Annotated in this window: 52 protein-coding genes, 2 pseudogenes and 1 other annotated feature; of the genes and pseudogenes, 13 read left to right on the forward strand and 41 right to left on the reverse strand. The window is 39.7% G+C overall.

Annotated features, from left to right (window positions below; translation table 11 throughout):
- Window positions 1–231 precede the first annotated feature (231 nt).
- Window positions 232–1860 (reverse strand): glycoside hydrolase family 31 protein, encoded by a 1629-nt coding sequence (locus DD627_RS09215; protein WP_446226601.1) that lies wholly within the window; start codon window positions 1858–1860, stop codon window positions 232–234.
- A 327-nt stretch (window positions 1861–2187) separates the two neighbouring features.
- Window positions 2188–2787: pseudogene (locus DD627_RS09220) on the reverse strand (hypothetical protein); the annotation flags it as partial.
- A 339-nt stretch (window positions 2788–3126) separates the two neighbouring features.
- Here DD627_RS09220 and DD627_RS02620 point away from each other — a divergent pair.
- Window positions 3127–4242 carry an LCP family glycopolymer transferase gene (locus DD627_RS02620; RefSeq protein WP_260274339.1) on the forward strand — a complete coding sequence of 372 codons (1116 nt, stop codon included), beginning with the start codon at window positions 3127–3129 and terminating at the stop codon, window positions 4240–4242.
- Window positions 4243–4298: 56 nt separating this feature from the next.
- On the opposite strand, the gene DD627_RS02625 is transcribed toward DD627_RS02620, so the two are convergent.
- The 5 genes from DD627_RS02625 to DD627_RS02645 all read right to left on the reverse strand — a co-directional run bounded on the left by DD627_RS02625 (window position 4299) and on the right by DD627_RS02645 (window position 8349).
- Window positions 4299–5717: a GW dipeptide domain-containing protein gene (locus tag DD627_RS02625; protein WP_260274336.1), complete on the reverse strand. Its 1419-nt coding sequence runs from the start codon at window positions 5715–5717 to the stop codon at window positions 4299–4301.
- Window positions 5718–5821: 104 nt separating this feature from the next.
- Window positions 5822–6274 (reverse strand): threonine/serine exporter family protein, encoded by a 453-nt coding sequence (locus tag DD627_RS02630; protein ID WP_057784769.1) that lies wholly within the window; start codon window positions 6272–6274, stop codon window positions 5822–5824.
- 14 nt (window positions 6275–6288) lie between these two features.
- Window positions 6289–7035 carry a threonine/serine exporter family protein gene (locus DD627_RS02635; RefSeq protein WP_260274334.1) on the reverse strand — a complete coding sequence of 249 codons (747 nt, stop codon included), beginning with the start codon at window positions 7033–7035 and terminating at the stop codon, window positions 6289–6291.
- 156 nt (window positions 7036–7191) lie between these two features.
- Window positions 7192–7392: a cold-shock protein gene (locus tag DD627_RS02640; RefSeq protein ID WP_046871276.1), complete on the reverse strand. Its 201-nt coding sequence runs from the start codon at window positions 7390–7392 to the stop codon at window positions 7192–7194.
- 294 nt (window positions 7393–7686) lie between these two features.
- Window positions 7687–8349, reverse strand: a complete 663-nt coding sequence (locus tag DD627_RS02645) for a metal-dependent transcriptional regulator (RefSeq protein ID WP_057784771.1) — start codon at window positions 8347–8349, stop codon at window positions 7687–7689.
- Window positions 8350–8493: 144 nt separating this feature from the next.
- Between DD627_RS02645 and DD627_RS02650 the strand changes: the two genes are divergently transcribed.
- A complete protein-coding gene (locus tag DD627_RS02650; protein ID WP_068805368.1) occupies window positions 8494–8835 on the forward strand; it encodes a hypothetical protein in 342 nt (113 codons plus the stop codon).
- Window positions 8836–8851: 16 nt separating this feature from the next.
- On the opposite strand, the gene DD627_RS02655 is transcribed toward DD627_RS02650, so the two are convergent.
- Both DD627_RS02655 and DD627_RS02660 read right to left on the reverse strand, forming a co-directional pair.
- On the reverse strand, window positions 8852–9748 hold the full coding sequence (locus DD627_RS02655; RefSeq protein WP_057784773.1) for a cation diffusion facilitator family transporter: 897 nt from the start codon (window positions 9746–9748) through the stop codon (window positions 8852–8854).
- A gap of 145 nt (window positions 9749–9893) precedes the next feature.
- Window positions 9894–11456, reverse strand: coding sequence for a bifunctional metallophosphatase/5'-nucleotidase (locus DD627_RS02660; protein WP_260274332.1), 1563 nt, complete (start codon window positions 11454–11456; stop codon window positions 9894–9896).
- 221 nt (window positions 11457–11677) lie between these two features.
- Here DD627_RS02660 and DD627_RS02665 point away from each other — a divergent pair, with 221 nt between their 5' ends.
- Window positions 11678–12139: a DUF8821 family protein gene (locus DD627_RS02665; RefSeq protein WP_260274330.1), complete on the forward strand. Its 462-nt coding sequence runs from the start codon at window positions 11678–11680 to the stop codon at window positions 12137–12139.
- 56 nt (window positions 12140–12195) lie between these two features.
- On the opposite strand, the gene DD627_RS02670 is transcribed toward DD627_RS02665, so the two are convergent.
- From DD627_RS02670 to DD627_RS02715, 10 genes are all read right to left on the reverse strand, one after another.
- Entirely contained in the window at window positions 12196–12876 is a 681-nt protein-coding gene (locus DD627_RS02670) for a phosphatase PAP2 family protein (protein ID WP_057784776.1), read from the reverse strand.
- Between the two features lie 13 nt (window positions 12877–12889).
- Window positions 12890–13555 (reverse strand): HD domain-containing protein, encoded by a 666-nt coding sequence (locus DD627_RS02675; protein WP_057784781.1) that lies wholly within the window; start codon window positions 13553–13555, stop codon window positions 12890–12892.
- Between the two features lies 1 nt (window position 13556).
- The gene (gene rny / locus DD627_RS02680) at window positions 13557–15104 is read right to left on the reverse strand and encodes a ribonuclease Y (RefSeq protein ID WP_260267816.1); all 1548 of its coding nucleotides are present in this window, start codon (window positions 15102–15104) and stop codon (window positions 13557–13559) included.
- 462 nt (window positions 15105–15566) lie between these two features.
- Complete coding sequence (locus DD627_RS02685) at window positions 15567–16556, reverse strand: Gfo/Idh/MocA family protein (protein WP_260274329.1); 990 nt, start codon at window positions 16554–16556, stop codon at window positions 15567–15569.
- Window positions 16557–16573: 17 nt separating this feature from the next.
- The gene (locus tag DD627_RS02690; RefSeq protein ID WP_260274327.1) at window positions 16574–17017 is read right to left on the reverse strand and encodes a hypothetical protein; all 444 of its coding nucleotides are present in this window, start codon (window positions 17015–17017) and stop codon (window positions 16574–16576) included.
- 162 nt (window positions 17018–17179) lie between these two features.
- Complete coding sequence (locus tag DD627_RS02695) at window positions 17180–17779, reverse strand: GNAT family N-acetyltransferase (protein WP_260274323.1); 600 nt, start codon at window positions 17777–17779, stop codon at window positions 17180–17182.
- Window positions 17780–17858: 79 nt separating this feature from the next.
- Window positions 17859–18416, reverse strand: coding sequence for an NUDIX hydrolase (locus DD627_RS02700; protein WP_057785055.1), 558 nt, complete (start codon window positions 18414–18416; stop codon window positions 17859–17861).
- Window positions 18409–19287: an RluA family pseudouridine synthase gene (locus DD627_RS02705; RefSeq protein WP_260274322.1), complete on the reverse strand. Its 879-nt coding sequence runs from the start codon at window positions 19285–19287 to the stop codon at window positions 18409–18411. The genes DD627_RS02700 and DD627_RS02705 overlap by 8 nt, the downstream gene beginning before the upstream one ends.
- Window positions 19284–19931 (reverse strand): TMEM175 family protein, encoded by a 648-nt coding sequence (locus DD627_RS02710; protein ID WP_057785057.1) that lies wholly within the window; start codon window positions 19929–19931, stop codon window positions 19284–19286. Before DD627_RS02710 ends, DD627_RS02705 begins: the two co-directional genes overlap by 4 nt.
- Window positions 19932–20110: 179 nt before the next feature.
- The gene (locus tag DD627_RS02715) at window positions 20111–20680 is read right to left on the reverse strand and encodes a hypothetical protein (protein WP_260274320.1); all 570 of its coding nucleotides are present in this window, start codon (window positions 20678–20680) and stop codon (window positions 20111–20113) included.
- A gap of 197 nt (window positions 20681–20877) precedes the next feature.
- On the opposite strand from DD627_RS02715, the gene DD627_RS02720 reads away from it, so the two are divergent.
- Window positions 20878–21024, forward strand: a complete 147-nt coding sequence (locus tag DD627_RS02720; RefSeq protein ID WP_164481576.1) for a hypothetical protein — start codon at window positions 20878–20880, stop codon at window positions 21022–21024.
- Window positions 21025–21167: 143 nt separating this feature from the next.
- Window positions 21168–21399 (forward strand) — a binding site (T-box leader).
- 84 nt (window positions 21400–21483) lie between these two features.
- Window positions 21484–22862: pseudogene (gene brnQ / locus DD627_RS02725) on the forward strand (branched-chain amino acid transport system II carrier protein).
- A gap of 445 nt (window positions 22863–23307) precedes the next feature.
- Here the strand turns inward: brnQ and rpsN are convergent.
- Window positions 23308–23577, reverse strand: coding sequence for a 30S ribosomal protein S14 (rpsN, locus tag DD627_RS02730; RefSeq protein ID WP_260267823.1), 270 nt, complete (start codon window positions 23575–23577; stop codon window positions 23308–23310).
- Window positions 23578–23700 (reverse strand): putative metal homeostasis protein, encoded by a 123-nt coding sequence (locus DD627_RS02735; RefSeq protein ID WP_186806983.1) that lies wholly within the window; start codon window positions 23698–23700, stop codon window positions 23578–23580.
- Window positions 23701–23873: 173 nt separating this feature from the next.
- Here DD627_RS02735 and DD627_RS02740 point away from each other — a divergent pair, with 173 nt between their 5' ends.
- Window positions 23874–24221 (forward strand): PadR family transcriptional regulator, encoded by a 348-nt coding sequence (locus DD627_RS02740; protein ID WP_057785021.1) that lies wholly within the window; start codon window positions 23874–23876, stop codon window positions 24219–24221.
- Window positions 24208–25518 carry a DUF4097 family beta strand repeat-containing protein gene (locus DD627_RS02745; RefSeq protein WP_260274319.1) on the forward strand — a complete coding sequence of 437 codons (1311 nt, stop codon included), beginning with the start codon at window positions 24208–24210 and terminating at the stop codon, window positions 25516–25518. The genes DD627_RS02740 and DD627_RS02745 overlap by 14 nt, the downstream gene beginning before the upstream one ends.
- An 89-nt stretch (window positions 25519–25607) precedes the next feature.
- On the opposite strand, the gene recQ is transcribed toward DD627_RS02745, so the two are convergent.
- A complete protein-coding gene (recQ, locus tag DD627_RS02750) occupies window positions 25608–27392 on the reverse strand; it encodes a DNA helicase RecQ (RefSeq protein WP_260267826.1) in 1785 nt (594 codons plus the stop codon).
- 168 nt (window positions 27393–27560) lie between these two features.
- Here recQ and DD627_RS02755 point away from each other — a divergent pair, with 168 nt between their 5' ends.
- Window positions 27561–27950, forward strand: a complete 390-nt coding sequence (locus tag DD627_RS02755) for a coiled-coil domain-containing protein (protein ID WP_068805340.1) — start codon at window positions 27561–27563, stop codon at window positions 27948–27950.
- Between the two features lie 15 nt (window positions 27951–27965).
- On the opposite strand, the gene DD627_RS02760 is transcribed toward DD627_RS02755, so the two are convergent.
- From DD627_RS02760 to DD627_RS02785, 6 genes are all read right to left on the reverse strand, one after another.
- Window positions 27966–28538, reverse strand: a complete 573-nt coding sequence (locus DD627_RS02760; protein ID WP_260274318.1) for a histidine phosphatase family protein — start codon at window positions 28536–28538, stop codon at window positions 27966–27968.
- A gap of 115 nt (window positions 28539–28653) precedes the next feature.
- Window positions 28654–29895 carry an LPXTG cell wall anchor domain-containing protein gene (locus DD627_RS02765; protein WP_068808557.1) on the reverse strand — a complete coding sequence of 414 codons (1242 nt, stop codon included), beginning with the start codon at window positions 29893–29895 and terminating at the stop codon, window positions 28654–28656.
- Window positions 29896–29984: 89 nt separating this feature from the next.
- Window positions 29985–30227, reverse strand: coding sequence for a hypothetical protein (locus DD627_RS02770; protein WP_057784603.1), 243 nt, complete (start codon window positions 30225–30227; stop codon window positions 29985–29987).
- Between the two features lie 225 nt (window positions 30228–30452).
- Complete coding sequence (locus DD627_RS02775; protein ID WP_057784602.1) at window positions 30453–31049, reverse strand: hypothetical protein; 597 nt, start codon at window positions 31047–31049, stop codon at window positions 30453–30455.
- 176 nt (window positions 31050–31225) lie between these two features.
- A complete protein-coding gene (locus DD627_RS02780) occupies window positions 31226–31540 on the reverse strand; it encodes a nucleoside triphosphate pyrophosphohydrolase family protein (RefSeq protein WP_260267828.1) in 315 nt (104 codons plus the stop codon).
- A gap of 80 nt (window positions 31541–31620) precedes the next feature.
- Window positions 31621–32211 carry a peptidylprolyl isomerase gene (locus tag DD627_RS02785; RefSeq protein ID WP_068808552.1) on the reverse strand — a complete coding sequence of 197 codons (591 nt, stop codon included), beginning with the start codon at window positions 32209–32211 and terminating at the stop codon, window positions 31621–31623.
- 200 nt (window positions 32212–32411) lie between these two features.
- On the opposite strand from DD627_RS02785, the gene DD627_RS02790 reads away from it, so the two are divergent.
- Entirely contained in the window at window positions 32412–33377 is a 966-nt protein-coding gene (locus DD627_RS02790) for an alpha/beta fold hydrolase (protein WP_260274316.1), read from the forward strand.
- Window positions 33378–33648: 271 nt separating this feature from the next.
- Here DD627_RS02790 and DD627_RS02795 read toward each other — a convergent pair whose 3' ends face one another.
- From DD627_RS02795 to DD627_RS02815, 5 genes are all read right to left on the reverse strand, one after another.
- Window positions 33649–33831, reverse strand: coding sequence for a type II toxin-antitoxin system YoeB family toxin (locus DD627_RS02795; protein ID WP_311317461.1), 183 nt, complete (start codon window positions 33829–33831; stop codon window positions 33649–33651).
- A gap of 71 nt (window positions 33832–33902) precedes the next feature.
- On the reverse strand, window positions 33903–34157 hold the full coding sequence (locus DD627_RS02800) for a type II toxin-antitoxin system RelB/DinJ family antitoxin (RefSeq protein ID WP_068808550.1): 255 nt from the start codon (window positions 34155–34157) through the stop codon (window positions 33903–33905).
- Window positions 34158–34354: 197 nt separating this feature from the next.
- Window positions 34355–34912 (reverse strand): NADPH-dependent FMN reductase, encoded by a 558-nt coding sequence (locus DD627_RS02805; protein ID WP_057784596.1) that lies wholly within the window; start codon window positions 34910–34912, stop codon window positions 34355–34357.
- 99 nt (window positions 34913–35011) lie between these two features.
- Window positions 35012–35683, reverse strand: coding sequence for an ABC transporter ATP-binding protein (locus DD627_RS02810; RefSeq protein ID WP_260274314.1), 672 nt, complete (start codon window positions 35681–35683; stop codon window positions 35012–35014).
- A gap of 2 nt (window positions 35684–35685) precedes the next feature.
- Window positions 35686–36789: an ABC transporter permease gene (locus DD627_RS02815; protein ID WP_260274313.1), complete on the reverse strand. Its 1104-nt coding sequence runs from the start codon at window positions 36787–36789 to the stop codon at window positions 35686–35688.
- A gap of 124 nt (window positions 36790–36913) precedes the next feature.
- Here DD627_RS02815 and DD627_RS02820 point away from each other — a divergent pair, with 124 nt between their 5' ends.
- Entirely contained in the window at window positions 36914–37507 is a 594-nt protein-coding gene (locus DD627_RS02820; RefSeq protein WP_260274312.1) for a TetR/AcrR family transcriptional regulator, read from the forward strand.
- A 7-nt stretch (window positions 37508–37514) separates the two neighbouring features.
- Entirely contained in the window at window positions 37515–38183 is a 669-nt protein-coding gene (locus DD627_RS02825) for an HAD family hydrolase (RefSeq protein ID WP_260274311.1), read from the forward strand.
- Window positions 38184–38227: 44 nt separating this feature from the next.
- Here DD627_RS02825 and DD627_RS02830 read toward each other — a convergent pair whose 3' ends face one another.
- Complete coding sequence (locus tag DD627_RS02830; RefSeq protein ID WP_260274310.1) at window positions 38228–39061, reverse strand: SDR family NAD(P)-dependent oxidoreductase; 834 nt, start codon at window positions 39059–39061, stop codon at window positions 38228–38230.
- Window positions 39062–39233: 172 nt separating this feature from the next.
- On the opposite strand from DD627_RS02830, the gene DD627_RS02835 reads away from it, so the two are divergent.
- Entirely contained in the window at window positions 39234–39659 is a 426-nt protein-coding gene (locus DD627_RS02835) for a hypothetical protein (protein WP_260274307.1), read from the forward strand.
- Between the two features lie 43 nt (window positions 39660–39702).
- On the opposite strand, the gene DD627_RS02840 is transcribed toward DD627_RS02835, so the two are convergent.
- The 7 genes from DD627_RS02840 to DD627_RS02870 all read right to left on the reverse strand — a co-directional run bounded on the left by DD627_RS02840 (window position 39703) and on the right by DD627_RS02870 (window position 44738).
- Entirely contained in the window at window positions 39703–40083 is a 381-nt protein-coding gene (locus tag DD627_RS02840; RefSeq protein WP_057784589.1) for an iron chaperone, read from the reverse strand.
- Between the two features lie 87 nt (window positions 40084–40170).
- Window positions 40171–40569 carry a VOC family protein gene (locus tag DD627_RS02845; protein ID WP_057784588.1) on the reverse strand — a complete coding sequence of 133 codons (399 nt, stop codon included), beginning with the start codon at window positions 40567–40569 and terminating at the stop codon, window positions 40171–40173.
- A gap of 125 nt (window positions 40570–40694) precedes the next feature.
- Entirely contained in the window at window positions 40695–40952 is a 258-nt protein-coding gene (locus DD627_RS02850) for a DUF1905 domain-containing protein (RefSeq protein WP_057784587.1), read from the reverse strand.
- A 125-nt stretch (window positions 40953–41077) separates the two neighbouring features.
- Window positions 41078–42061 carry an alcohol dehydrogenase catalytic domain-containing protein gene (locus DD627_RS02855; RefSeq protein ID WP_260267836.1) on the reverse strand — a complete coding sequence of 328 codons (984 nt, stop codon included), beginning with the start codon at window positions 42059–42061 and terminating at the stop codon, window positions 41078–41080.
- A 237-nt stretch (window positions 42062–42298) separates the two neighbouring features.
- Entirely contained in the window at window positions 42299–43159 is an 861-nt protein-coding gene (gene rsgA / locus DD627_RS02860) for a ribosome small subunit-dependent GTPase A (protein ID WP_260274306.1), read from the reverse strand.
- Window positions 43135–43371, reverse strand: a complete 237-nt coding sequence (locus DD627_RS02865) for a hypothetical protein (protein ID WP_260274305.1) — start codon at window positions 43369–43371, stop codon at window positions 43135–43137. Before DD627_RS02865 ends, rsgA begins: the two co-directional genes overlap by 25 nt.
- Before the next feature lie 185 nt (window positions 43372–43556).
- Complete coding sequence (locus tag DD627_RS02870) at window positions 43557–44738, reverse strand: hypothetical protein (RefSeq protein WP_260274303.1); 1182 nt, start codon at window positions 44736–44738, stop codon at window positions 43557–43559.
- A gap of 179 nt (window positions 44739–44917) precedes the next feature.
- On the opposite strand from DD627_RS02870, the gene DD627_RS02875 reads away from it, so the two are divergent.
- Complete coding sequence (locus DD627_RS02875) at window positions 44918–45823, forward strand: FAD-dependent oxidoreductase (RefSeq protein WP_260274302.1); 906 nt, start codon at window positions 44918–44920, stop codon at window positions 45821–45823.
- Window positions 45824–45835: the final 12 nt, after the last annotated feature.

Below are 45835 nucleotides of genomic sequence, written 5' to 3' on the forward strand. Positions count from 1 at the left end.
TTTTCGGAACGAAAATCATCATTACTAGGCTGAATAGTGGGCACAACTTGGAGCCGCAAGCCACGTCTCCAAGCTCGGCCTTTATCTAAGCGAAAACCGATAAGATAAACGACACTACTGAGCCCAGTTGCTTCCAGACTAAGTCTAATCTTTGCAATCAACACATTGATATAATAATTTTGATACTTTCAATCTTTAGTTAAAAATCGTTTAACAACTCAACAGCATAACTCAAAGCACAACTCGTATCGTTTGCTCCATTTTCACTGAAACCTTTTTGAGTGACACAACTAAGAAATTACCTTGATTAATCTCAGTTTGCGCAAAATCACTTTTTTCTTCACTAGTCATTGTAAACTTTTCAAGCATACGTGGTCCGTAATGATAGTCGGCATCTGCCAACCGTTTTCCATTCACCCACACTTCTGTGGGTTCACTGGCTAAAAATAGTGATACGTTATATTGGCGTGACATAGTTGACCCAGCAAATGTACCTTTGGCCGCCGCAATTATTAGCTTCACTGTCGACAACGTCGTTTGTTGAGAAATTTTTGTTATTTGCCGTTCTCCGTGCAAATAGTTTGTCGTTTTCCCATCATCTTCGTAAAGCACAAAAGTAGAATACCCACCCGGATAAATCAGTAATTCAACCTGACTTTTATCAATTTCATCGGGATGCTCCGTCGCATTAGCTAATGGTAAGATAGCTCCTGCTTTGACAAAAAGAGGCAATTTCCACAAAGGCGCCTCAAAATCACTAATTGTTTGACCGCCTTCGTAAGCATCCCCACTGAAAAAATCATACCAAGTGGTTTTGGCATCTGGGAGGTAAAGGCTAGCGCGTAAGTCCGTGCCATCAACTTGCAGCTGATAATTTTCAAAAATTGGCGCAATTAATAATGAATTTCCGCACAAAAACTGTTGATTAAGGCTGCCGCCGTACGTGAAGTCACTTGCTTCTAGCCAAAACGTGGGTCGGACGATAGGTGCCCCATTAGTCCGTGCTTCAAATGCCAAGCTATACAAATAAGGTAAAAGCCTAGTTTTTAGTTTTAAATAAAACCGATTAATCGCAAGAAAGTTGGCACCAAACTGACTTCCCAGATCCTTGGCCCGACTGCCCCAACCGTCCATCACAAGTTGTAAGGGAGTAAATGACTTCCACTGCAAATCTCTAGTTTGAATGACTGGATTGTCGCCGCTATAAATACCATCAATATCTGAGCCAATATTGGAATTCCCAGACAATCCGGCACTCAGGTAAGTGGGTATTTGAAAACGAATATTTTGCCAATCTGATCCTGCTTGATCGCCAGTCCAAACACTCGCAAAGCGTTGGGTACCTGCCCAGCCATCGACCGTCAAAATGAACGGTCGTTTTTTATGGACAGCAGTTAATGTTTGGGCAGCCTTAGCGATTCCATTTAACCCAAATGTGTACCCAGCCCCAACCCAAGCCACATCTGTTTTAATTGCAGAAATCCCGCCGACTTTGGCTTCGGCTGCCAAATTACGTTCACCTTTTTGAATGTTCTGTGCATTTGGGGGTACCAACTGTTCCTGCGTCCATAGGCCAGTGGCTACTCCATGTTCATGCGCATATTTTGAAAACTGGCTTAAGTTTTGTAAGTCTCCCACAAAACTATCGGTCTGCCCATAACCGGCTCCGTAACCGTCATTTGGCAAAAACCAACCCAGTGGTAGTTGTTTTTGATGATACCGATCAATAACAGCGCGCGCAGAAAATTGATAATTTTTATTTTCTCCATTTAGCGACTCCCAAGTTCCTGAAACAGGATTTCCGTGTTCATCAACGGCTGTAAATGAAACATACCCCGTCCCGTAAACATTAGGAACCATTGCTTGCCCTTCAAAACTAATTTTTCCAGGACGCTTCGTATTAAACGACTTCGGATTGAGCGGTTGATATTCTTTATAGGTTTGCCCATCCGGAAACTGAATAGCTCCATCACTGTCTGGGCTCACCTGAAACCAATAATCACGGTTATATGCGTTTAAATGAGCAGGATAAAAGCTGTAGAGTGGATTGAGCGGTGGCAGTCCTGTTAACTTTTGATAGCCATGAATTAATTTTGCTGGTGTTTCCCCGAGAATTACAAAATAATCGAGTTGTGGATCTTCATGTGTCAATTGAATAAACCGGGGATCACTAAAATCATAACGCCCTTTTGTAAAAGTATTGAAAAGAATGCCATAACCACTTGTCGTAAAGAAAAATGGCTCTGGGGAAGTCACCCCGCCAGCAGTCCAACGATTCGTGTTTTCAATTGCAATTTCTTTACCTTTCAAAGAATACTGCCCATTTTGCATTCCCCCGCCAAAATAATAAGTTTCTGGTGTGGTGGGCAACCGTAAGCTTAGGTGAGTCGTTTTTTCATTACGAGTAGGAATCCGATTTTGTTTAAAATAGACTTTTCCCGCTCCGTCATTAATAGAAAAATGCCCAGAGGTCTGATCGAACACAAGATGAAACTTGTCGGTGTTCAGCCCAGTTTCTGAAGATTCCCCGCATGCTGTCAAAAAGTCTTGGGTCAATAACGGTGTGCTCGCCTCTTGAGTACCACTTCCACTGCCAACTGTTTCATCGCCTAAGGTCGGAATGTCCACGTTCTTTGAAATTGTCGCTTGTCCATTAAAATTTCCTGTCGAATTAATCATGACCCGCACAATGTTTGGCTGCACAAAAAATAGTTGTCCCGTTAAACCATCTTTTGTTGTAAATTGGATTTTTCGATGTGCGTTTTTAAAATTTGTAAGTTGTTCCATATGATTGCTTCCTCTCAAAGGCGAGCTTTAATTGTGTTTGTGAATTATATTGACCATTATACCTATTTACTCAGTAAAGACACGCCTTAAATTAAAGAAAAATGATATTTCTTTTCATTCGTTAATTCTTGATGATCACGGAGCTTTTTTAAACCCACTCAATAATCAAGAACCAGTTTTATGGGCGAATCAGTCATTTTTGGCACTCTTAATGTGATGTAAATTTTTATGTTTAAAGAATGTTTTAAATCAATCTAAAAATAAGATTTATTTAACATTAATTCGGTATGCTAAGTTAAGCACCAACTTTAATTAATAATTGCTTCAGGAGGCAAAACAATGAATGAGAACCAAACGCCCAAAAGATCCGACCTGCACAACCATTTTAATGTTCCCCCGACCCGCACTGAGATGCACCAAGACATGGAAGGCCGTGACCCACAGAAACGGCCACGAAAACATAGACGGAGACGCTTTATTATCGCAATTGTGGGAATTTTAGTCATTGTCCTCGGCGTATTTGCTGCCTATAAGTGGTATTCCGCAAAAAAGGCAGCTAATTCTGTTTTCAACAGTGCTAATATTCAAAAGGCTCGGGATGTTTCTTCAGTCATAAAAAAAGGTAAACCAATTTCAATTCTCCTTCTTGGAACTGATACTGGTGCCTTAGGTCGGAACTATCGTGGTCGGACTGATACCATCATTATTGCCACCCTAAATCCTAAAAAGAAAAAAATGACACTGACGAGTATTCCGCGTGATACTGCCCTTTCAATTCCGGGTTACACACAATACGCGCCTTCCAAATTAAATGCGGCTTATTCATTTGGCGGTGCGGGTACCAGCATTAAATCAATTCAGCAGTTATTAGATGTTCCAATTGATTTCTATGGTTTAATTAACATGGGCGGTCTTGAAAAAATTGTGAACGGTGTTGGAGGTGTCACGATTACCCCGACTCTCACCTTTAAGTATGGCGCTGCCAATGTTGTCAAAGGTAAAAAGATCCGACTTGCCGGTAAAGCTGCATTAGACTATTCGCGGATGCGTGATGATGATCCTCAAGGAGATTATGGTCGTCAAAAACGGCAACGACAGGTATTAATGGCAATTCTGCGTAAGAGTGATTCTTTAACCACTTTACTTAGTCAAAGCTTTTTAACTTCCATCAAAAAGCAAACACAAACTGATTTAACTTTCGATGAGATTGTGGCACTTTCCACAAAGTACCGTGTCGCTACTCATCATTTGAAATCAACTCATTTGCAAGGAACGACGCAATTAATCAACGGTCAAGATTATGAGGTTGCGAGCCAAACTGAAATGCAACGGGTTACAAACTTTATTCGAAAAGGATTAGATCTCGGACATAAATCAACTGGAACATCTAATCTAACAAGTGTGACAACCGGAACTGGTTATTCAGATACAACGCAATCTAACGGACAATATTAAATCAAACAAAAAAATACCTTCGTAGGATTTTAATCCCAGCGAAGGTATTTTTAATTTTAACTTAACGCACTTCCATAAACCCAACCAATCTTCTTACCACCGTAATAACAACGGTAATAAGGTGTTTTCACGTCGTCACGATAAGCAATATTGTCAATTTTCACTACTTTACCTGCGTAAGTTTTGCCATAGTTCAGGCGTTTGACCGTATACTTACTTGCTGTGACGTGATTTAAAAAGTCGTGGCCGGGAACTTTTTTGACCGTCATTTTCGAATTGATCGTTTTGTAGGTTACGCGAACACCAAGTGCTCCACCGTAAATCCAGCCGATCCGTTTGCCTTGGTAGGCACAACGATAATAAGGAACTTTGGTGCCATCTCGATACGCGATGTTATCAATCTGAACTGTTTTACCCGCATAGGTTTTCCCATAATGCAATCGTTTGTTTGTATACATACTGCTGGTAACATGATTATAAAAATCATGGCCAGGGGTAACTTTCACATCCATTGTTTTTGTGGTTGCCGTGTAGGTCACGTGTTTAGCAAGTCCACCACCGTAAATCCAACCAATCAATTTACCGTTATAATATGCACGATAGTAAAGTGTCCCGGTACCACTACGTTTTCCAGTGCAATCAATTTGAACGGTCTTTCCTGCGTACGTTTTGCCATAATTTACTCGTTTGGTGGTGTAATTGCTCTTAGGCACATGATTATAGAAATCATGACCCGGAACCGTTTTAACATCCATGGTCAAGCTGGTATTCGTATATTTCACACTTAAATGTTGCAGACTTGTGTAATAGCTCTTGACCAGTTGATAAAACTCGGCCATTGTGTATCCCTGACCGAAGTATGTTTTACCCGTTTTTAAATAGTACCCATATGGATCAGTATGGGTAGAACCACCAAAGTGTAAAGCAACAGCTTTGTGTGACCAAACTGTCCCTTTATAATCATAACAAGCATCATTTGGCGTTAGCTTATATTTATTTAGCAAATATGCTGTATACCACGCCGCATTAGCCATTTCACGGGCAAATGCCTTCTTAGAATGAACCTCAATTTGCTCAAACTGAACAAATTTTCCGTTTCCAGGATAACCAACTCCCCAAGATAAGTAGTTGGTATTCGCAATATTAATAATATGATCCGCATCCACAAAACTGTGGACAAAAGCGTCATTATAGTGTGCTTTCATATATGCAATTTCATTGTAAATTGTAGAACTGGGATTAGCGGTTTCATGAACCACAACCCCTTCAGGCTTCCCATAGCCCTTGTTATAATTATAATGTGGAAATCCACTCCAAATAGAAGTCGTAATTCCTACCGGTTTAATTTTGTTTGCTGTAATGTAGCTGTTTACTGACTGTGCCTTAGCCGAAATGCCCCCCATTAACAGACTAAGCAATAAACCCAATGTCATCAAACAACCTGGTATAACTTTATTTCTTTGTGTATCCTTCAAAAATATTCCTCCAATGTCTCCCCTGTGTCCCATTAACTACTATGTACACTTTCATACTAACATTTTTAGACTCCTAATCAGATATCATCATTTTTACAGTTTTATTACATTCCCCTCGATGCGCGTTTTAAAAGAAGCTTTTTCCACAATTTATTCAATAATTCAGCAATTAGGAAGCCAATCGCAATCGAACCCGTAATTTCAATCACTTCAGTCAAAAATCGCATGCCTTGGGCCGCATTCCCTAACGCAATGTTACGGACCATTTGATAAGCTTGTCCGCCGGGCACTAAGGGAACCAAACTCGGGATATTAAAGATCAACATGGGCATTTTCATTCTTCGCGCCGCAATGTCACTCAAAATTCCGATCGCCACGGATGCTAACAAATTGGTCAGCGCAATCCCAAAATTGAGGTTGATCAGGGCCCAATAAATAAACCAGGTAACGGTGCCAATTGAACCGGCAATAAGCAACGCACGATGCGGAATATTAATAATAATGCCAAAGCCGACCGTGGCAATAAACGCAAAACACAACTTAATTATCATAATCATCAGTGAGTTTCTCCTTAAAAGAATCTAAATACAAAGGCAATGCCAAAGCCAATTGCAGATGCCGTCAGCAAGGCCTCTATTCCCCGTGCTGGGCCGCTTACAAAATGTCCGTTTAAAATATCACGCACCGCGTTTGTTAACGGCACACCAGGCACCAGTGGCATTACAGCACCAATGATAATGTTATCTACCGAATGACCTAATCCCATTCGAACCGTCAACACCGCCATAAACCCAATTAAAAGTGATGAAACAAATTCACTGATAAATTTAATATTCAACGTTTTATTAATTGCATAGTAAATCGCAAACCCAATAGCTCCAATGATTGAGGTGACGCCAATATCATAAAAATTATCACAAAAAATCGTCATTAATGGTCCACTGACTAGTGCAGCTCCCAGTACCTGTAACCAAAACGGAAAGTATGGCACAGCGTCATCGACAATTTTTAGCTGATCAAAGAATTCTGTTAACGTAATTTTCTTAATTGCATAATCACGTGAAAGTCGATTAACCCAACTCACTTTTTCTAAATCAATGTTTCGGCGACTAACACTTTCAACCTGAGCATTTTTTTGATCCGGAATCGACATGATAATTCCTGTCACAGTCGAAAACACCTGTGCGTCTGGATAACCCGAATTTGTGGCAATCCGCATAATCGTATCTTCTGCACGAGCCATTTCTGAACCATTTTCAATCATAATTCTTCCTGCCAATAAACAGGTATCTAATACCAAATCGGTTTCTTTCACCATTGTCACCCCGTTGATTAATTAAAGTCTATTATGCCATAGCCCCACCAACAAAACGACCAGAAATTAAACATTTATTCAAGTTAGAGCGTTAAATAAAAAAAGACATAAAAAAAGCCAGGAACCGAAATTCCTGACTTGATAAATTCTAATTTTAAATTAGTCTTTGTTTACGTTAACTGCTTGTGGTCCACGGTCACTTTCTTCTACATCGAAAGTAACTGCTTGGCCTTCTTCAAGAGTCTTGAAGCCGTCGCCTTGGATAGCTGAGAAATGTACGAATACATCGCTACCGTTTTCGCGAGTAATAAAACCAAAACCTTTGTCTGCGTTAAACCATTTAACTGTACCATGTTCCATAATAGAAAATCCTCCTGAGTGCTTTTTGCACTAAATATTTTAATACTTGATCCGGTGCAAATTGGGGATATTTCTTTATGAAACGATCTTACCAAAATTACCTAACCAAAATACAATGTAATTGTACCATATCAATTTAGAAAAAGATACCCACTTTTAAAATTAAGTCCTTATTTATTTAATTTCTTAATTTTCAATTGGCTATCAATCTCCGTATGGCTATCATAACAGCTTTTTAACTGACATACAACTTTCGGTTGATTTTCGTGAATCACAAAAGCCAGTTTAGAAAAATTAGTCATCCTGAACAAAAACATAATGGGCAGCTTTATAACTGATTTGTCGTTCATCAACTTTTGATTCATTATCAATCAGTTTAACAGTCGTTGCACCCTCAAACGGCGCGTGGTGAATCACTTGAATCTTATCACCAATATCTAAATCAATCTCATCCAAATAATTTAAAAGTTCACGATTATCAATAAACCTATCAACTACCACCGTACTGCCTTCTTTAACATCTGCTAACAAAGTATGACTATCTTCTTGATAGTTCCCTTCCTTATCAGGAATTACTCCACCATGCGGACAGTGTGTTGGGTAACCTAAAAATTGATCAAGAGAATCCAACAATTTTTCACTTGTCACATGTTCTAATACTTCTGCATCATCATCCACTTCAGATAACTTGTAGGATAATTTCTCAACTAAGAAAGTTTCCCACATACGATGCTTACGGACCATAATTTCAGCAATTTGAATACCTTTGTCAGTTAACGAAATTCCAGAGTAAGGCGTGTGTTTTGCCAAACCTTCCTCAACTAACTTCGTAATCATCTCAGTTACTGAACCGGCTGCAATGTTCAGACCCATTGCAATTTGCTTATTTGATATTTTCTTTGATTTTCCGCCTAGCTCAAAAATAATTTTAAGATAGTCTTCCTTCATCGGGGTCAATCTATTCACCTCATTTTGTTAATACTACTTTTATAACTCATTTGAATCAGAAATACAACTAAGGTACCCCAAACTTTAATTTTACACTTTTAATAGTTAAGGTCTATACTTAAGACGTAATAAGTTAAGTTAGGAAGGGCTGTTATGAGTAATTTAGTTTCCATCACGCAATTAGATTCGGATAATCAGGCTAAAGCCGTCCGATCTTTTGCACAGTTTTACATTCGACTCTATAAAGCCGAAAGTCTCGAAATTATTTCGTCGTTTGTTCCCGCAGGTTATCTTAGCGATATTAACGCTTTTATCGCCCGAAATCGTTATTTAACCCATGCCAATTTGTTGGATTTAAGCCTAGCCACTTCCAGTAACGACTACATTCAGGTCATGGAGCATCTTGATCAAAAGTATAATCTTACCGGAACTCCTGAGATTCCTTGGGATACTTGGTTTATCTCCCATCACAAACAGCTTGTGAGCGAAAGTTAAGCCTCACTAACTGGCATTAAATATCATGCCGATCACGCGTAAATAGTTCATTACTTTTTCCACGAAAAACTTCAGCTTGTAAAGTCACGTGATCTACGTGATATTTTTTTTGCAATAAATTCTCTAAATGCCGATAAACAGGCTCAACATCACTCAATAATTGATCGTTCAAATTAATATGTGCAGAAAACATAATCCGGTTTTCATCAATTTGCCAAGCATGAATGTGATGCACATTGACAACCCCGGGCTCTTGCAACATATCGTGCTTCATAGCTTCAAAATCTAGATTGGGCGCACCTTGCATCAAAATATTAATTGCTTCTTTTAAAACAGGCCAAGTTTCCCACATAATGTAGACTGAAACTAAAATTGTCACAATCGGATCAACAATATCAATGTGCCAAACCTGAATAATAATGGCTCCAATCACAATTCCAAATGATGACAATGCATCGCTTAAAATGTGGAGATAGGTCGCTTTTATGTTTAGACTTCCCTTTGCACCGCTACTCAACAGCAATGCTGAAATAAAGTTAGCCAGTGTTCCGACAATCGCCACAATCAACATGATTCCCCCATTTACCGGCTCGGGGTTCAAAATTCGCCGTACACTTTCAATAATCAGGAAAAAAGAAACGACAATTAAAAATACGGAATTCACAAATGCAGAAATAATTTCTGCCCGGCGATACCCGAATGTTTTGGACATATTTGAATTTTTAAGGCCAATTCGACTTGCAACATACGCCAAAACGACGGATGCAGAATCGCCCAGGTTATGAAATGCATCTGACAATAAAGCTAGACTACCTGACAAAACACCACCAAAAAGTTCGACCACTGTGATTAAAGCATTTAAAACGGTCACAAGTAAGAAACGCATCCCACTCATTTTCGAATTCTTATGCATCTGTATCTCCCCCTCCGTGCTAATTATCAACTAAAATAAATCACTACGCAAGCCTTGGTCAGCTTCCAAACAACTTAGATTTCGAGGACGTTGATTCAAGTTACAAAAAAAGCCAGAAAATTCACTTTTCTAGCTTATACGTTCTTTATTTAATGATTTTAAAATTGCTGTTCACAGACGCCGTAATCACGGGATGTTTCTGTAAATAGTCGGCAATTAACTCTGACATAGCCTCCGTATTTTCACGAATTATCTTACCTTCAGAAAACATAGGATAGTGTCCACCACCAACCGCTCGATATTTATTAAGCACAATTTCGAACGAATCATTTGGCGCAATCACATGTCCCTTGTTCATCAGCCGAACCACACGTTTGCCAACTGGCTTTGAAATGTCTAATGTGTAATCAATGCCTTCGTACATATCGTAATTGTAATGACGTTTTTTGGGTGATAAATAGCGGGGATTCACAATTAATTTACCCTGTTGATTAATCATGAAATACTTGGCACTCACTTCCAGAGCTGCCCGCAGATCCGCGCCCGAAACTCGTAAAACAGCTAGAGAATTCGGATAAACATAATTGGTAACTACCTCACGCATGGTGATTTGTTCATCAAAACCAGTCGCTTCATTGTTAAAGAGCGCGGTAGCGGAAATAGAAGTCCCTGTGGCCGCCATTTGCACCTTTTGGATAAATTCAATAAACGCCGATTCCTCAACTCTAGCTTTAAAAGGATCCGTAATCTTCATATCTCCTTGAACTTTTCCCAATGGTTGATCCAACCATGACTGTGTATCGGACTCTACATCCGTCATGATTGCCTTTATTTTTTTATGTAATGGAGATTTTCCCGTTGAAATCAGTTCTGAACTGGCCCCAACGACCATATGCTTTTGCTGCGGATCGATCTTCAACGTAATTTTACCAACTACTGCACCGCGATGCCCTGCTTGAACAACTGGGATACCAAACAACTTGGTTGCAATTAATCGATGCTGATGTGCAGAAACTAAGGCGTCAATGCCCTTAACTGTTTTCAACAATTCATAACCTACATTTTCGCCACGTAACGATTCCGTTTCTTGACCAGATTTTAAATCACGTTCAAAACCACCATGATACACAACAATAATGACATCAACTTTTTTTCTTAACTCTTCAACATAATGTCTGGCAGTTTTTAAAACTTTTTTAAATTGTAGTCCCTTAATATGAACTGGATCTTCCCAAAATGGAATATAAGCCGTCGTTAACCCCAGCACAGCGATGCGCACGCCTTGTTTATCAAAAATTCGATAAGCACCGTTCGCAATTGAATTTTTTTGCTGATCCAAAATATTCGCAGATAAAACTGGATAATCCGTGCTTTTAATCGCTTTTTTTAAATAATCCAATCCATAATTAAATTCGTGATTACCCAACACTCCCACATCATAACCAATGGCATTATAGGCCCTTAGCAAACGTTGTGGTGCAGGTGGCGTACTAAATTTAGCCAGGTATTCAGTCAGTGGGGATCCTTCCAAAACATCCCCCGCGTCAACAGTTAAAACGGGTCCTGTCGCATTTTTGCGTTCGTTTTCAATAACTTGCGCAGCCTTCAAGAGACCAAAGGGTAAGTTCAAATGACGTTTTACAAAATTGGTAGGATAGACAAATCCATGCACGTCACTCGTTGAAAGAATCGTTAAATTAAATGTCAAGATTTCACCTCCCACAAAACTTTTTGATACTGTCGATTTTACCACAATCCTATCTAATCGTGACGATTAATTACAACGTATTTGAATAGGTTGAAGGTTGAGTTGATAAATTATTCCTATTTTTTAATAAAAACGGCAAAATTACGCGTTTTTTTGATTGACCAATTTCTTGTAACTTTATATACTATGGGTACGTAAATATAGAAATGAGGTAACCCCAAGTGGTTTACAAAGTTGATTTCAAGGAAGTTTCCACCGTTGGATTAGAAAGCTCACCAGTTGCACCTGCTTTAGCGGGTTTACGTGCAAACGAAGCTCGATATTATTGGAATAAATATAAGCACGTTTTTACCACCGTTCCCGCTAATGAAGATCCTGATACCCTTGTCTGGATTGAAAAAATTTTATCAGAACGAGACATGCACTTTGCTGCTACACCTTTAGAAGTCACCCATTTTGAAGTTGAAGGGATCAAAATGGCCTATGTTTTTTACGAAAATGGACTAGTCGTTAATGTCATGTACAGTATTGCTGATGACGGAAAACGAGCTGTGGGTTTTAAACTCTCTGAAGGTATGGATGTTCCTAAAGAATTTGAGGGCAAGTTCAAGTTTGCCCATCAAAAATCCAAACTGGCAGGCGTTATTTGTGGCTCATTCTTCGTCATTAAAGGCAACTACTAACGAAAAAATAGAGCAGGCAAAAACATAGTTTTTGCCTGCTCTTAAATTACAGATTTTTAATGTTGACTGTGTCTTCCCTCAGACCTAGGTTCTACAACCTTCGCTACAAAGTTATACAACAATTTATACAACCAGCGGGCAATTGCTAACCAAGCCACCGCTAAGAAGAATGCCCCAAATACATCAGAAGGATAATGTGCGCCAAGGTAAATTCGTGAATACATCACCAGAACAACCCAGATGATAAGCCCAATTTGACTCACCTTTTGAATGGTTGTCGAGCGGATTTGGCTGACAAAGAACCACAGGATAAAGAAAACAATGATGACAGCCCCAAAGGTATGACCACTTGGAAAACTATAACCACTTTCTGGAATAATTTGATTCCATCTTGGTCGGGCGCGTTGCACAATTTCTTTAAATATGTACGCAACGACGTCCCCTCCGCCAATCGTGGCTAACGTCCAAATAGCATCTACTCGCAAACGCATAAACCATAAAATAGCCGCAATGATCACCGCATAAACAATCGCAAATGACGGTTCTGCAATCTTGGAAACAAGTGTCATTAATGTTGTTTCAAATTCAGGTAACGAGTCTTGCACAATGCCAATGATACCCGTATCTAGTTTTAACAGTAAGGCAGAATTTGCCTTAATTGCCAACAACAATAAAACGAAAATTAATCCCGACATCCACGCGTATCTAGTCGAAATTGAGTTTTGATTTTTTAACATAATCTACTCCAAATTATTTATTTTGATTCCATTCTGCTTTGAACTCGTCTAAAAAATCCGTCAAAACAGTCGTTCTTTGATCCGCAATCTGCTTTGCGGCATCAGTATTCATTAACCCAGCCAATTTCAACAATTTTTCATAAAAGTGATTAATCACAGTTTCATTTTGGCGGTATTGTGCATGTGTCATTTTGTCTCGCGGAGCAATTTTGGGATCATACATCACGTGCCCGTGAGCACCACCATAATAAAATACCCGTCCAATTCCAATTGCGCCGATGGCATCCAAACGATCAGAATCTTGAACTATTTGACCCTCTAACTTCAACTTATAATGATGCTCAAGATTCTTAGAAAACGACATGTGGGTAATAATATCAAAAATGGCCTCAATTCGATCAGTCCTAACTTTTTGATCTTGTAAAAACTGCTTCACTTCCGCCTCAGCAGTCGCCTGATTGTCCACAATTTTTTCATCAATGACATCATGCAATTCTGAGCTTGCCAAAACGATAAACAAATCGGTTGCTTCAGTTTCGGAAGCCAACCGTTTGGCCATTTTGACGACCCGTTGAATGTGTGCATAATCATGTCCTGTTCTATCATCATTTAACTTAGAAAACACAAATTGGTCAATAGCTTCCAACGTTGCTTGTTCTTCGTTTGTCAAATTTTTCATTTCACCCCGCATACTCTACAACCTGTAATTTACGTACGACCGTTACTTTTACCTGTCCAGGATAGGTAACTTCTTGTTCAATTTGATCTTTCACATTTCCAGCAAGTTTTTCGATACTCTTATCAGAAGTTTGATTAGGTTTGACGATCACTCGTAATTCCCGTCCTGCTTGAATAGCATAGCTTGCCTGTACGCCAGGATATTTATTTGCAATGCCCTCTAAACTAGAAATTCGTTGCAAATAATCAGCAGCAGATTCACTACGAGCACCCTGACGAGATCCAGAAATTGCATCGGCAGCAGCTACTAAATCAGAAATCACATATTTAGCTTCGACATCCCCATGATGAGAGGCAATGGCATTAATCACAACGGGATCTTCGTGGTATTTGGTAGCGAGTTCTACCCCTAATTCCACATGGGTAGCTTCCACATCCCGGTCAATTGATTTACCAATATCATGTAAGAGACCCGCACGTTTAGCCAAATCCACATCTTCACCCAATTCTGCAGCAAACACGCCTGCTAGATTAGCAGCTTCAATAGAATGATCCAAAATATTCTGGCCATAACTCGTTCGGAAATGCATTCGACCAATAAATTTGATCAAATCTGGATGAATATTTTTAATGTTTAATTCATTAATTGCTTGTTCGCCAAACCCGCGGATCAGCTCATCCACGGTTCGAACGGTTTGGTTCACAATTTGTTCCACAATGTCTGGATTAATGCGGTTAGCTTGAATAATCTGGGTCATTGCCCGTTTTGCAATTTCACGACGTAAAGGATCATATCCGTCTAAAGTAATTAACCGTTGTTGATCATCAATATTGATATCAATTCCGGTTAACGCCTCTAAAGCTCGCACATTTTGACCAGCATTCCCGATGATTTTGCCTAACGCCTCATTGGACGGCACATCCATCGTTCGGTTGGATGGAAAAATATGCGAACGAATACCACTGTGCTCAATTGCATGGGCAATTAAATTTTTAGCTTCTTTTTCACTACTGCTTTGATACTCAGCCTCCGCATTGCGAACTGTGCGTTTGCCTTCTTCTTTCAGATCACGTTTTGTTTCGTCCAAAATGTAATCTTGCGCCTTATCGTGACTCATTTCCGCAACATCCTGCAAAGTATCTTCACGTTTTGTGATTAGCTCTGCTGCTTGTGCGCGGACATCCTTTAATTCTTGACGATTCTCTTTAACAGTTTCTTGCTTACTCTTAAATGTATCAAACCGTCGATTTAAAAGATCTTCTTTTTCTTTTAAAACCTGGTCACGTTGATCAAGCCAATTTGACTTGCGTTCATTGTCTTGGACGTCAGTCGTAATTTCTTGGTCAATTGATTCTTGGTAAGCAAGCGTTTCTCGTTTGCCCTTATTTAAGGCTCGTTTTGCTTCGACTTTCCCCGCTTTTTCGGCATCATTCAGAATTTGTTGCGCCTGTTCGTGAGCCAAGCGTAACTGTCGTTGGTGTTCAACTTTTCGAATTTCAAAACCAATTGCAATGGCAATCACTAAAGCAACTATACTCACAACAAACATCTGAAATCCCTCCTTTTAGTTATCGTTAAATTCATACCTATCATTATATCACAATGTTTTTACCCGCCACTTTGATTTTTCGTTAACGTTTTAATAAATTATCAGACTTATTGTAGCCAAAACAAAAAGCACCTTTCAAGAACCTGCTCAACTTGAAAAGTGCCTGGGGATAGATCTAAACGCCAATCTAAAAACTTAAAGTTTCAAGGTACATATTGTTTCAATTACGATTCCTTATGCTTTCTAGGATTCAGTAGGAAGCATAGTCAAAGCGTATTTGTACGCGTCTAATTAAAAAATCTTTCACAAAACTTTTTTCTTAAAAACGTTGCAACATGATAAGCATCGGCCCATCCAAAAAATCGACCGATATTGCAGGTATTGCTTGGCACTTAGATCGAACCCTACCCCAGTCAACAGCGTATCATCTTTAAAACCAACTCACAAGTAAAAAGCCATAAGTTAACGAATCTTTTTCATTTGATCCGGATACCATTGATGATAAAGGCGATCAATAATCTTCATGGTTGCTAAGGTAACGGTAGGACACATCACATCACTTGACTGTTCTCCTTGCAAAATTTGCTCAGAAACATGGTTGAATTCATATACGAACTCACTATTTTGAGGATGTGTTATTTGTTGAATCTTTTTACCAACCTTTAGTTCATAGGAGTCAGTTTTCCAGTAATTTGGTACCATCAACGATCCCTCGGTTCCCCAAAAAGTCATTTGACTAGGCACTTGTTCACTTAGCGTTGTCATGAAAATACTAGCCAATTGACCCGAACCCAACTTGAGGTTCAGCTGCGTTTGATCATCTGCCTGTACACCTACTCGACTAACCTGGCCTTGATAATCCGTAATCTCAGTTTGTAAAACTAATTGCAGATATTCCAAACTATATGATGCGCTTCCGTAAAAGGCACCACCGCCTACCGTTACATCATGAAACCACGGAATTTTTTCTATCCCAAGGTGTGATTCTTGAACGGTAATGGCGCAAATTTTACCAATAGCCTGTTTATTTAGTAATTGGTCGCGTACCTGTAACGTAATTGGCAAAAAGGCAGCCTTTTGACCCTCCATTAGAAAACACCCTTGTTTTTTAGCCAGCGCAAAAAGCTCTTTTGCCTGCACATAAGTTAGCGTAAATGGTTTTTCCAGCAACACGTTTTTATGGTGTTGTAAAGCTAATTTGGCACCGGAATAATGGCCTGCGTTCCATAATGGCACATAAATAACATCCACATTGTCATCTTCGCAAAGTTCTACATAGCTACCATATGCTTGTGGAATGTTGAATTGATCTGCAGCCTGTTTCGCCTTTGCCAAACTCCGTGCAGCAATCGCAACCACTTCACTATTGGGCGATTCATGAATGCCTGCCACAATCCGTGGCACAATGGAAGCTGCCCCCATAATGCCATACCGAACAACTTTTTGATTCATCTAGATTGCCTCAAAGATTAGTCTTTTTTATCTTCTGACTCGTTGCCTTCATCAATCATGCGCCATTCACCTTCGCCAGCTTTGAAAATATCATTCACAAAACCAGTGACCATCTGTGCCCGATCCATATCTTTTTCTGCCAACACGTTCAAGCCTTTACCAGTTGTCATTGGTAAACCAAGTTCAAACTGTTCGGTTTGCATTTTTCCTTCCGCAAAAGCCACAACCCAGTCTTTTGTATCAATTTGGGTGTATAAGAAGAATAGAGAATAATCGTCTGCTAAATAAGCTGGAACTGCCCAAACATTTTCACCAACTTCTTGCATGTCGTTGCCATTGAAATTATATTCACTGGCATTTTTCTTAGAAATACCGTGATTCAAAACCATTAACATTTGTTCAAATTTTTTGTCGCCTAAAGCTAATTCAACTTCTTGGTACTCATCATTATCTTTACTCAATTTGTTTACCTCATTTTTAATTTTATTGTCTTCCTTGATTTTATAATAAAACCGGCGTAAAAGATACCAAGAGACTTACAAAGACCAGAAAGAATTACGTACTATTAAAAAACCGAATCCAGAAAACTAGATTCGGTTACCTCATTTTATTAATTTTAATTTCTAAGCGAAAACAGGTTGTGTTATCACAATTGGTTTTTGCATATGATCATACATATGATCGCCAATCCTTTTTGTCCCAACTTTCTTAAAGCCATGTCTTGCATACAATCGCTTGGCATTCGGATTTTTGAAATCCACATTTAGCCCAATAATTGTATCCCCATCTTGACGCACAAACTCTGGCAAGGAGCGCAACAATCGGCCACCAATACCTTGGCCTTGATAATTTGGATCAACCGCAATGGAATCAAGGTACCACTCATTTTTAAAGGCTTCTAAATCAGGATCCAGCACATCACCATCAAAAATATTTGCCTTGAGGGTAATTCGGTCAATAATTGCATCCAGATCTTCTTCATACTGATCAGGATAGCCAAATGCAACACCCACAACTTTACCAGTTGTTTGATCCTCCGCTACAATTGTTGTAGCCTTTTCACCGGTATAGGCGTCAGTTTGGTATGCGCGTTGTAACACCCGCATCCAGACAGGGTCGGGGACATCATCCAGCTCATCTAACTCCATTTCATCATAAATAATATTAATCAATGGGGCTATCTGGCCGGCATCATCTTTATCAGCTTCACGTATAATTATCACAAAAATCCTCCTTTAATCTAATTAATAGGTTACGGGAAGACCATCAAAATGTAAAGTAGTTTGCAAATATGAAAAATGTCTATTTATTCTTACAAAACATTTCATAGTAACCAACAGCCGCAATGGCTTGTGAGGAACGGATTCTACCTTGCGCAATTAATTGTTTCAAGTGACTATAACGAATCAGTTGACTATTCACAAACTCGTCACTGTCGAAGTGTTGAGATTCTGTTTTTTGAGGTTCAATTTGCGCCAAAATTAGCGTTACCTTTTCGGTGGAAAATCCCGCTGATACCGTTGAAGTCGTCATAATTTCAGTTTTCGTAGTTTGATACCCAGTTTCTTCAATTAATTCCCGTTTAGCAGCCTGCAAAGGCGTTTCTCCTTCATTAATCAAGCCTGCAGGTAATGACAAACTTTCTGCGTTAACCCCAACTCGATATTCCGTATTTAATAAAACATGTTGGTTGGGTGTAAATGCCAAAATTGTGACGGTGGAACCATGTAAAATGACGTCCCGATCTATCGTTAAGCCATCTGGAGTCTTAATTTTTTGTTGGCTTAACGTGAAAATTGGTCCTTTATAGATTTGCTTTGAATCCAGGATTTTTCCTGGCAATCCTTCATTTTTAAACATTTTTCAAATTCTCCATATCTTCAGGAATTGCAACTTTGAATTCATGCTTCTGCTCTGTCAACGGATCCACAAATTTTAAAGAAGTAGCGTGCAAGGCTTGTCGAGAAATTCCCATCTCCATGGGACCATCATACAGTTGATCACCTAACAAAGGATGTCCTAAACTCGCAAAATGGACCCGAATCTGATGTGTCCGACCAGTTAACAACTCTGCTTCAACTAACGCATAGTCGCCATATTGACGTAACACTTGAAAACGTGTTTTTGCTTGTTGACCTTCAGGATTAACTTCTCGATGAATACCATCTTCGGATCTTACAATTGGTTTATCAATTATTCCCTTCTTTTCTGCCATTGTCCCGCTGACAAATGCCCAGTACTTTTTTTCAATTTTATGATTTTCAATTTGAGGAGCTAAAACACTGATCGCCAAACGATTCTTTGCAATTAGCATCACTCCACTTGTATCGCGGTCTAGACGGGTAATGACATGCGGAATTAAATCTTTACTGCCGTTATTCTTTAAATGCCCTTTAACGCGATTTACAACAGTATCTTCTCGATTGCTGGGGCCCGGAACAGATGTTAAACCAGCTGGTTTATTAATCACTAACCAGTTTTCATCTTCAAACACAATTTCAAGTGGTTCGAAACTGAATGGAACTTCAGGATCCGATTTTTCCTTTGGTAACTGCAAATTTAATTTTTCCCCAGCCTCCAGGGTGTCAGTTGTACTAACTTTATGACCTTCAATTCTCATCGTGCCTTCGTGCTTGGCACTACTAATCAGGCGGTGACTAAATCCCTTTGACTTCAAAAAAGCTCTAATTTTCATTGGCTCTTCGGTTGTGTTTTGTAAATTAATAATCATTTATATTCTCCATTGTTGGCTTCTCTTATGCTTTTTTGCATTGACTTACTTAATCGCAGGTAAGCGACAAAATGATAGCCGACACCTGCTAAAAGTAAAAATGCACCTAGCCAAATTGAGAAGAAAGTTGCGACAATTGCGGCACCATAGATTAAAACGCTACGAACCGGATCATATTTAATGGCCTGATAAAAAGTGGGTTGATCACTTTTCATCCGTGTCATTTCTGGATGATTGCGCACATACGTGTACAGCCAGGCAAACGTGAATGAAATAAACAACGCGATTATATCGTAATACACAAACGCCACCTGCATATCAGTGCGATTTTGCGAAATTAATGTGTTAGCTACCAATGCGGTTGGGTAGTCGATCAAGGTTACAGAAAACAGCATCACCAAATTAATAACATTCAACCCCGTATTGGTTTCCTTTAGCGTTTGAAAAAAATCGTGATGAAAAAGCCAGATCGTGCCAACATACAAAAAAGAAACAATGTACGCAAACATTGTCGGCCATTGTCGTAGCACGGCCATCAGTAAGCTACCCGCATGATAGTCTGGAACTTTAAAATCCAACACCAAAATCGTGATCAAAATTGCATAAACCCCATCACTAAAAGCTTGCATACGATCAATTTTCATAAGCTATAACCGCTTCCCTCCTTTATTCCACCTGTTTCATACTAAATTATTATAACCTGCTTTTAAAACGACTGCGACTTTTAATTATCGATAATTCATTTACTGGGTTCAGATTATCTAAATTAAACAAAAAGAACCTAGCTTATTACGCTAGATTCTTTCCATCTGAAAAAATTGTTTTACTCTCCGTACGACCCAAAGCTTTTGTGTACACTATTTCTTTTGAAGAAGTGGGCATAATGGGTTGTCCGTTTTGATACGGATAACCGTTCATACTTTGCTTTCGATTGGCAATTCAACATAATCGCAATCAACTCATCATTGCTAGCATGATTGGCCATTCGTGCCACTTTAACCGTTTGGCGATCCCAACTTGCTATCTGTGACTGATCTGTTTCATTCACAATTTCTGTCAAAAAACCGAGATTACTTACCAAATTACCTTGATCATTTAAATCACGTTCTTTAAACCACCGTAACACCTGAATACCATCACTCGAAAGTTCGGCCGGCGCATATTCAATTTTAGCAATTTCATTGAGAAACTCATCATTTGTCATCTTCATTAGCGTTCGGGCCACATTTACTGTCCGTTCGTCATAATGTTTGGCGACAGCTTTCTTGTCTTCCAGGGCACCCATGACCCGATTCAAATAACCGAAAGTGACAAATAAATTTTCCGGTTGCGTTTGGTGGGCCTTGAGCTGTTTTTCAATCCAGTTAACAAAACGTTGCTGTCTTTTAATCATAAATGACTCCCTTCATGGTTTGTTTAAGTTGTTGCCAATCATACCGATAAAATGTTGCAGCAACGTTACTAAAGATTAAAAGAGTGATTAATAAATCCTTACGTTCATGTATTAGTTTATATTCTCATAAAATACATTTGCATTTTAGGGGCATTTAAGATTACAATAGTAATAACTTATTTTTTAGGAGGAACATTATGCGATCACCATATAACTCATTCGCAAAACGCCGTCCAGTTGCTGGTAAGCGCGAACGTCGCCGTCGCCAAGCGCGAATCGTTGCTATCCAACGTTTCGCTAAAGGCAAGACTGAAGAAATTGTAGATACACCAAAAGTTAAATAATCGGCTTTTTGCCATTAAAAAAATTCAATCACTTTCTAAGTGGTTGAATTTTTTATTTACATTACATTTCAATAGATTTTCAAATTGGCCTTGACAGAAGTTGTTTATTAGAGTAAATTAAGCCCATATTATAAATCAATGAGAAAAAAGCTGTGAAAAGAAAGTATGGAAATTATCCATTGCAAAGCGAGCGTCGTTTGGTGAAAGGACGTCAAAGGATTTTTCCAGAACATCATCTTTGAGCGATGCCTACGAAATTTGAGTAAGCATTGGGTGCTCCCATTACAGAGCTAGAGTATGATTGCGTACTCGAAAAGGCAGAATCAGTGATGGTTCTGTAAACAAAGGTGGTAACACGTTTATAACGTCCTTGTCAGAATAATTATTCTGATGAGGACGTTTTTATTTTCTTTTAGTTTTTTCTCATAAGATTTAAATCTTATGAAGGAGTGACATTTTATGGAAGAAAGAAAATTAACGAAAAAAGACTATGTGGTGGTAAGTTCTATGCTATTTGCTTTATTTTTTGGGGCAGGAAATTTAATTTTTCCGCTTCATTTAGGCCAGTTGGCTGGTGCGAACTGGTTACCTGCCGCACTTGGTTTCTTAGTAACCGGGGTCTTGTTACCACTTTTATCAGTTCTAGCAATCAGTATTACCCATTCAGAAGGCGTTTACGACGTAGGTAAACCTTTAGGCCCTGTATTTGCCTTAGTTTTCATGGTTTTAATTCATGGCACAATCGGTCCTTTATTGGAACCCCACGGACTGCCACTGTTTCTTACACAGTTGGCGTTGCTCCACTCGTGCCAGCCCATTTGCAGACTTTAGGATTAGTTGTTTTCTCCGCCGTTTTCTTTGCACTTGCTTATTTTCTTTCAGTAGAACAAAGCAAAATTGTTTCCAATGTCGGTAAATTACTAAACCCAGTCTTCTTAGTTTTACTTGTCTTTGTCTTCTTCTTAGGCTTCAGCCGTCCGCTCGGCTCAACTGCTAGCCAAGCTGTCACAACCGCCTATAAAACCGGTGCTTTCACAAACGGATTTTTGCAAGGCTACAACACGATGGATGCTTTAGCGGGCTTGGCTTTTGGGGTAACTGTGGTCACGGCCGTCAAATTCATGGGTAAGAAAAATGCGAACAGCATCGCCTTTGTCACTGCCCGCGCCGGTCTTTTCTCCATGGGGTTTGAAGCGATCATCTACTTAGCTTTAATTTTGTTAGGTGCAATGTCGCTTGGTAAATTTGCCGTTAGCGCCAATGGTGGCGTTGCTTTTGATCAAATTGTTAACCACTACTTAGGTGTCGTCGGTCAATCAATCTTAGCCGCCTTAATCACTTTAACTTGTTTAACGACTGCCATTGGGTTGGTTGCCGCATTTGCTCAAGATTTTCACAAACATTTTCCAAAGATCAGCTACAAAACTTGGTTGGCCTTCACCAGTGCCGCATCGTTTTTAACTGCTAACTTAGGTTTGAATCAAATCATTGCTTGGTCAACACCTGTTTTGATGTTCTTGTATCCCTTGGCCATGGCTTTGATCTTACTTTCCGTCTTTTCACCACTGTTCCATCGCGACCCGGTTGTTTATAAGTTCGTTGTTACTTTTACCGTTGTCCCAGCATTATTTGACATGATGGCTGCCTTTCCTCCAGTTGTCAGCCAAAGCGGTCTTGGAAAAGCAATGGCTAGTTTTCAACAATCCTATCTTCCCTTTGCTCAATACGGTATGGACTGGGTAGTTCCTGCTTTAGTTGGCATGGTTCTCGGCGTTGGTTGTTACCTTGTCAAACGCCATGTTAGTCTCGGTAAAGTTCCTGAACAAAATCAACAATAAGTTTTTCCCCTTTAGGTAAAACAAAACACGCATTCTCAATGTTTTGATCCAGCGTTCTGGATCTACTGGACATTGGGAATGCGTGTTTTTTTGGTACGTTCTTATTTTTAATACTGGACGTTATCCTCTTATACCAAACCACTATTGCTTATTACTTGCTTCTTAAACCATTCTGACATTCTCTTTACCCTTTTAACACCAAACTTTTTTTCTGAAACGTGCTCCAAAAAGCAGACTCTTCCGCTGCCATAATTCTTGCGGTCTGTTTTTCGGCCACAAGAATGGTCAACGTCCGGAGCAAAAAAACTTATTAGCGCTTTGAGCTAATAAGCAACCTCAATAGCGGAGTAGTTAGCCCAACACCAGGGATCGTCCACTCAACCCATGGACAATCCCTGGTGTTATGCTAATGCTCACAGTCTAATCGTCTTTTTCCGCACTTTTTTTACCAGCTTGCCTTTCTTACTCCTGGAATCTGGCCTTCATGCGCCAATTTTCTAAAATTCAATCTCGACAACCCGAATTTTCTCAAATACGCATGCGGTCTCCCATCCAAATGATCCCTTCTATGCATTCTTGTTGGTGACGCATTTCTTGGTAACTTACTTAATCCCTCATAATCATGATTCTTCTTCAACTGCTCGCGCACTTTCGCATACCGCGCCACCGTTGCCTCAATTCTTTGTTCCTTCATAATCTTTGATTTCTTTGCCATCTAACTATTTCCCTTCCTTTGCTTTTTTGCTGCCTTGATTGTCCGGAGCGCAGACTTCCTTGTCTTCAAACTCGGACTCTTCAATCGTCGATAAGCTGTCGCCAAATCCATTGTTTTTGTCATATTTACTTGCTCCTTTTTCTTAATAGTAACGATTACTATTTATACCACATTTCATCCATTTAGCCAATCATTTTGTATTTTTACTATTTTGCACATATTACTTTGACACACACACAGTAATATGTGATACATTTTAGACAATCAAAAAAGTTACAAAGGAGGTCCACCAATTTATGCAAATTTCTAAGGATTTAATTCGGGGTAACACTGACACCATTGTCCTTAATCTGCTCAGTCAGCAAGATAGCTACGGTTATCAAGTTGCCAAACAAATTAAATATTTGAGCGATGACGCCTATGAAATTAACGAAGCTACTCTCTACACCGTTTTCCGTCGGCTTGAAAAGCATCAAGACATTGAAAGTTATTGGGGCGATGAAACTCAAGGTGCCCGCCGCAAATACTACCGAATTACTGATAGCGGCCAACAGTTGCTCACCGAGAATGTACAACAATGGGATTTTTCAAAAACGATTATTGAAAAACTAATTAAAGGAAGTATCGACTATGACAAACATTGAAACAAAGGTCCGCACAAAATTAGATCAATTATTTATGAACTATACCCCTTCCACAGAACTCACCGAACTCAAAGAAGAGCTTGTTTCCGACCTCACCGAAGCTACCAACGATAATGTCGCGGATGGTATGGACGAAGATAAGGCCATTCAAGCGGTGTTTGATCGTCTAGGGAACCTTGATGAACTCGTTCAAGAAATTACCAACGAACACAATGCTGATGAAGATGAAGGTCACTCACACGAGGGTCACAATCGCAATAGTGTTCACATTGGCAACTTAGATATTGAAGATGGTAAAGTTCGACTGGGCAACCAAACTTTGGCGGACGGCGATAAAGTTGAAATTGGCAAACTTCTCAAAGTAGATGGCGACAATGTAGATATTGGCGATGGTTTTATCAAAGTGACTGACGGTGATGTCACGATTAATGGCAAAACGCCTTCCAAGGTATATATGGAATCCTTGCCACTCGTAAATTCGCAGGCTTTTCCGATCCAAGACTTGACGAACATCGCTATTAACTACAAAAGTGCCTCACTCACAATTAAACAAACTGATGGCGATCAATTGATTGTGAATGAATACATGAGTCGTAATAATGATCGCTACTATTTACGAAGCAACGTCACTGATCACGAACTCACAATCCGTCAGGGTGATCAGCCCCTACTCTGGCATTTAAATATTAAAGTAGAGATCTTAGTGCCATCAACCTACACCAAAACTTTAAACGCGGACACAAAAGATGGGCGAATTCGCGTTCAAGACCTGAAAAATGAGCAGCTCAATTTAAATGTGGTTTCTCATTCTGGGAGTACACGTGCCGAAACAGTCAAAGTTTCCCAGCTTAATATGGAAGCTTTCTCTGGATCAATTCATGGCGAAAACATTCAGGCCACTAAACTAGCTAGTCTTTCACATAGCGGTTCCGTTTCGTTTGATTCGGTTAATGGTTTAATGAATCTTAAATCTAACAGTGGTTCAATCCGTGTGACCCACGGAAATGGTTCCGGAAATTTTCGTACGCACAGTGGTTCTGTCAAGCTTAACTTTGACCATCTTAATGGTGATGTGGCAGCCAATACGCATAGTGGTGCCGTCAAACTGACATTGCCAAACTCTGAAATCTTCAATTTCGAATTAGAGACAAAAAGTGGCCGTGCAAAGGTTGACGGAAATGTCGTTTTTGAACATAGTGGTAATTCTTATCAAACGGGACATGTCGGTGATCGTCCACAATATAAGGTCACTGGTAATACCAATTCTGGTAGTGCTAAATTGACCCTTGAAGATTAAAAAAACAAGTTGAGGAAGATTTCCTCAACTTTTTTTTATTTTTTATAGCCGAAACGCGTTCAAAACTCATGTTCCTTTGAGCTGCCGATTTACTTTTCTGTCGCTTTTTCTAACACGTCACTATCACTCTGCAAAACATCAATAAATTGGCGACCATATTTTTCAAGTTTTTGGCTACCAACACCCTTAACCTCAGCCATTTCACTAAGTGTTTGGGGCATCAACTCACACATGGAACGCAATGTTTTATCAGAGAAAATCACAAACGGTGGCACACCTTGAGCTTCCGCCAATGAACGCCGTAACATCCGTAACTTTGTAAATAATTCACTGTCTTCCAAGATATTAGTTTTAACCGGTGCTGCCATCTTTCTAAATACCTGTTCTTTGCCCTGTAGCACGCGAACACCAGCCGGCGCAATTGACAATACCGGAAACTGGCCGTTCGACGCTTGAAGGTACCCTGAAGCAGCTAAGAAGTCAATTAATTCTGTCAGCTGTTTTTGAGCTTTATTTTTCAGCAAACCATAAGTACTTAGTTCATCAAAGTGGAATTGTTTAATCCGTTGATTTTTTGATCCCGCTAATACTTGGGCAATCAAGACCTTCCCAAAATTTTCATGCATTCGCTTCACACATGACAGTACTTTTTGTGCTTCTACCGTAATGTCTTGTGAATCGCGCTCATCCAAACAGTTACTACACTTGCCACAAACAGGCCCATCTTCGCCAAAGTAATTCAAGATATACTGCTGCAAACACTGTTGGGTATTTGCATACTGGGTCATATCCTGTAGCTTCTGGTATTCACGCCGTTTGTTGACATCGTCCATTTCTGACTGGTCAATGAAAAAGTGCTGAATCTGGACATCATGGAGTTTGAATAATAAAATCACATCACTGGGTAAGCCATCACGCCCTGCCCGGCCAGCTTCTTGATAGTAAGCTTCCAAACTGCCAGGCACCTGCGCATGAATCACAAAACGAACGTTGCTCTTATCAATTCCCATGCCAAATGCATTGGTTGCCACCATCACTTGTTTTCGATCGTACAAAAAATCTTCTTGATTTTGGCGGCGATCATTCTCCGCCATCCCACCGTGATACATTGTGACACTAACTTTGCGTTTCTTCAGCAATTTCGTTAGTCGTTCTACTTCTTTACGTGTGCTGGCATAAATGATTCCTGCCGCTGCTTTGTTGGCTTTCAAATAATCCAATAAAAACTGGTCACTATTTTGATCCTTGATTACTTGAAAAGACAAGTTGTCTCGCGCAAAATCAGTTTTCACTTCATGATCGGCCTCAATATGTAATCGATGCTTGATATCTTGGGCAACCTTAGGCGTCGCTGTGGCCGTCAGTGCCACCGTAACTGGATGAGTGGGTAATTGACCGAGTGTGTCGGTTAAACGCAGATAGCTGGGCCGAAAATCATGTCCCCACTGTGAAATACAATGCGCTTCATCAACTGCAACTAACGCAATATCCAATTCTTGTAATTGAGCTAAAAAATAACTTGAATCCAATCGTTCGGGCGCAATATATAGGAGTTTCACCTGACCATCGGCGGCCAATTTAAAACGCCGGTTCATTTCCATGTTATCTAAACTACTATTAATAAACGTCGCTGGAATTCCGTTTTCGTTTAAGGCATCTACTTGGTCCTTCATCAGAGCAATCAAAGGAGAGATCACCAAAGTTAGGCCATCAAATAGCATTGCCGGAATTTGGTAGCAAAGCGATTTCCCACCACCAGTGGGCATGATAGCCAAAACGTTTTGATCATTTAAAATATCATTGATGACCTGTTTTTGACCGTCACGAAATGAATCATAGCCAAACTTTTCTTTTAAAATTGTTTCTGGTGTCATACTTTGCCATTCCTTCTCTAAGATCTACCTATCTATCTTAACGGAAATCGAGCTAAAATGAAATGCTGGGCATAACTTTAGTAATTTTCTATTCCAAACGTGACGGAAATCGTGCAAAGAGTTATGATATGTGTACTTACATTAACATTTGAAAAGAGGCTGAATCCCATGTCTGAAGCAGAAACTTCAAAAAAAATTGAAGAATTATCAAAACAAAAAGAAGCTCTAGAAGCTGAAATCATTAAAAATAACCAGATTATTAAAAACCTGTATTCGCGCTTCGAAGTTCTAACCCGCCAAGAAACTGATCTGTCTAAAAAAATTACTCGTTCTACAAAAGAATATGATCAAGCCAATGCCGATTTAGAAGCTAAAAAGCTTGAGTTACAAAATAAAAACTTGGATCCCCAACAATATATTCATTTACAACAGAAAGTTGCTTCATTGAACGCTGACAAACAAGCGCTTTTGAAAGATTACCAAGAGTTGCGTGACCGTTCTTTAGGCCAACGAATCAGTAACAAACTACCAGAGCGTCACTATCACCCTGAAGATTAATACGTATTTTTTGGTCTAGTTTATGTTTTGAATCACTTCTTCTAGCTTAAATTTTTCATTATCATAAGTGAATTTCAAAATTCCACAATTGGTGAAACGCTGACTCAAGACTTCTTCTGGATTTTCCCAGGTTGCTAAAAAGTTAACACAGGCACCCGCATGCGAAACAGCTAAGACGTTTTGATGATCATTTTTTTGCATAATGCTCGTGAGGGTTTTAACCATTCTTTGCGTGACTTGACCGGTTGATTCACCACCATAAGCCACAAAGAATGTGTTGTAAGCTTCATGCGACTTTGGATTTAAAGCTTCACTTTCGGCTTCAAAGGCACCAAAGTTCATTTCCCGTAAGTCTTTTAACCGTGTGTATGGCATTGTGTGCTTAGTCACAATTTCAAGTGTGTCAGAGGCTCGTTCTGAGGTAGAACAATAAGCGTGATCTAAGTTAATATCGTTAAAATAGTTACTAGCATTTTGGGCCTGTTGAATTCCTTTTGGGGTTAACGGTGAATCACACCAGCCTTGAATCTTTTTACGAACGTTAAATACCGTTTCCCCATGGCGCATTAAATATAATGTTTTCGTCATCGTTGTACCTCACTTCATTATTCGATAGTTATTTCCATAAGTTTACTATAGCATTTTATGTACAAAAAAAGCCGATCATTTCTGATCGACTTTTTTGATATTTGATAAGTTTTAATTAGAATTGACGTTTGCGACGTGTGCCGGCTAAGCCGAACAATGCGCCCATTGCACCTAACAAACCAAGAACAGCAACTTGACTGTTTGCTTCGTTTGTTTGTGGCAATGTAGTTGCAGCAGCTGCTTTAGGAGCAGCTTTGCCTGAAGCAGATGTTGATGAAGCAACAACACCACTCTTAGTACTTGCAACGTTAGAGCCAGTGTTTGAACCACCCTTTGTGCTTGTTGGAGCTACAGTAACACCCTTCTTACCAGGTACTGCTGGAACAAAGTCAGTGTGTTCTTTCACACCACCGTTACCTTTAGATTCGCCAGCCTTAGCAACAGCTAAGTTTGCTTCTGCATCAGATAAAGCTTTGTCAGCTGCAGCCAATTTAGCTTCAGCAGCAAGGTTTTCTTTAGCAGTTGTAACTGCAGCAGCAGCAGCATCAGCGTTTGCTTGAGCATCACCGTATACCTTAACGGCATCGTTGTATGTGTTCAAAGCATCTTGTGCTTTAGCTTTAGCAGCAGCTTCTTTAGCTTGTGCAGCAGCAAGGTCTTTGTTAACAATAGTTTCTGTGTTGTTAGCATTGTTCCATGCAACTTCAGCAGCTGTTACAGCATCATTTGCTTTTGTCAATGCAGTAGCAGTGACATTAACATTCTCGCTAGCCTTATTCTGTGCCTCTTTTGAGAGCTTCAATGCTTTTTCATCAGAAGCAAGTTGATCATAAGCTGTCTGTTGGCCCTGTTGAGCAGAAGTCAAGCCCTTTGTAGCTTCGTCAAGAAGCGCAGAATCAGCAGTTTGCTCTGCTTGAGCATTTAAATATGCTTTCTTTTGAGCATTAAGAATTGCAGCAGTAAGAACGATAGCAGGCTTGTTGTTAGGATTCTTAAGTGCATTATTATATGCTGTAGAAGCTTCTGTATATGCTACTTCTTTAGCATTAACTTGTGCTTCTGCAGCACTTGAAGCACCAACTGCAGTACTATATTTAACTTCAGCATCATTTAATGCAGTATTTGCATCAGATAAAACTGCATTATCTTTTGCATAATTCTTTTCGTTAGCTGTAACTTCAGCATTGACATTAGATAAACTAGTAGCAGCACTGTTTGCGTTTTCTGAAGCTGAGTTCTGTGCAGCTTTAGCTTCAGTATATTGACTTGATGCAGCTGATAAGTTTGCAGCATCTGCAACTGATTCAGCTTTAACATTAGCTGTTTCGTTTGCAGCTGAAGCAGCAGCTGAAGTCAACGGATCAGCAGCTTTCTTTGCATCGTCAACAGTTGTCTTAGCGTCTGAAGCTGTCTTAGCAGAATCAGATGCAGCTGATGTAGCTGATGTTACAGCTGATGAAGCATCAGAAACACCTTGTTGTGCAGCACCCTTGTCAGATGCAGCTGATGTAACCTTGTCTTGTGCAGCTGAAACAGTTGATGCACTTGATTGTGCACTCTAGTTGATGCAGCATTTGCAGGTGCTGTTGTATCAGCATGTACATTTGTTGCAGTTGCAGTACCTAAGCTCAATGCAGCAATTGCGGCGCCAGCATATAATACTGACTTAAATGTATTCTTCTTTGTCATATGAAACCCCTCCTGAAAATAATTAACTTATATTGTGTCCGTAGATCAATCACATAATTACAACGTTATGTACTAATAATTAACCTGCTTCCACCTTGCAGTGGACCTCATTACTTAAGACAATTCAATACTTTTTTGGCTATAATTAATGCTTCAATAAGCCAAAACGGCGGTTTTAATCGTTTTCATTGATTTTTTCATTAACACTGTTACTAAATTGTAATATTAATAGAGTAAATCAAACTTACCTTTTAGGTTAACCTCGAAGTCATGAATCTGAACTAACTTGCCATTCTCAGTCTTGTAAGCCCCGACTTCATAGACCTTTTGGTTAGAAACAGTGCTCGTTTTAGACTTAATAAAGCTGTACTTTTCAACATCTTGTTCCGTACCATTTTTAGCGTAGTAATTTTTGACAATTTCTGTTGCCTTTTCGCCAGTCATTGCATGGCTCTTTTTTTCAGAAGAAGCCTTCTTTTCTTTTTCAGCTTTTTCTGCTTTCTTAACCTTCGCAACTGATTCGGATTCAGAATTTCCAAAAATCTTGGTTTTTAAACCCTCTACCGCTTTGCCTGTCCGTGAAACTAAATTACCTGATGCCATACTACTATGCGGTGCGAATTTTCCATAACCAATATCACCAGCCAGCACCAAAATTAAAATAATTAAAATAACTCGAGTACGTTTGATCACTCGTTCCAATCCATTGACTGCATGACGCGCAACTTTTTGACGTGCATATTTCGAATAAGCTAAATAGAATATAAATAGAACGATCAGTATCAGGGCGCCTAATCCCCATGCAATTACCTTGTAATTCATATCACACTACCTCCACCGTATCGATAACAGAGTCAATTATATCAGTTATATAACCATAATAAACTTATTTTCTGATTATTTATCTGATTTTTACTCCTGCATTCAATTAAACCCGTTACAGTTCTATGTTTCCATAAAAAAAGAAATGGTTTCTGCCATCCCTTCGATAGTTCATCTTAACTTTTCAAATGCTTTTCACGGTCTCCTAAAAAATTATCTAAGCTCTTTTCCAAATCAACCTGATTTTCTTCAGCCAGACTACTTAACCACCACATACACTCCGCAATTTTTGCATCAAGTTTGTAGTTTTGATCCGAATCAGGCCAACTACCTTGATTGTCCATCACCAGTCTGCCAACCAAACCGGCATCGCTTAAAAATGCTAAAGCATCTTGTTCGGACGTCCATGGCTTTCCGTCCTGTTTCATTTCTAAAGCGTGATAGGCATCCCGAATCTTGGTTGAACGCTGAATTAATTCCCTGATTTCCATTTTAATTTGACCTCTTTCTATTCTATTAAAATCAAAAAAACGTAATGTTAGAGTTTCTCCAAGCATTACGTTAGTTTCATTTATTTTTGTTCTTCAATCACGATAGTCTTGATCGTCACATCTTTATCAGGCTTATCTTGCATATCACGGGCAACATTGCTGATCTCTTCAACAACGTCCATTCCTGTTTCCACTTGACCGAAAACAGTATGACGGTGGTCTAACCATGGTGTGCCACCCTGTTTGTAAGCTTCAATCACTTCGCTTGGATAACCAGCTTGTGCCATGCTTCCAAGCATGTCTGCTTGTACATGCTCATTTGAAACGATGAAGAACTGACTACCATTAGTGTTAGGGCCGGCATTAGCCATTGAAAGAGCGCCCTTCATATTAAAGACTTCATTAGAAAATTCATCCTCAAATTCATGTCCAAAACTGCTCTGACCACCAGCACCAGTTCCAGTAGGATCGCCACCCTGAATCATGAAATCAGGAATCACGCGATGAAAAATAATGCCGTCATAGTAACCTTGTTGAGCTAATGCAACAAAGTTTTCAACTGCTTTGGGTGCTTGCTCTGGGAAAAGTTGAACTACAATATCACCATGATTTGTTTGAATTGTTGCTTTAGGTCCCTTTGCGTTTTGTAAATCAAGTTGTGGATATGCCATGTTTGATCTCCTCATTTATTAGTTTTATTTTCAAATAATCTGCATCTATTAACGATAGCTAACTATATCGATTTGAATATTTGTTGTCAATCAGAACGCTACGCCAAATTTTAGTAATCGGATTCATTTTCATTGCAAAGTTTCCACCACCTTTTTAAGCTAAGGGTAAACATATCTTCTATATAAATGGAGGTGATATTTTGGCACTATTTTTACACAACGTAGAAAATTCTAATCCTTCAGGAATTTCTTACCAAGGTTATGTACAACTGAATGGCATTCAACAGTGGATCACAATTCTTGGTCAATCCAAAACTAATCCTGTTTTATTAATCATTCACGGGGGCCCTGCTTCAACGTATTCAATGTTTACTAAGGCTACTCAGCTTTTTTCCACAGAATTCACAGTGGTTCATTGGGATCAACGTGGTGCTGGAAAAACTTATCGCAAGCAACCGGCTGTCCCCAAAAATTTACAAACGTTAGTAGACGATGGCATTCTGCTCACCAAAAAAATTAAAGAAATACTTCCAAATGTCCCTGTTATATTACTGGGTAGCTCAATTGGCAGCATCATTGCAAACTTGATGGTGCAACAAGCCGAGCCTTTGTACGCAGCTTATATAGGAACCGAACAGATGACCAGCAAGTCGCATCAGTATGCTTTTAACCAAGCATTGTTTGAAACAGGAAACCATGTTTTAAGTAAAAACTGGTTACAGAAGTTTCCTTTTGATGCGCAGTCGTGGTCGGCAAAACAAATTAGTGAATTTAATATCTTTTCAGCATTGCAAAAAACGGATGTGGCAAATATGGTAACTAATTTGTTCATCCCTAATATTTTGCGGTGTCCTCATTATGGTGTTCGAGATTATATGGCATTTTGCAAAGGAATGCTTGCCTCATATCGCAGTTTGCATGTGGAACTGGACACTTTTGATTATGACCGTCTTTTAACAAAGATAACGATCCCGTTTTATGTTTTCCAGGGAGAGCACGATCCGATAACGCCAATGCAAGCCACAAGAATGTATTTTGAGCGAGTGCAGGCACCGGAAAAGAGAATGATTGAGGTGCCAGGAGCTGGCCATTTGTGTATGTTCGCAAAACCGGGGTACTTTTTAGAAAAAGTGAGTGGATTGCGGCGTTTAGTTCTAACTATATAAAGGCGCCGTCAGGGGGATGAAGTCCCACGTTAGGCGGATTTATATAGTTAGAGCTGCCGCAAGGAACTGTCCTAGAAAGAGTGAGTGGATTGCGGTGCTTAGTTCTAACTATATAAAGGTGCCGTCAGGGGGATGAAGTCCCACGCTAGGCGGATTTATATAGTTAGAACTGCCGCAAGGAACTGTCCTAAAAAAGTGAGTGCATTGAGACGATTAGTAAAAGGATCTCCATTGCCGTAAAAATCTACAAATGAAAAAGCGGACAGCATGGCTATCCGTTGTAATGATTTTTACACTCAGCTATATACAAAATATTGTCTTTTATTTTATAAACTAACCGATTCTTCTTGTCTAATTTTTTGCTATACCAACCTGAATAATTAGATTTTAGTATTTCTGATTTACCAAGTCCTTTAGAACCATGTCTTTCAATATCTTTAATTAAGCTATTAATCTTTTTTTAAAGCCTTTTTATCTTCTGTTTGCCATTTTACGTAATCGTTCCATGCATCTCCATACCATGATTTAATCATCGATCAACTCATGGCTGGTTCCACCATTTTCTTCCATATCCTTAATTACCTTAGCAAGATATTCCTGATTTGCTCGACTATAGAATGGATCATTTGTAATTTCAAATGGAAAGCGTTGTTCTTTTACTAAAGTTTTTGCAAAAATCGTAAACGCCGTTGTGATAGTCATTCCCATATCGTCTAATGTTTTTTCCGTATCTTTTTTTAGATTTTCGTCGACACGAATACTAATTGTACTCTTTGCCATATTCCTGATCCCCCTTCATCACTATATAAGTAGTATATCAAGTTTTGAATCGTTTGTATACAAATATGCACACAATGTATTCGCTTTTGATAATTTTGATGTAATCTTTTCAACTTTACGCACATGTTTCGGTATAAACACAAAATTGGCAGCCTCAAACCAATTTTCTGGTTTGACGACTGCCAATTCAATATTTTTTAGTCTTTAAATCGATTAATTAAGTCAACAAATGTATCCATTGCACTTTGTAAGAAGCCGATCGTTCCCTTGTTTGTAATCTTCAAGTTATCATCTAAGATATTTGTCACATTACCCAAGTAAACTTCTGGTTGTTGTACAACTGGCATGTTCAAGAAAACCAATGATTGACGCAAGTGATGGTTTGCGCCAAATCCACTAATAGCACCTGGCGAAACACTCAAGATAATGGCTGGTTTCTTGTCCCAAACGCTAGCCCCATAAGGACGTGAACCCACATCAATCGCATTCTTTAAGACGCCGGGTACAGAACGGTTATATTCAGGAGTTGCAAAGATCACTGCATCAACACTTTGCATGTCTTCACGGAACTTCTTCCAGCTTTCAGGAACTTGGTTTTCATCATCTAAATCTTGATTGTAAAGATCTAGGTCACCGATATTAATATTTTTAACGGTATAATCCTCAGGCAATAATGCAGCTGCTTGTTCTGCAACGGCTTTGGTATATGAACCCTTACGTAAACTTCCTACAATTAATCCAACTGTTGTTGACATAAAAATTCCTCTTTTCTTATTTACTATTAGTAAGTATAACGGACCGAAATCAAAAAAACCAATATTTGTTCTCGTTTTTATGAAAAAATTTAAAGCCATTTACTCTGCTAACGAAAGGCGGCCATCTTCAATTTGATAAACTTGGTCACTCCACTTCGTCATTCGCTCATCATGCGTCACCATGATAATGGCTTTGTTTTGGTCATGTGCTTCCCGCGCCAAAATCTTCACAACTTCAAACGCGTGTTTGGAATCTAAACTGGCAGTCGGTTCATCCGCCAAAATCACACTGGGATCGTTACACAAAGCTCGGGCAATTGCCACCCGTTGCCGTTCACCACCTGATAATTCTTTAGGATATTTCGCCTTCAAATTCTCAATATCAAGCGACTTAAGCAACATATCCACTCGTTCTTGCAAGGATTTTTTAGCAAGTTTTTCCACCAAGGCAAATTGCTCGCTCACCTTTAAAAACGGAATTAAATTGGAACTTTGTAAAATAAAGCCTAATTGATCAAACCGAATTTGGGTTCGTTCTTTCTCATTTAATTTGCTGATATCGGTGTGGTTAATCAAAATTTCTCCGAAAGTTTGCCGTTGTAAACCGCCTGCAATGGTCAAAAAAGTGCTTTTCCCAGATCCAGAAGGACCCACAATACTCACAAACTGACCGGCATTAATCGAGAAATTCACATCCGTTAGCGCATCAAACTCGGTGTGGCCCGTCCCAAACTTTTTTTGAATGTTTGTCATTTCTAAAACTGCATCCATATCTATTCGCCTCCAATCGCATTAATCGGATCAACCTTAGTGACCGTTCGAATGGAGAATAGCCCACCAACTATCGAGACTAGAATAAGAATCAAGCCGTCAGAAAGCCACTGCATCCCATCAATGGTAAACGGCATTGCTTCTGGAAGAATCAAACTTGTCAGATATCCCAAAATAAATGCAAGGATCACGCCAGCCGCCCCAACAATGAAGGACTGACTCACAATTGTGCCCACCAAGTAACGAGTTCGCACACCTTGGGCCTTCAAAACACCAAACAAAACGGTTTTCTGCAATGTCATCACATACAGAAAAATGCCCACGATGGCCGCCACTACGATAAACAGAAAATCGATCATCGTATTAAGTGTAATTTTTTCAGCCGAAAATCCAGGCAAATTCTGAATTAATGTCGCAGTACTCATTTTAGCGACCTTTGTATCCGAAGTGCCGGTAGTGACGGTCACTTGTTTCGGTGTTTTATGCTTAATCGCAATTAAACTAATTGGTTTTTGCGAAGCACTACTAAATGGTTGCGACCCGTATTTCAACGTGGTAAACGCATCCAAATTGAGATAAATTACGGGTTCCACACTATACGTTGTGGCTTTGGTAATGCCGACAATCTTAAACTTGTGGGTCATGCTAGCAAGTTTGATTTGATCGCCAATATGATAGCCCTCATCACTTAAGTTTTTTGAAATAATTATTTCGTGAGCATTTTGATACAATCGCCCTTTTATAATTTTTGGGACCACAAAGCTCCTCTTTTGAGCCCCAAAAATGGCCACGTTAGTTTTGGTTTTACTGCCACTCTTTTGAGCAGCCGTTGCAAATAGTCCCACTGCCGCCTTATTCGTGTTTGCCGTTTTCGCGCGGTTAAGATCGGCACGTTTCAATACCGAAGCACTTGCCACCTTGTTACTATCTGCAGACAGCACAATCGTACTTGAGCCCCAATCTGAAATTGCTTTTTTGTTGCCGTTTGCCAAGCCACTTGCCAGTCCTGACAACATAAAAACCACATAGGCCACCAGAATCATAATGCCAATAATCAGCGCATACCGCAGTTTGGCGTATCGCATTTCTTTCCATGCTAAAAACATGAATCAAGTCCCCTTCCAGTTTTTACTTACAAAAATAACTATAGTGCACCGGTGACATTTTGTCACCATTAAATTTAAATTATGCTATAATTTCAGTAAACAAGTTCATGAAGGGAGCCAGAGGATGCCCCAAAAAACATTTAATAATCTCCCTGATAACCGTCAGGAAGCAATTCGCCAAATTTTACTCACTGTTTTTACAGACCAACCTGTCAGTCAGGTCAAAGTGAGCCAAATCGTGACGGCATTAGGTATGTCACGCGGTATTTTTTACAAATATTTTGAAGATTTGCAAGATGCCTACCATTATTTAATTACTTATTATGCGAGTACAATTCACGGGACAATTATTCAAGCTATTATGAAACATCAGGACCACTTCTTTGAAGGAATCGAAACTTTTCTTCTCGCTAGTGTCACCTTAGAAAAAGGAAGCTCTGCGCAACGCCAAATTCAGTTACTCACCCAAAACAGTGCCCTATTTTCTCATCGCCTCCCAGAAACTCATGGTTTTGAAGCTTGGAAAACGATTTTAAGTGCCAATGATTTCCAGATTGAATCTGATGAAGAGGCCAAAAGCTTTTTATACTTTGTCATGCATTTGGTAATCGAAACGCTGATCGATGCTTCTGTAAATGACTGGACCCCAGAACAACTAGTCACCGACTACCGATATAAAGTTAAATGGTTACTAAATGGTTTAAATGAAGGGAAGTGACTGAAAGTTGTTAAATCATAAAAGCAACATCTTTTTTGACATGGACGGTCTCCTGCTAGATACCGAAAAATTATATTTTGAAACCCGCAGAGACGTGCTCGAAAACTACGGCATCCCCTTCACAAAAGAGGATCACGTCGCCTACATCGCCAAAGGATTTCCCGTCACCATCCAAAAACTAACCAAACTTGTTGGCAGTGCAGATTTAGGAAAACGCGTTTTTGACGAAGCTATGAGCCTATATAATCGGCGACTTCAACAGGGTGAAGTTCAGGTCAAAAAAGGTGCCATTGAACTCTTAAAATTTTTGAACCAAACGCATAAAAGATGTTACGTGACTTCTTCGGCCGCCAAAGACACTATCATACAAACAACTAAGATCACTAAAATTGACCAGTACTTTACTGACTTTATTAGTGGTGATGAAGTTCCGCATAATAAACCAGCTCCCGACGTTTACTTGTATGCGTTACAAAGAACCCACGCTGACAAAACAGGGACGGTCGTTTTTGAAGATTCTACCAGCGGTGTCCTCTCAGCAGTCAATGCCGGTTTAGATGTCGTATTGGTACCAGATTGGATCAAGCCTCAGCCAACTATTCAAGAGAAGGCGGTCGCCGTTTTGCCAACTCTTGCAGATGCTATTCCACTTTTAAAAAAAGCGCGAACCAATTAAATGCTTTGGTTCGCGCTCACTTTCATGATACTAAATGATTCTATCTATTTTCGATCTGCCGATAAAGACAACTCATGACGGGACTTAATTTCTGTCTCTAAGTTAGTCAAGTCCTTTAACCCGGCCTCATATGCAAACTCGCCAAGTGGTAAATGCTTTGGCAAATCTTTGCCAGCACTAACTTGGTCAAAAATAATCTTGGCAATCATCGCTGGATCTCCAGGTGCGTCCGTGACAGATTGGTCAGTCGTTTCAACGGATTCTTTGAACTTAGCGTAGTCACCAATTGTTGGGACGACTTTCTTAGAAGAACTTCCAGACCAGTTTGTCCGGGCGCCACTTGGCTCAACCGTAAAGACCTTGATTCCTAAATCAGCAACCTCTTGACGTAAAGTATCAGAATAACCTTCAACAGCGTATTTTGTAGCACTGTAATAACCCATTGTGGGTAAGGTTGTTAACGCCAATGCTGAAGAAATGTTCACAATTGTTCCACTCTTCTGTTTCCGGAAATTAGGTAAAAGTGCTTCAGTCATGTTTGCTAGGCCAAAGAAATTCACTTCAAACATATGACGAACTTGCGCCATATCACTTTCTTCAATCGTTGAGAAATAACCAATGCCAGCATTATTCACTAAAACATCAATGTTACCGAACCGCTGAAGTGCTTGTTTTGCAGCAGCTTTAATTTGGTCAGCATCCACAACATCTACTAACACTTTTTCAATCTGTCCATGATCATAGGCATCAAGATAGTCTAAATCTGCTAGCTTTCGTGCCGCCGCAACGAGATTAGTCCCGGTAGCCTGCGCAACAATCTTTGCAAGCTCTTTTCCAAATCCACTTGAAGTTCCTGTAATCATCCATGTTTTTGCCATAATTTAAATCTCCTGAGTTTCTTATTTTTATCAAAAATTTGACACCTAGTCATTCTAGCCAAGCAACAAACAGAGAGCAAACATTTTAACTCGGGCTAAAATTATTTCTAATGATTTTCCGATTAATTTGCGCTATGCTTTCTTTAGAAAAAAATTTGCTGGAGAGATTAAGATGAAAACCTTTCGTTATATCACTCGTATGATTACTCAAACCGTCTTTACAGTCCTACTCATCTATTTTTTTAGCGCAGATAATAATTTTAAATATCATTTCACAATCAATTGGTTCATGATCTGGTTAGTGGTTTCTTGGTTTTGTCAATTTTATTTAATGCGCTTTTCTAAACTATTAGTTGGACCAGATCTTTCTGTGCAACAACTCGGTGCAAAGAATCGCTTAGCTGATTATAAGTACAATCATCAAAGAGACAAATGGGGTGCTGTTAATGCTGATACGACGGACGACGCTCTTAACTCTTCAGAAAGTGACTCCGATAGTCTCTATTTCAGTATTATGATTCACTTAATTTACAGTCTTTTAGGCCCATTAATCTTTATCATCGTATTTAGTTTTCATTGGTACAGAAATACTCACTAATCAAAAAATACATCCACAACATGAGGCTGTGGATGTATTTTTATTAACGTTTTGCAGGCCGCCAAAACGTCTCAATGGCCGCTTTATCATGAATGTTAAATTCAATCATTTGCTTCAATAGTTCATAATTAAACGGTTGGTCCCAAGGCATCCGGACAATACCTTTTGTATGATCAATATTAGCTGCTTTAAGATCATCTTCAAAATGACTGATTCCTGCCTCTTCTGGTGTAAAGGCCAGATGTTTTTTTGAAACACTGAACCCGATAATAAAGGTTCCATGATCTGTAAACATGGGTTGATTCCAAGCAATTCGTTTTTCAAGCTGTGGAAAAGTATCGCTAACCCACTGCAAAACTTCGCGCACACGGGATTGGTGATCAGAATTATCAATCGTGTCAATAAATTCTGTAAAAGTTTCCATAATCCTAGCTCCTTGTTTTCAGTTTGCTGTAAGTATACCGTAAATTTCGGCTAGCTTCTAGCAAACATAACCACATTAACTTGCAAGTTACATAGCCATCCATGCCGCCGATAAAATATTGCCATCCGGATCTTTTACTTCTAGTTCATACATCTGTTCTTCAGACATTCCTAATTCCACGTGATAAAAATCACCGCCATTTTCCTTCGCAGTTTGAGCAAATTTTTTCACTTCTTCAATACTATCCATGCTGAACGCCGTCATTGACCCACTGACTGCCTGTGTATCGGCAACTAACTGGCCACGTAAAAATTGTTGATAGAACTCATGCGTCAACAACATAACCCAAATATTGTCATCCCACATCATTCCGGTTCCGTTTGCATCAGAAAAATCTTCATTCTTTTTAAATCCCAGCGCTTCGTAAAACTTGATTGATCGTTGCATGTCAGTTACGGGCAAATTCACAAATATCATCTTGTTCATAGTAATTCCTCCTAATGGTATTTCGTCGTTTCAAACCACAATCTTATGCTGACAATAAGTTTATTTCTTACGCCTATTATGACATGAGCTCATTTCTGAAGCAAACGACCTGCCTCTAGTCCTACTTAAATTATCACACTCACTGTCAGATGTACTTTATCACCAACGGATTTAGAAATCTTTTGCCGAATATCTTTACGAATTCCCAAAATATAACCAATCGAACCATCTACATTTTTGATACCCATATTGACGATGCTCCCGTCATAGGCTTCGCCGTCAAACGTCGCATGAACTTTTAGACGTCCTTTGCCAAATAACTCGCGAATATCATAAGGAAAAATCACATAGGTGCCACCTTTTCCCACTTCCGAACTATAAATTCACTGTCAACCTCAAATTTTTTTGTAGTCGTCTTATACCTCTATATGCATCACAAAAACTTGTTTTCTAGACAATATTTTGTTATTAACCTACGGCCTCGTACGGACTAAAAATATTAGAGATATTACATAAACTTGGCCACAATTTTCCCTGTAACTTTGTGATCCTTTATCATTTGTAATCCTTTTGGGATGTCGCGATAGGAAATTTCCTGATTAATTAATGGATCCAACTTTTCTTTCACTACTAATTCGCCCAACTGAGTTGCCATAACAGCCAAGTCATGCCTTTGTTGGGTATTATGGCTTTGATGAGCGCCACCCAAATTAACGCTAAAAACGCCTAAACCTAATTTGGCATAATCGGTAGTTAAGTTTGGTTGCCCATCGATAGCTATAAGTGCGCCATTATACGCTAATCGTTTTAGGTCCTGAGTGGCTGCCTCGGCACCAATTGTGTTAATAATTAGATCTACCCCCAGCCCATTTGTCAATCTTTGAATCTGCTCAGTAACATTTTGAGTTCGATAATCAATAATTGCATCCGGATGCAGGTGTGCAACAAAATCTTTTTTTTGCTTTGAAACCGTTGTAAATACTCTTAGTCCTGCTATTTTTGCCAACTGAATTGCGATACCACCCACACCTCCTGCTCCCGCATGAATTAATACTGTGTGTCGATTTTCTAAATTGGCCTTTCTAAAGATGGCTTGATAAGCGGTCATTGCACTACATAACAAAGCTGCCGCTTGTGGATAAGTTAATTTATCTGGCATTTTGGCCACTACGTCACTTTTAACAGTGCCAAATTCCGCAAAACCACCGGACTCCGTCAAATCCCCATGATAAAAAACACGATCTCCCTTTTTAAATTTATCTACTTGTTTCCCAATTTCAACGACCTCACCCGCGACATCTAAACCCAAAATATGGGGGTAGAGCCAGCTGCCAGGCTGATGTTCGATTAACTTGTAATCAACTGGATTCAATCCCACATCATGAACTCGCACAAGCAATTCTTTTTCATGAGGTTGCGGCCTCGCCACTTCAAGCAACTGTAACTGATCAATCTCTGTAAATTTAGAACTTTTAATAACCCAAGCTTTCATAGTCTTCACTCCTCAAGTTCAATCAATAATGTATATAAGGTTAGATTAACAATTCTAATAACCATGTACAAACATTTAAAATTCAAATTTACTGCCTTGCTACTACAGTTTTATCATCAAACGTCGCACGAATTTTTTTAAACAATTCACGACTATCACATGCATTATACGGAATTCGATCGACGTTAAAAAAAGTTCCGCAGAAAAGTACTTTTCCACGAAACTTCATTAGTTTAATTAACGGCGATTCTTTCTTCTTGCCTTAATGATAGCTTTCATTTGTTTTTTACTTCCAAACATTCGCTCCACTTTAGCATTTTCACGAGCTTTCCCGCGCAAATTTTGATTAGTTGTGGCCTCATTTAAAAGCGCACGATAATTATCCAACCGATCTTCACTCAACGAACCGGCTTGGATAGCTGCTTGAACGGCACATCCTGGTTCTTGTGTGTGTGTACAGTCATTAAACCGACACTGCTGAGCCAACTGTTTAATATCATCAAAAGTTGCGTCAAAGTTGCCATTTAGCAACGAGAGTTCTCGCATTCCTGGTGTATCAATCACGAGTCCACCCTCAGGTAGCACCAGCAATTCGCGACCAGTTGTCGTATGACGACCATGGGCATCACTACCTCGCACCGCTTGCGTTGCACCCACATTTCGTCCCATCAACTGATTAATTAAAGTGGTTTTGCCCACGCCTGATGATCCAATAAAGGCGACCGTCTTACCTGGTTGCACATAGTCAGTAATTTTTCGCCAACTCTCATCAGTTGCGGAACAAAAGACCACATTGTCCCCTGCTGCCATTTCAGCAACGTCGGCAATCTGTTGGTCCAAATTCGAAGCCAAATCTGCTTTCGTTAAAACAACCACCGGTGTGGCCCCACTGTCCCAAGCAACAACTAAATAACGTTCCAGCCGTTTTAAATTATAATTGGCATCCAGGGCCATGCAAATAAAAATCGTATCAACATTCGCTGCCACAATTTGTGCGGTTGTTTTGCGGCCCGCTGCCTTCCGAAAAAACAGACTACGTCGCAGCATGACACGTTCAATCACAGCAGTATCCGCTACTGATCCCAGGGTTCGAAGCAAGATCCAGTCCCGACTGCCGGATAATCTTGAGCATCAATGGCTACGTTGTTCAACCGCCCTGAAACTGATGCCTGCCGTGAGCCTTGCTCAGTCATCACATCGTATAGAGTCCGATTTTGACCAGTTATCCGGCCTAAAGCAAGTCCCGAATTGGTTGCTTGTTCCTCAAGAGCTGAGGTTAATCCAAAAGCTTTTAATTGTGTTTTACTCAATAAATTGTATTCCTCCGTAAAATCATGGAGGTTTAGATAAGTCTAGGCTATCCGTACCTCCGCCGCATGACTATAAGTAATTACAATTGCCATAAAACATCATCTCATTTCTTAATTTAGTGCTGTCATTATATCATATCAGGGGTTGGTTTCCCTGAGAAAATTGAAACTGGCAACAGAACCCATCACTCATTTTTAATCGTAATTTTTCCGTTACTTACCGTTGCCGTTTTAATCGTTGTATTTTGTTGAAGCGAAATTTTGGTCAACCGATCCATGTTATCCACAAGGCCAATTGTGTACGAATTATTCCCCATGGCCGTCATCGTTTCCGCAATCTGAGTGCCACCCTGACCATCTAATTCATTAAATATTTGCAACACTTTTTCTGGTAAATCAGTGGTGGTCGGATCTGCCGTTAGTTTGGTATAACGTTGGAACGAGCCTTCGCCAATTCTGACAAGGGTCTTTTTGTTCAAGACTAAATACGTGTACGTCTTATCGCTACCAGCAATAGTTGTCGCTCGTGGCATTGCATAACCAACTTTTAGCGCCTGAATTTGAGCATAATTAAAAGTAGCGCTACTATATAAATCGGCTGTGGTAATCTTACTCAAGTCCTGTAACTTTAGCCGGGTATAGGTGCTATGCACGCCAGTTTGACTGACTTGATAAATCCAATGCTTACGAACAATCAGTTGATCTGTCGTATCACTGTTTCCCCATCGTCCCGTTAGCGAACTGATATTCACATGCTTTTTAGGTGTTTGATACCCTTGATCGCTGAGAATATAGGCCCGATCGGTTGGAGAATTGGCCTGCGTTGCTGAATAAACATAAGAAAGTTGCAATCCATACAGCTTGTGATCACTCGCAATAAAACCAACACTCTGACCACCAGCAACCTTATTTGATTTCAAATAAACTAAATCACTATATTTGTGAATTCGAATCGATGCTTTTGCTTCCTTCAACGTATCGTTCAGTTGCTTAATCGTAAACAACTTCGTCTTATAATCACTACTAGTCGTCGCATTTTTAGTAATCATTTTCTTAATTGTCGCATAGTTGGTCTTTGTATACCCACTCGAAAACTGGCCGTTATGTGTCGTCCAAACTAAATTCGAACTCGCCGCACCCGTCAGCTTTTTCGTTTTCAGTGCCGTTAATTTACCTTTTCTGTCGACGTTTGACTGCATCAGTGCAGTTTCTCGCCAGATAGTTTCTTTGCGGTTTATAAGCTTTGCAGAACGTTGTTTGGCAGTTAAATGATTTTTATCTGCCGTTTGACTAGATTTATTGCCACAACCAACTAAGGTTACAGCAATGACCAAAATCCCGATAACTGAAAGTGCGGTTTTTTTCATATTTTCTCCTGTTTTCTAATTTATTCTGTGCGTATTAACGCCTTCATCATTATTACAGTTTTATGGTTCTTTGCATAGCCTCCCACAATTGTATCGTGAAAGAAAGCGTTTCAATTGCTTGTGTTTTGGGGAAGTGTTAATTTGAATCTACAATATAAATGATAGAGGAGCTGATCCACATGTTTGACGTTTTATTTATTGGCAGCGGGCAAGGTGCTTGGAATGGGGCAATTCCGATGAGCCAGGCCGGATTAAAAGTAGCCGTTATTGAAGAAGGCCTGTTTGGCGGCGTTTGTACTAATCGAGGCTGTAACGCAAAAATCACGTTGGATAAGCCTGTTGAATTAGTTCGAACTATTGAACAATTACAGGGTCGCGGCTTTGACAGCGTGCCAAAAATAAATTGGCCCGACTTGATGGCGCATAAACACGAAGTCATTGGCAAATTAGCCGAAAGCAACAAACAGAAATTAGTTGACGGTGGCGTTCAAGTCATTGTGGGACACGCTACCCTTGTGGATGCCAAAACGGTTAAAGTTGGCGACACCAATTATCACGCCCAAAAAATTGTATTAGCACTAGGTCAGCATCCCCATCGTTTGGATATTCCAGGAAAAGAATATCTGCATGACAGCACAGACTTCTTATCTTTACCTCAAATGCCAAAACAACTAACCATTATTGGCGCAGGTTATGTGGGGATGGAATTTGCATCCATTGCCAATGCCGTTGGTGCTTCTGTGAACGTGGTTGTAGACAGTCATCAACCGTTGCGGCACTTTTATCAGCCGTACGTCAAACGTTTGGTAGCAGATTTACGCCGTCGGGGAGTTAAATTTTTCTATGATCAACAAGTCGATGCAGTCGAGAAAACGGAAGCTGGGCTAGTTTTACACGGACCCAACCAATTTGAATTGGCCAGTGATTACATCGTTGACGCTAGCGGCCGTCTTCCTAATTTAACCGGAAGTGGCCTTGAAACGCTTGGCATTGCAACTAATGCCCATGGTATTGAAGTGGACGATCACCTGCAAACTAACGTGGCTGGTGTCTATGCAACGGGGGATGTGGTTGACTGGATTTAGGTCAAGAATCTG

Source organism: Pediococcus sp., assembly GCF_003533255.1.
GTDB classification, from domain to species: domain Bacteria; phylum Bacillota; class Bacilli; order Lactobacillales; family Lactobacillaceae; genus Pediococcus; species Pediococcus parvulus.

Excerpts from the sequence above, each read along its gene's own strand:
- DD627_RS02835 (WP_260274307.1), top strand. The coding sequence starts at position 39,234 with ATGAAAACCTTTCGTTATATCACTCGTATGATTACTCAAACCGTCTTT.
- DD627_RS02685 (WP_260274329.1), bottom strand. The coding sequence starts at position 16,556 with ATGAATCAAAAAGTTGTTCGGTATGGCATTATGGGGGCAGCTTCCATT.
- DD627_RS02760 (WP_260274318.1), bottom strand. The coding sequence starts at position 28,538 with ATGACGAAAACATTATATTTAATGCGCCATGGGGAAACGGTATTTAAC.
- DD627_RS02740 (WP_057785021.1), top strand. The coding sequence starts at position 23,874 with ATGCAAATTTCTAAGGATTTAATTCGGGGTAACACTGACACCATTGTC.
- DD627_RS02710 (WP_057785057.1), bottom strand. The coding sequence starts at position 19,931 with ATGAAAATTGATCGTATGCAAGCTTTTAGTGATGGGGTTTATGCAATT.
- DD627_RS02755 (WP_068805340.1), top strand. The coding sequence starts at position 27,561 with ATGTCTGAAGCAGAAACTTCAAAAAAAATTGAAGAATTATCAAAACAA.
- DD627_RS02640 (WP_046871276.1), bottom strand. The coding sequence starts at position 7,392 with ATGGAACATGGTACAGTTAAATGGTTTAACGCAGACAAAGGTTTTGGT.
- DD627_RS02780 (WP_260267828.1), bottom strand. The coding sequence starts at position 31,540 with ATGGAAATCAGGGAATTAATTCAGCGTTCAACCAAGATTCGGGATGCC.
- rpsN (WP_260267823.1), bottom strand. The coding sequence starts at position 23,577 with ATGGCAAAGAAATCAAAGATTATGAAGGAACAAAGAATTGAGGCAACG.
- DD627_RS02875 (WP_260274302.1), top strand. The coding sequence starts at position 44,918 with ATGTTTGACGTTTTATTTATTGGCAGCGGGCAAGGTGCTTGGAATGGG.
- DD627_RS02700 (WP_057785055.1), bottom strand. The coding sequence starts at position 18,416 with ATGTTTAAAAATGAAGGATTGCCAGGAAAAATCCTGGATTCAAAGCAA.
- DD627_RS02675 (WP_057784781.1), bottom strand. The coding sequence starts at position 13,555 with ATGAAAAATTTGACAAACGAAGAACAAGCAACGTTGGAAGCTATTGAC.
- DD627_RS02815 (WP_260274313.1), bottom strand. The coding sequence starts at position 36,789 with ATGTTTTTAGCATGGAAAGAAATGCGATACGCCAAACTGCGGTATGCG.
- DD627_RS02855 (WP_260267836.1), bottom strand. The coding sequence starts at position 42,061 with ATGAAAGCTTGGGTTATTAAAAGTTCTAAATTTACAGAGATTGATCAG.
- DD627_RS02840 (WP_057784589.1), bottom strand. The coding sequence starts at position 40,083 with ATGGAAACTTTTACAGAATTTATTGACACGATTGATAATTCTGATCAC.
- DD627_RS02630 (WP_057784769.1), bottom strand. The coding sequence starts at position 6,274 with ATGATTATGATAATTAAGTTGTGTTTTGCGTTTATTGCCACGGTCGGC.
- DD627_RS02720 (WP_164481576.1), top strand. The coding sequence starts at position 20,878 with ATGCGATCACCATATAACTCATTCGCAAAACGCCGTCCAGTTGCTGGT.
- DD627_RS02820 (WP_260274312.1), top strand. The coding sequence starts at position 36,914 with ATGCCCCAAAAAACATTTAATAATCTCCCTGATAACCGTCAGGAAGCA.
- DD627_RS02705 (WP_260274322.1), bottom strand. The coding sequence starts at position 19,287 with ATGATTATTAATTTACAAAACACAACCGAAGAGCCAATGAAAATTAGA.
- recQ (WP_260267826.1), bottom strand. The coding sequence starts at position 27,392 with ATGACACCAGAAACAATTTTAAAAGAAAAGTTTGGCTATGATTCATTT.
- DD627_RS02845 (WP_057784588.1), bottom strand. The coding sequence starts at position 40,569 with ATGAACAAGATGATATTTGTGAATTTGCCCGTAACTGACATGCAACGA.
- DD627_RS02715 (WP_260274320.1), bottom strand. The coding sequence starts at position 20,680 with ATGATTAAAAGACAGCAACGTTTTGTTAACTGGATTGAAAAACAGCTC.
- DD627_RS02810 (WP_260274314.1), bottom strand. The coding sequence starts at position 35,683 with ATGGATGCAGTTTTAGAAATGACAAACATTCAAAAAAAGTTTGGGACG.
- DD627_RS02620 (WP_260274339.1), top strand. The coding sequence starts at position 3,127 with ATGAATGAGAACCAAACGCCCAAAAGATCCGACCTGCACAACCATTTT.
- DD627_RS02830 (WP_260274310.1), bottom strand. The coding sequence starts at position 39,061 with ATGGCAAAAACATGGATGATTACAGGAACTTCAAGTGGATTTGGAAAA.
- rny (WP_260267816.1), bottom strand. The coding sequence starts at position 15,104 with ATGTTTGTTGTGAGTATAGTTGCTTTAGTGATTGCCATTGCAATTGGT.
- DD627_RS02635 (WP_260274334.1), bottom strand. The coding sequence starts at position 7,035 with ATGGTGAAAGAAACCGATTTGGTATTAGATACCTGTTTATTGGCAGGA.
- DD627_RS02785 (WP_068808552.1), bottom strand. The coding sequence starts at position 32,211 with ATGGCATATCCACAACTTGATTTACAAAACGCAAAGGGACCTAAAGCA.
- DD627_RS02655 (WP_057784773.1), bottom strand. The coding sequence starts at position 9,748 with ATGCATAAGAATTCGAAAATGAGTGGGATGCGTTTCTTACTTGTGACC.
- DD627_RS02870 (WP_260274303.1), bottom strand. The coding sequence starts at position 44,738 with ATGAAAAAAACCGCACTTTCAGTTATCGGGATTTTGGTCATTGCTGTA.
- DD627_RS02650 (WP_068805368.1), top strand. The coding sequence starts at position 8,494 with ATGAGTAATTTAGTTTCCATCACGCAATTAGATTCGGATAATCAGGCT.
- DD627_RS09215 (WP_446226601.1), bottom strand. The coding sequence starts at position 1,860 with ATGGTTCCTAATGTTTACGGGACGGGGTATGTTTCATTTACAGCCGTT.
- DD627_RS02805 (WP_057784596.1), bottom strand. The coding sequence starts at position 34,912 with ATGTCAACAACAGTTGGATTAATTGTAGGAAGTTTACGTAAGGGTTCA.
- DD627_RS02775 (WP_057784602.1), bottom strand. The coding sequence starts at position 31,049 with ATGAATTACAAGGTAATTGCATGGGGATTAGGCGCCCTGATACTGATC.
- DD627_RS02735 (WP_186806983.1), bottom strand. The coding sequence starts at position 23,700 with ATGACAAAAACAATGGATTTGGCGACAGCTTATCGACGATTGAAGAGT.
- DD627_RS02770 (WP_057784603.1), bottom strand. The coding sequence starts at position 30,227 with ATGACAAAGAAGAATACATTTAAGTCAGTATTATATGCTGGCGCCGCA.
- DD627_RS02745 (WP_260274319.1), top strand. The coding sequence starts at position 24,208 with ATGACAAACATTGAAACAAAGGTCCGCACAAAATTAGATCAATTATTT.
- DD627_RS02800 (WP_068808550.1), bottom strand. The coding sequence starts at position 34,157 with ATGGCAAAGAGTACAATTAGTATTCGTGTCGACGAAAATCTAAAAAAA.
- DD627_RS02670 (WP_057784776.1), bottom strand. The coding sequence starts at position 12,876 with ATGTTAAAAAATCAAAACTCAATTTCGACTAGATACGCGTGGATGTCG.